Origin of the sequence: Nitrospira sp. (assembly GCA_024760525.1) — a bacterium.
GTDB lineage: Bacteria > Nitrospirota > Nitrospiria > Nitrospirales > Nitrospiraceae > Nitrospira_D.
The window spans coordinates 4,125,592-4,183,262 of sequence record CP060499.1 but is presented as its reverse complement, the minus strand read 5'-3'; the positions used below and the strand labels follow the sequence as shown (position 1 = coordinate 4,183,262).

Below are 57,671 nucleotides of genomic sequence, written 5' to 3'. Positions count from 1 at the left end.
AGGAGATCGCGCAGCGTTGTCTGCAAAGTCAGTTCAAGAAGTGTGATTAGGAGAATCCTCCCGAGCAACTCTCCCTCTTGCCTCTTCCGCCCACCGTGGTTCAGACTATAGCCAACGGGTGCTTCATGAAGCGCCGATCGGGCACGAAATCGATAAGACTGGGGATCGCTCTCCTCGTCTTCATCATGCCTCCGCCGGGACGGGACGTGAACCTCTCTGCAGAGGCGGATGACACTGCTCTTGAGCGACCGGGCTTCTCGATTATTACCCGGGATGGCTCGGGCGATGCCGGTCAGTACAGCTCCGTGACCATCGGGGCCGACGGGCTGGCTCTCATCAGCTACTATGATGCCATCAACGGCGACCTGAAGGTCGCCCACTGCTCCAACCAGACGTGTACCTCCGCGACGATCAGTTCTCTGGACCGCACCGGCGATGTCGGTCGCTACACCTCCATCGCCATCGGAAGCGATGACCTGGGCCTCATCACGTACCATGACGCCACGAACGGGGATTTGAAAGTTGCCCACTGCGTCGATGTTGCCTGCACTTCGGCCACGCTCACCGCCCTCGACCGCGACGGGGATGTCGGTCAGTACAGTTCCCTGACTATCGGTACCGACAAACTCCCCCTTATCACTTACTACGATGTCACGAATGGAGACCTGAAAGCGGCGCATTGCAGCGACGTCGCCTGTAGGGCGGCTACGATTACCACGCTCACGTTTCTCAAAGCCGAGGAAAATGTCGGTCTGTACACCTCGGTTGCTATTGCCGGAGGCCAGGGGCTCATCAGCTATTATGACGCGACCGACCACTACTTGAAATCCGCCCTCTGTCCTGACCTACCTTGTACGGAACCCACGCTCACGACCACTCCAGATAAAACCGGCGATGTGGGCCAGTACAGTTCCGTGGCGATCGGTATGGACAGTCGGCCGCTCATCGGCTACTACGATGCGACGAACGGCGATCTAAAAGTCGTGCACTGTGAGGAAGTGGTGTGCACGTCCGCAACGCGCACCGTTCTTGAGAGTGAAGGCGATGTCGGTCTCTACACCTCCACGACGATCGGGGCCGATGGCCTCGGCCTGATCAGCTACTACGACGCGACAAACGGGGATCTGAAAGTGGCTCACTGTGGCGACGTCGCGTGTACCTTCGCGACCATTGCCACACCGGACAGCATCGGCAACGTCGGAGAACACAGTTCCGTGGCCACCGGCATCGATGGACTTCCTCTCATCAGCTACTATGATGTGACAAACGGAGATCTGAAAGTGGCTCATTGTGGCGACGCAGAGTGTATCTCTGCGACCGTGACGTTGCTGGATGGGGGAGCGATCAATGTGGGCGCGCCGTCTTCGATGGTGATGGGACCTGATGGAAAGGGGCTTATCAGCTATCATGATGCGACGAAGGGCAACCTCAAGGTGATTCACTGTGCCGATCTCGCCTGTGCCTCGGCCACGCTTGCGACGATTGAAAGCCGGCACGATATCGGTCAGTTCATGTCGGTCTCGATCGGGACCGACGGACTCCCCCTTATCGCGTACTACGATGCGACGAACGGCGATCTGAACATCATGCACTGCGCTGATCTTGCCTGCATTACAGGGACTCAAACCTCGTTGGACGAAACGGGACAGGTCGGGCAATTTCCGTCGATGACCGTCGGGGTTGATGGTCGAGGTTTGATCAGCTACTACGACGCCACGAACGGGGACCTCAAGGTCGCCCACTGTGCCGACATTGCCTGTAGCTCAGCAAAGGCCACCATACTCGCCAGCAAAGGTGACGTCGGTCAATTTACTTCGGTCACCATCGGAGCCGACGGCCTGGCGCTGATCAGCTACTATGATGCGACCAACGAGGACATCAGGGTTGCGCATTGCGACGATCTCGCCTGTGCCTCAGCCACGCATAGTGTCTTGGACAGTTCAGGGCAGGTCGGTCAGTATAGCTCCGTGGTGGTTGGGTCCGATGGATTCGGCTTGATCAGCTACTACGACGCCACGAACGGGGACCTCAAGGTCGCCCATTGTGCCGACCTGGGCTGCGGTTCCGCCAAGGTCGGCACCCTTCACAGTCAGGGTGATGTTGGACGATTCACGTCGATGACCATCGGTCCTGACGGCCGAGGTCTGATCAGTTACTACGATGCGACGAACGGGGATCTCAGAGTCGCCCATTGCGTCGATGTTGACTGTCGTTCGGCAACCCACACTGCCGTCCAGAATGAAGGCGATGTCGGTCAATTCACGTCGATGATTATCGGGATCGATGGCCGAGGCCTGATCAGCTACTACGACGTCACGAACGGGGACCTCAAGGTCGCCCATTGTTCCAATAGCCTGTGCCTCCCGCATCACCGCCGCTGAGAAGCATCCGGCACTGCAATAATGGCGCACGTTGCAGGCCTGATCTCTATGACGAGCGAAGATGTCGTATCTCAGCCAAGGTGGTTTCCAACTCATCCGGTGAGTTGAGGAGACTCGGTGCGAGCCGAGCATACTGCGTCGCGTATGGCGTCACGCTACCGACGATCCGGCGCTGGCGCAGCTTTTCCACGAGCTGACGAGGAGTCATTCCCGCCACTTCGAAGCACACGATCCCGGCCGACAGATCTTGTGAGAGCGGTGTGTGGAGGGTGACGTGAGGCATGGCCGCCAAGCCCTGCTTCAGCTGTTGGTTCAGATCATAGATGCGTTGAGTCACTCTGGATTTCCCGATGGCCTGATGAAACGTAAAGGCTTCGTCCAAGGCCCAGCGGTGTTCGAACGAGTGGAACCCGCCCGGAGTCATGTGGACGGATTGAGGAAGGTCTTTCGAGGAAGCATTCTTCATCCACAGATCGTACGCCTGCGTACTGAAAGTTGGGATGGTCGCCTGAGCAATCGGCCAGGCCAGTGGGTGGCCCCAGACGAGACCGGTCCCCCGCGGGCCGAACATCCATTTATGAGTCCCGGCGATCAGAAAGTCGCACCCGAGCTCGGTGAGGCGGAAATCCTCAACCCCCAAGGCATGGACTCCGTCTACGCAGAAGATGATGCGATCCTGCTCGCCTCTTGAGCGATTGACGGATTGGATGACCTCAGCCATTTCGTGGATCGGCAGCTTGAGTCCCGTGCTGGAATGGACCCAGGTGACGGCCACGATGCGTGTGGCGGGGGCGATGCCTTTTCGCAAGGAATCGACGATCTCGCCGCGAGATACCGTCTTGAGTGAACGATAGAGGGAGATTTGACGTACGACGGCGCCCGTGCGTTCGGCACGCAGGCGTAGCGCTGTTTCCGTGGAATAGTGATCGTGGGTCGTCGTTAAGATTTCCTGTCCGTTGCGAAGCGCCAGCCCGCCGTAGAGCAGGCCCAACCCCATCGTCGTGCTGTCGGTCAACGCGATATCGATGGGTTCAACGCCCAGATAGTCGGCTGCCGCCCGGAGAACCTGGGCTTCCTGCTTCTCCTCATGCTCGTACCAATAGCCGATGGGATCGGCATCCAGGCCGGCCCGATGCCGTTCGATCGCCTCGCGCACCGGCGTGGGATGAGACGCCAGAAAGAACGCAGCCAGATGGATGAGCTGGGGGGACAGGGGAAACTGCGCCCGCAGATCATCCCAGCTGGAACCCTTGCTTTGGATGGGCTGTTGATCAGCCAAGGCGCGATCAAACGCACCTGCTAGAACCGCTGCGCTGAAGGCCAACCCCGTCCGCACCAGGAAACCTCGACGTCCGATGTCGCCCATATGAACCTCCAAGTCAGAGCTGACAGCTGTACTGTACTGCGAGTTCAGAAAATCCGGCAAGGAGCCCCCGACCATTTCAGAGCACTGAGAGGCCCGCAGCGTGAGGGAGGCGCCTGCTAGGACTGGTAGGTTTCCATTGGCGGACAACTACAAATCAGGTGGCGGTCGCCGTATGCCTCGTCGATACGACTCACGCTCGGCCAGAACTTGCTGTGCTTCAGCCAAGGCGCGGGAAACGCGGCCTGTTCGCGGCTATACGGACGATGCCATTCTGTCGCCGTCACAATCGCAGCGGTGTGAGGCGCGTTCTTCAGCAGATTGTTCGTGCGCGGTTGTCGTCCATCGACGATCTCTTGAATCTCGGCACGAATGAGGATGAGCGCCTCGCAGAGCCGATCGAGCTCGCCCTTGGCTTCGCTCTCCGTCGGTTCGACCATGAGCGTGCCGGCCACTGGGAACGACACGGTCGGCGCATGGAAACCATAGTCCATCAATCGCTTGGCCACATCCATCGCTTCGACACCGGCGCTTTCCTTAAATTCGCGCAGATCCAGAATGAACTCATGAGCGACCAGTCCGGAGTCTCCCTTGTACAGAATGGAGTAATGCTTTTCCAGCCGCTTGGCCATGTAGTTGGCGCTCAGGATGGCCACCTGTGTGGCTTTGGTGAGTCCGTCACGGCCCATCAAGGCAATATATACCCAGGAAATCGGGAGAATGCTCGGGCTGCCGAATGGGGCCGCCGATACGGGACCGATGGCTTGCGGTCCACCGATCTTGACCACGGTGTGTCCCGGCAGAAACGGCGCAAGATGCGGCGCCACTCCGATCGGTCCCACGCCGGGACCTCCGCCTCCATGGGGGATGCAAAACGTCTTATGGAGATTGAGATGGCAGACATCGGCCCCGATGTCGCCCAAACGACAAAGGCCGACCATGGCGTTCATGTTCGCCCCATCGATATACACTTGTCCGCCGTGCGTATGGACGATTTGGCAAATACGCCGCACGCTCGCCTCAAATACTCCATGGGTGGAAGGATACGTGAGCATCAGGGCCGACAACCGGTCCCGATATTGGGCGGCCTTGGCTTCCAGATCGGCGACATCCACGTTTCCGTGCCGATCGCAGGCGACGGCGACAACCGTCATGCCGACCATGGCCGCACTGGCGGGATTCGTACCGTGAGCCGAAACGGGGATCAAGCACACATCGCGGTGTGTTTCGCCCGTCGACTGGTGGTAAGCCCTAATCACCATCAGGCCGGAATATTCACCCTGGGATCCTGCATTCGGTTGGAGGGAAAACGCCGCAAATCCGGCGATCTCGGCCAGCCAGGCTTCGAGTTGCCGGAACAGGGTCCGGTAGCCAAGAGTTTGGTCAACCGGGGCGAATGGGTGCAGGCGAGCGAACTCCGGCCAGGTGACCGGGAGCATTTCGGCGGTGGCATTCAGCTTCATCGTGCAGGATCCCAACGGGATCATCGAGTGCACGAGCGACAGATCCTTGGCTTGCAAACGATGGAGATAGCGCAGCATCTCGTGCTCTGAATGATATCGATGGAAAACCTCGTGCGTCAGATACTTACTAGTTCTCTCCAACGGAGCGGGATAGCGCAGATCGATGGTGGCGGCGAGGTCGGAGAGGCGGAACGGCAACTGATCCTGACCGACGAAAATCTGCAGAAGGCGGCGCACTTCTTCCTCGGAGCTGACTTCGTCGAGCGAGATGCCGATCGAGCCGTCCTCATAACGCCGGAAATTGATCCCGTATTCATCCGCTCTCACCGTAATCTGTTTAGCCTGGGCCTCGGACACGGGAACCCGAATCGTATCGAAGAAGACCTTCGGCGAGACTTCGAACCCAAGCCGACGCAGTCCTTCAGCCAGCAACAGCGAGAGGCCGCGTACGCGCTCGGCAATCCGACGCAGCCCGTCCGGCCCGTGGTACACCGCGAACATCGCGGCCATGACGGCCAACAAGACTTGGGCCGTACAGATGTTGCTCGTGGCTTTCTCCCGTCGAATGTGTTGTTCCCGTGTTTGAAGCGAGAGCCTGATGGCCGGTTTGCCGGTCACGTCTTTTGAGACGCCGACGAGTCGACCCGGCACTTGCCGTTTGTACTCCTCCCTGGTGGCCAGAAATGCGGCGTGAGGGCCACCAAAGCCGATCGGCACACCGAACCGTTGTGTCGAACCGACGACGATATCCGCGCCGAATTCTCCTGGTGAGCGGAGCAACGTCAAGGCGAGAAGATCGGTGGCGACCACGACCAGCACGCCGGCCTCATGCGCCTGGGTGACCAAGGCGCTGAAATCACCCACATATCCGTCAGTAGCCGGGTACTGCAACAGAATGCCGCACAGCTGAGGACGCGAGCAATCAACGGACGAAGGGATGCCGGTTTGGATGACGATGCCGAGCGGTTCGGCTCTCGTCTGCAACACGGCCGACGTCTGTGGATGACAGTCTCGCGAGACGAAAAACTCTTTTCGCTCCTGACCAGCGTTGCGGCCGATCGCATAGCACATCGCCATGGCTTCGGCTGCAGCGGTCGCTTCATCCAGCAGTGAGGCATTCGCCAGCGGGAGGCCGGTCAGGTCTGTCACCATGGTCTGGAAGTTGACGAGCGCCTCCAATCGGCCCTGCGAGATCTCGGCTTGGTACGGAGTGTATTGCGTATACCAGGCCGGATTTTCTAGAATGTTTCGTTGAATCACGCCCGGGGTGACGCAGTCGTAGTACCCCATGCCGATAAGCGACCGATAGACCTTGTTCTGTGACGCGAGATCTTTCAGCCGGCCCAGCACGGCCTGTTCGCCTTCGCCGGCAGGAATATCGAGAGATTGATGGAGCCGAATGTCAGAGGGGATCACCGTATCGGACAAGGTATCGAGCGACTGTAGGCCTAACGTGGCCAGCATTTCTTGGATATCGGCTTGTGTGGGACCAATGTGCCGATGGAGAAAATCGTCGCTCGGTTGGAGCCAATTCTGAGTGGTCATCGAGTCATCTGTCCTCTATGTGAGTTCCGTGAGATCGATATCAATGGCTGCCGTGTCGACCGCGCAGCCTATCATGGCATCGGCTCTTTTCCAAGAGACGGAACTCCCGCGTTGGAAGGAGAATCGATGGTCATGACACAGGAGGTCAGCATGACGAAGAGGGTAGGCCGAAGCAGACCGATGATGCGCCCGGTGGTCTCCGAGGGCTCAACGTCTTGCACAGGCGCGTACTTTCGTTGCTTTTCTCGGAATTCACGCTATTGTTGCTTCATACCTCGAGTCCGGAGAGCTGACCTATGGCAGCCATGAATCGGGGCTCCGATCAAACGACAGTCAAGGAACCTCGGTCCCGTTTCTCGACGGGAAAGGTTGTCGTCATCGCCCTTGCTCTGGGGGCCACAGTGGTCATCGGATATCTGGTCTTCAAGAGCCAAGGTCTGGTGACCGGTTTCTTGGCTCCTCATTTTCCCGCTACTCAGCCCAGCGTGGTTCTCACAGGACCACAGTCGAGACCCGTCGCATCTGATGTGCGTTTGACTCGTGAAGGGATCGACGTTCTTCTCGATACCCTGGACGAAGCGATTCGCCGAAAAGACGTCGACGGCGTCGTGCGCCACATTACTTCCGATGCCATCATTACCATTCATATGAAACAAGGCCCGCAGCAGCAGCAGGCCATGCTGACGCGGGATGAGTATCGAAGGACCTTGGCCATGGCGTTTGCCTTTCCCAGCGCCAACGACTTCACCCGTACGAATACGTCGGTCTCGTTGGCTTCGGATGAACGAAGCGCGAAGGTCTCCTTCAAGTCGACGGAAACGCTTCGACAGGCGAATCGAGAATTCAAGACAGAGGGAGAGGAAACGCTTGTCTTCAACATTCGGGACGGCAAGCCCATGATCACCTCTCTGGAACAGACTTTCCCCGGCGATTCCACCTAGTCGGCGAATCAGCCTTCTCGTACGGGCTTCAGTTCAGCGCGCTCGTTCTCGCCGAGATTCAGGATCTCTGGTTTGATATAATCATCGCGCGGATCAACCTTTGCTGGAGTGACCATGCGGGTTCTTGTCATAGAAGATGAAACCAAAGTCGGGTGTTTTATTAAGCGAGCGCTTGAGGAAGAAAGTTATGCCGTCGACCTCTGCGAGGACGGGGCCAAAGGGTTGGAGATGGCCTTGTCGACCAACTATGATCTTCTTGTGGTCGACGTCATGTTGCCGTCCATGTCCGGTTTGGATGTGTTGAAGAACCTCCGGCGAGAACGGATTCAAACTCCGGTGTTGATCCTCTCGGCGCAATCTCAAATCGATCAGAGAGTCAAGGGACTGGACGCCGGCGCCGACGATTACCTGACGAAACCGTTCGCCATCGATGAGCTGCTGGCGCGCGTGCGCGCGTTGTTGCGCCGTGGCGCGACGGAGAGCCCTGGGATCCTTCAAGTCGACGACTTGATGCTCAACCCGGCGACGCGTGACGTGACGCGGGGTGGCCAACGCATCGATCTGACGCTGAAAGAGTATGCCCTGCTGGAATATCTGATGCGCCATACCGGCCGTGTCCTCACACGGCCCATGATCTCTGAGCACGTGTGGAATCAAGACTTCGACACCTTCACGAATGTCATCGACGTCTATGTGAACTATCTCCGGAATAAAATCGACCGGGGCCGAACCAAGAAACTGATCCATACCATCCGCGGGAGCGGGTATATGCTGAAGGCCGACTAGCACGATGCCGAGGCAACCAGCTGCCCCCTCACGCAGCGGCTTCAGCCATACCAAACCGACAGCAAGGGTTCGCCGCGATTTGGTGCCGTCGTCACCGACCGGGAGTTGACCTATGCCGCTACGTGTCCGGCTGACCCTCTGGTATGGGAGTGCCCTTGCCCTCATTTTGATTATTTTCTCAGTCATTCTTTACGCCGTGACGGCGCAACATCTTCGCGACGCCGTCGATGAATCTCTCGAAGAAACGGCCGCCGCGGCTGTGCGTTCACTGGAAGAGCGGGGGTTTCTGCCTCTCGTCAACGAAGAGGAATTGCTTTCCCAATTTCCCGAGCTGGCACGAATCGACAAGTTCTTCCAGATTTTCAGCCCTTCCGGCACGATCACGATCCGCTCGCCGAATATCAAGCAGCACGAAGTTCCGCTCAGCCGAACCGCCCTCGAAACCGCATTTTCCGGACAGAGCACCTTTGAGTCGGCCAAGTATCCCCACGAGCCTCCGCTGCGGTTGATCTCCGTGCCGATCATGTTCCGCGGCAATCTGCTGTATATCGTGCAGGTCGGCACGTCGATGGAGTCGGTGGGAGAAACCCTCCGGAGGTTCCTCGTACTCCTCGTTGTGGCCATCCCGATCGCGCTCGCTGTCTCTCTGGCAGGGGGGTGGTTCTTGGCAGGTCGTGCGCTGCGCCCGGTCGATAAAATCACCCTGGCCGCTCAACGCATTGCCGCGGGAGATCTCAGTCAGCGCCTGAGCATGCCGGCAGCGCATGATGAGATCGGTCGGCTGGCGGCCACGTTCAACAACATGATCGGGCGGCTGGACACCTCGTTTCGCCAAATCCGTCAATTCACCAGCGATGCGTCACATGAGTTGAGAACGCCCTTGACCGTGATGAAAGGGGAAACGGATCTGGTTCTGCGGCGACCTCGACCGCTGGAGGATTACCAGTCGGTGCTTGAAAGCAATCTGGAAGAGATCGATCGAATGACCCGAATCGTCGATGAACTCTTGTTCCTTTCCCGCGCCGATATGGGTGAAGTCAAAATGGAATCATTGCCCGTCGCGCTGGAGTTCTTGGTCGAAGACATTCATCGTCAGGCCACCTTGCTCGGACAGGAGCGGAATGTCGAAGTGGTGCTCGGAACAGTCATGCCGGTGGTCGTCCAAGGCGATGACTTGCGGCTTCGTGAACTGCTGCTGAATCTGGTCGAGAATGCGATGAAGTATTCGCATCCGGGCGGCAAAGTTGAGATCTCGCTGTTGAACGATGGACGGGAGGCTCGACTGTCGATCACCGACCATGGCATCGGCATCGATCCGGCCGACCACAAACGGATTTTCCAGCGTTTCTTCCGCACCGACGTGGCCCGGGCCCACACGAAGAAGGGAACGGGTCTGGGGCTCGCCATCTGCGCCTGGATCGCAGATTTACACAAAGGCCGAGTCGAGGTCAAAAGCAATCTTGGCCAAGGATCAACCTTCACCGTCGTGCTCCCCCTCACGCGCCCATCGACTTAACGAACTCTAATACTGGGCTAATCCCGCTCTCATCACCGGTTGTTAGATTTCTTCGTACACATTCACGATTCGCTCGGCGGTAAGCAGCACAGCGAGCTGGTTCTCATCAAGCAGCACAAAAAGGAGGACGTATGTCATCACGTCTACTTGGTAAGATCGGTTCCGCAATCGGAATCGGTCTCGTGGGTGGAGTCTTGGTTTGGGGAGGGCACTCGCTCAGTACATCCCACGCATCCAGTGTCCCCACTTCAACTCCAGTGGCTGCGGCCATCACAACTCCCACGAACGGGTTTACGGAAGTCGCAAAGCAAGCCACTCCGGCGGTCGTCAATATCACGACGGTCATGACGGAAAAGGTTTCGGACGGATCATCCCTCCCTGATGAACTACGCGACCGAATGGAAGAGTTCTTCGGAAAGCCGTTCGACCCCAGACATCGGGGGCCACAGAGCCCCTTGGAGCCTCGAGGACCTCGACGAAGTCAGGGATCCGGCGTAATCGTTTCCTCAGACGGATATGTGTTGACGAACAATCATGTGATCGCCAATGCTCAAGAAGTCAGCGTGACCCTTCCTGACAAACGAGAATTCAAGGGAAAGATCGTGGGCACTGACCCGAAGACTGACCTTGCCGTCGTCAAGATCAATGCCAGCGATCTTCCCAGCGTACGATGGGGAGATGCCTCCAAACTGCAAGTCGGTGAGTATGTCCTTGCGGTCGGCAATCCGTTCGGGTTGAATTCCACGGTGACGCTTGGGATTGTGAGCGCCGTCGGACGCGGACATATGGGGATTACTCAGTATGAAGATTTTATTCAAACGGACGCCGCCATCAACCCGGGCAACTCGGGTGGTGCGCTGGTGAATACCAATGGTGAACTTGTCGGCATTAACACGGCGATCTTTTCACAGACCGGCGGCTATCAAGGCGTAGGGTTCGCCGTGTCGACGACGATGGCCAAGCCGATCTATGAGAGTCTTGTCAGAACCGGCAAAGTTGTCCGAGGCTTTCTCGGGATCGGTCTTCAAGATTTGAATCACGACCTGGCAAAGTCCTTCGGCATCACTGATTCTAAGGGAGCCTTAATCAGCGACGTGAAGGAGAACAGCCCGGCTGACCAGGCCGGACTTAAACAGGGCGACGTTATCGTTGAATACCACGGCACTCCCGTGGAGGATGGCGTCGCATTGCAGCGATTGGTGACCAGAACTGCCGTCGGCACGAAAGTGCCGCTGAAAGTAATTCGCGACGGTCGCGAACGTGAGATGACGGTCAAAGTCGGTGAACAGCCGGACGAAACGAAGATCGCCAAGGTGGAAAGAGCCAATGCTGACTACGCCTTGTCCGGTCTCGCGGTCGAGGACGTCGATCAAGATATCGCCAGGGACCTTGGGCTCAATGGGAAGCGGGGTGTTGTAGTGACAAGGGTGGAACCGGGCAGTGGAGCCGAAAGGGCCGGCCTCCTACCGGGCGATCTCATTCGAGAGATTAACCGGCAACCAATCAAGTCGGTGAAGGATTTTGAGAAGGTGTCCTCGGATGTGAAGAAAGGGGGAACCGTGTTGATCCTGATCAATCGCCGTGGGAACTCGTTGTTTCTATCCGCCACAATCTAACGCATGTCCCTAAGGCCTGAACGCGCAAGGGAGCCGGATTCAACCGGCTGCCTTGTGCGCTCTTTCCAACCGATGAACGGCCTAATCAAACACGACGGTCTTCCGTCCATAGACTAATACACGCCGCTCGATATGGCGCCGGACGGCGCGAGCCAACACGATTTCCTCCAAGTCGCGTCCTTTCCGCACGAGATCGTCCACCGTATCCCGATGTCCCACGCGAATGACGTCTTGCTCGATGATCGGCCCTTCGTCCAGGTCCTGGGTCGCATAATGCGCGGTCGCTCCGATGATCTTCACGCCACGGTCATAGGCTTGCCGATAAGGATTTGCCCCGATGAAGGCCGGCAGAAAGGAATGGTGAATGTTGATCACCGGACAACCGACCTGGGTGAGAAAGTCCGCACTGAGGATTTGCATGTAACGAGCCATCACGACGAGCTCAACGGCATGTTCCTGTAGGAGCGCCAGGACCTGCCGTTCCTGCTGCGGCTTGGTCTCCTTGGTGACGGGATACACGGCAAACGGGATCTTGAAGAGATCGGCCCAGGTCGCACAGGTGTCATGATTCGAAATGATGACAGGAATATCGATATGCAGCTCGTCTCGACGGTGCCGCTGGAGGAGGTCCGCCAGACAGTGATCTTGCTTCGACACGAACATGCCGACCCGGGTTCGTCGGCTGGACGGATGCACCTCGTAGTACATCTCGTACACTGTTGCGATCGGCTCAAAGGCCGCTGGAATGTCGCCCACGGGAATTTGGAATCCTTCCGTCGCAAACTCCATCCGCATCAGAAAATCGTTCGTCTCTTCGTCTGTGTGATGGTCCGAGTCGAGAATGTTGCCGCCGAAATCGTGAATGAACCCCGACACTCGCGCGACGATGCCTTTACGATCCTTGCAACGGATCAGCAGGATGATGGAATCTTTTCTCGGCGCTGTCATCGGTTTTCACTCCAAGAAATGACACGTATGAGTGTAGCAGAGCGGGGGAAAATAAGAATCAGAGGACTGGATTCGTGACGATGTGTCCGACAAGGTCAAACCCCGCCGCATCCGTGATCTGGACCTTGCAGAATTCGCCGGGCGCTGGATCGTCGACCCTTTGACGTGTCGGGCGCTGCGTGTGACGATCGGCCGCACCTTCGTCGATATAGACGACGCCGTCTATTTCAGGGGCGAGACCTGCGTGGCGGCCCTCCAGCACCCCATCCGTTTCCTCAGATCGCCCATCGACAAGCACGTCGAGGATCGAGCCGACCTTGGCCCGTCCTTTGGCGGTCGCGATCGATTCGTGTATCGAAAGGAGGGTATTACGGCGCTCATCCATAATTTCCCGCTCGACCTTTTCGTCCAAGTCGGCTGCCGGGGTCCTCTCCTCGTCCGAGTAGAGAAACACCGCGACCCGGTCAAACTCGGCCTGCTCCACATAATTGCGCAGTTCGGTGAAGGCCGCCTCGCTTTCTCCCGGGAAGCCGACGATGAAGGCCGTCCGAAAGGTCACACCGGGAATGCGCTTCCGTATGCGATCGACTAGAGATTCAATCGCAGCGCGATCACCCAGCCGATGCATGCGTTTGAGCATGCGGTCATTGATGTGCTGAAGCGGCATGTCGATGTATTTCGTGATCTTTTCTTCCCCGGCATAGAGATCCAGCAGGTCATCTGTCACCTGCTGCGGGTAAAGGTAGAACGGCCGGATCCACCGGAGGCCTTCAACCTTCACCAATTCACGGAACAGTTGGACTAAGCCTTGGCGAAGTCCCAGATCGACACCATAGTTGACCGTGTCTTGCGAGATGAGGTTGATTTCTTTCACCCCTTCTTCCGCGAGTTTCCGAGCTTCCGCGACAATGGATTCCACCGGCCGGCTGCGTTGCTTGCCGCGCATCAGCGGGATGGCGCAGAAGGTACAATTCCGGTTACAACCTTCGGCGATTTTCACATAGGCGCTGTGCTGTTGACCCAGCCTGAGACGAGGGGCCAGTTCGTCATAGAGATATGGGGGTTGGCTGATCCAGAGTCGCCGATGCCGCTTTTTCGGAGCCAACAAGTCTCGGCAAATCTCCGCGATCTTGCCGAACTCGCCGGTGCCGACTACCGCATCCAGTTCCGGCAGTTCCTTCAGTAAGTCTCCCTGATACCGCTGCGCCAGGCAGCCGGCTGCGATCAAGACACGGCACGTTCCTGTTTTCTTCAGGTGACCGTGTTCCAGGATTGTGTTGATCGATTCCTGCTTGGCTTCTTCGATGAAACCGCAGGTATTCACGATGACCACCTCGGCTTTTTGGGGATCACCAGTCAACTGAAAGCCTTCGGATACAAGTGTGCCAAGCATAATTTCCGAGTCGACCTGATTTTTGGAACAACCAAGATTCACGAACCCAATCGTGGTCATTGGGCCGTTCACACCAACTGGTGGGGCCGATTTAGAACGTTGTGGAACAATCAGGGGCTGGGACATGCAGGCAGTCTACGGGAGGGTCGAAAAGCCTGTCAATCAGACCCTTGCGGGATCTGCATCAATTCCCCTAGAGTGTTCCACATGATTCGCACCTTTCAGGGCATCAAGCCGACAGTCCCGAAGTCTTGCTTTGTTGAAACCACCGCCGCCGTCATTGGCGATGTCGTCATGGGCGAGGACTGTAGTGTGTGGTTCAACGCGGTCATTCGGGGTGATGTGAATTACATCCGGATCGGAGATCGGACCAACGTGCAAGACCTGTGTATGTTGCATGTCACTCATGACACTCACCCCCTAGTGATCGGGAATGCGGTCACGATCGGCCATCACGTCGTACTGCACGGTTGCACGATTCACGATCGTGTGTTGGTGGGAATGGGCGCGATCATCATGGACGGCGCGGTGATCGGGGAGGATTCGGTGGTAGGAGCCGGCGCACTCGTTGTGGAGGGTACGATCGTTCCGCCGAAGAGTCTGATCCTTGGCGCCCCGGCGAAGGTCAAACGACCGGTCACGGAGAAGGAGCTGGCCTGGATCAGGGAATCGGCGGACAATTATGTGAAGTATGCGAGGCAGTATATGGACGATACGGGGAAGAAAACCGGGTTTGAACTGTGACACCGATCAGGCAGGTACCAATCACTCCTTTCCTACTTTGATGAAACAGATCGGATCGCCCACGAGCGCCGTGGGATAGTGCCTCCGCTCCACACGATAGGGCACGTGGTGTCGATGGCACCAGTCCGCAATCCACACCACTTCCTCCGTGGATGTAGTCACCAGGCCCGGCACATCTAATTTTGACATGCAGCGGTTCACGATCGCTTGGACGATCCGCCGCTCTTTCTGATAGGACACATGCTGGAAGGTGACCGGATCAGCGCGACCATATGACAGTGTGGAGAGATGCGGAAACCGCTCCGGATCGTTGAGCACGCTGACGATCCAGATGTGGTTGAATCGACCTTGTGCCCGGGACGCATCGAGAGCGTGGAAACGAACCGGTAAGCTGCGACACGCACGATTGAGCACCGTTACCTCCGATCGCCGGAGGTTATACGGCTCCACCTTGCGTTGGCGGCCGATCGCTTCGGCAAGCAGTGCCGGAAGCTCCGACACTCCGGCGCCGACATAAAGACTTCTCCCATCACACGGTAACCTCCGTACGAGAGCTTCGGCCACAGTAGTTCCCAGTCGCCGGCATGGCGCTCGCTTGGTGCGCCAGAACTCATCGCCGCCTTCATAACAGTAGACGGACTCCAGCCGTTTGTAATCGAGGCGATCAAATACATTGGCGATGGCTTGCCGAGTTGGACCAGAGAGGCGTTTTTGCATGGCTGCTTACTTATGTCATATGAGCCTGCTCAAAAGCGATGCTCGGGCTTCTTCTCTTGACCCGTGGTTCGTTGGAGGTTATAAGCTTGCTTAATGGTCACTAAGAGGTCTTCAGCCTTTTCCAAGTCTCATGATGTCCGCGAAGTCGCCACCTATGGCATAACCGAAGCTGCCCACTACTTGCGCATCCCGCGTACTACGATTCGAGACTGGGTGTCCGGCCGACATTACCGTAGCGACGCCGGTGTGCGTTTCTCAAGGCCCATCATCCACCCTCCCCATTCTCCGGTGAAGCTGCTTTCATTCATGAACCTGATCGAAATTCATGTATTGGATGCCATCCGTCGCAAATACGATATCCCGCTGGAGAAGGTCAGAACGGCGGTCAACTATCTCACCAAACAGTTTCCTTCGCGTCACCCGTTGGCCGATCAGGAGTTTGTCACAGACGGGTTGAATTTATTCATCAAGAAATTCAGCCAGCTCATCAACATCTCAGAGGAGGGGCAATTAGCGATCCAAGCAGTGCTTGAAGCGCACCTCCATCGAATTGAGCGAGACCTCCAAGGTATTCCTGTCCGGCTGTATCCGTTCACCCGGAAACGGGATCTGCAAGAGGAACCGAGAGCCGTCGTCATTGACCCGCTGGTGTCCTTTGGCCGGCCGGTCCTGGTTGGGACTGGTATTCCGACCGCGGTGATCGCGGAACGATATAAAGCAGGCGAATCAATGGATGCGCTCGCAGAGGATTATGGACGTCAGCGGGCCGAAATCGAAGAAGCCATCAGATGTGAACTCACCCTCGAAGCAGCCTGAACCTCCTGTCTTTTTCCTCGACCGCTCCCTTGGGAAGATACGCATTGCTACCGCACTCCGCCAGGCAGGCGCCATCGTTCACATTCACGACGATTACTTCCCACCTAATGCCAAGGATGAGGACTGGTTAACCCGAGTCGGACGGAACGGCTGGATTGTTCTGACCAAAGACCACCGCATCAGATACAGAAATCTCGAACGAGAGGCGCTGATGAACGCGGGCGTCGGCGCCTTCATTTTGACTGCGGGCGATCTTCAAGGAGAAGAGATGGCACAGATCTTCGTGAAGGCCTTGCCGGCCATCGCCAAGTTTCTCCGCAAACACAAGAAGCCGTTCATCGCCAGGGTGGCACGAAATGGTTCAGTCTCGATGCTGTTCCGATAACCCACGGATCGAATCGAGTTTTCATACCTCTCTCTGAAACGTGCGGTGGAGCAGGGATTGAAAGAGGTCGATGAGCCGGATGCGAAGTCGACCATCCTTGTGCTGATCGCCACGTAAGTTTGGTTTTCTATACACTCATTCTCCGCTCCGTCTTCTGATGGAACGGATGGCTTCAACAGAGGTCTGGCCGTAGTCCGGCGTTTCGGCCAATGTCTCCAACGCTTTTATGCCCGATAACGTACCAAGTTCACCGAGAAGTTCGATGAGGAACATAGTCCGTCTGTTTTTCTGAAATGAAGCCGAACGCTCAAAGATGGTGATGAGCCTTTCTCGATTGACCAAACCCAATTCCAGCAAAGATAGCACCATGTCCCGAAAGTCCGCGGCTAATTCTAGAAGGCCCTTTATGGGAAGCTTCATATCTAGTGACAGACCAGCATTCCACAAATGCATCAAGGGGTCGATGGCTTCGAAAGGAATCTCTCTCCTCAACTTCTCCCAAAGAGGTGTACACTTCGCCAGAATGTCCTCATGCGAGAGCGTCGATTTGTTTCCCCAGAACAAGATCTCTCCATAGAGTTGCCAAGCACGTTTCGCGTCTGAGTCTAGATTGGTTAGTTGTGCTGGGAAGGGTCGAAACATGGCACATCCGGCTTGTGCCAAGGCATACGCGCGAGCGGTTTCCCGCGTGTTCGAACTTTCCACGTCTATTTCTGCTGCCCATCGCTCGAAGGCAGGCAATGCTCTTATGTCTCGCAATTGAAGCAACTCTTCGAGGACATAATCACAGAAAAAGCCATAGCTGGTCGCGCCAAGTGACCCTCGTGTATAGAGAGTGACAAGATCCTCTTTTGAGAGTTCACGGATTGCTGTCCAATAGGCCCCTTGAAACACGTCCTCGAATTGCTTGTTTATTGCCGAATAGGCCCATTCTCGGGTTTCCGGGGTATCGTCAGCTCGAATAATCTCGTCAATCTCCATGGATGCACCAGTAGCATCGATCACTGGTTCTATCAGGTCGTAAGCCATGCTTGTTTCCACCAATTGTGTATTGAGGAAAAGGTTGTTCGTTTCAAAACCAGAAAGTACTTCAACAATCTCATCCCGTAACGGTCCTGTTACCGCATGTGCATACCCCTGAACCAGTTGAAGCGTTTCAAGCCTGAGATGATAGAGCCCGGTACCCCAGGATAGCCGTAAGAGCCTGGGGAGATTGCTCGGAGGTCCGTCTTGATGTCGACGGAGCAAGAGGGCGCAGAGGTACAGTTCTCCGGACGTAGGAGTCCTTGAGCCATCGAGCAACAGAGCGACTTTTGATAGCACCGGGGGCTTCGCTTGAGACCGAAAAGCGTTATGGCATGCTGTGGTAATGAATGAAGTGGGCCATAGCCCTTCTCCTAGTTTTTCAAATACGTATAGATCCGCAAACAATCCTCCTCTAGCGAGCTTCCTATGTTCGGGAGGCCATTCCTTTAGTATTTGTTCGATCCTGTTGTCAGTCTTTCGAATCAGGGACAATACCTCATCGAAAAATACGTCCTCGTACACGAGAGATCCTGCGACGTGTAACAGCGCCTTTTCATAGCTCTTCAAAGATAGGACGCCTTCTCCACTCACCAATGAATCGACGAACGGATGCCCAACAGCTTGATCGCCAATACGAAGGGCGAATTCCCCCGCGTTGACGTAGCAGATATGGAGCGCTTGTACCGCATCACTTCTGGATACGTGCTTTGCGAGCGGCCCTAAGCTACCCTGTGAGCACGCTGCTATGATTTCGACATCTTCCAGTGCGATCAGCACATCTCGTAACGCGGCCTCATCGGTAATCATGGGGATGACCATATCAGATAGATGCCGATTTCGCGGTCGAACAAGATTTGAAGCGAGGACCTGTCGCTCACAGTTCTGTCGAAGAAAAGCTTCGGCTTCAAAATACAACTGGAACTGTTCATGGCGAAAAGATCCACGATTGTAATGAACCTCTATAAGATTGGAGCGTAAAGCCCTCGTGAGCAGATCGATTGCGGAAGTATGATGATCGAAAATAGTTAATGCCAGCTGTTCTATTTCCCGAAGCGGAAGACTGGAGGTGAGCCGGATCCCCATTGCCTCCGCAATTTTCATGAAGAGTTCACGGACCTTTAACGGATCACCGGTTCTCCCAGTAAGACGACGCGTGTAAGTTTCCAACAGGTCCACTTTTGTCATCTGAGTCACATCGGCCACCGATTCTGATACACACTGGCCGGCCAAGCTTAACTCCAGAGGAGTCTTAAACGGCTGCACCAAGTTCGCCATATCTCCACCGAAATGACCAGCGCGCACCTGAAAGACGGCCTTTTTGTCCTCCAAAGACAAATCAGCAAAAGCCAGTGTTTCACCCTTGAGATGCTGCGGTAGATCGAGTAGACCCTGAGCGGTGATAATGACGGGAAGTGGCTCCTTGAGAATCAATGATTGGAGTTCCTGTAGGAATCTGTCCTTCTTATCACCTGGACATTCGTTGAACGCATCCACGACAAGGACTGTCCGCTTGTTGAGGGCCTTGCATCGCTTCAATAAGTCAGTAAAGCTACCGGGATGAAGGTAGGACACGCTCACATCAAGAAGATACGACAGTTCGTCGTCATAATTTTTCACTTGCACGAAGATGGTCACGATGCCATTCGCCAGAGAATGCAAGGCGGCGTGAAGGAGAAGCTCTGTTTTTCCGGTTCCAGATGGCCCAATGATTTGATAGTGCTTTCCATCTGAAATGATCCCGAGCATATCGCTAGTCTTATACGTGCGGTCTGCTCCTCGAAGCGTTAGGGGAACCAGCTTCCCCATCCGAGGACGCCAGAAGTCATAAAAACGTTCCACATAGCTTGTCACTGAAGCAAGGGCATCCTCATCCGTTGCGTCTCGGAGCTGACTATCCTCCTCCAATTTCGCCAATCCCAAATGCATTACGAGGGCTTGCCATTGCTTTCTGTTCCAATTTGGTGATCGTGAGCCTGTAACACTCAGAATGTTCAAGCAATCCTGGTAACCGACTACTTTTGCTCTAAAGTCTCCTTGCGTCACAGTCGAGCCAATTAGAATTTCAGGATAAATGCAAACCATTCCTTCTATGGCTTTGTAAAAGGGATTGTTGCCAGGGATTAACCACTGATCAGGGTCTTTTCCAGAATGCTTGCGGACTTCATCACTGAGCGCAAACTTGCATTGAACGACTTGCTCATGAGGATTTGGCAAGTTAAGCTTCTTTCTCGACCTGTCCGGCAGGACCAAACTCCACTCACCGTTAATACCTCCCTCCACTGGCTGGCTAAATGCCTTAAGCTCGATGAGTCCCGCACATCGTTCTGTCACAATAAGAAAGTCGATTTGACGGGGATAAGTCGGCGGGTAGAAATTGGCTAGAACGATTGCGTTACAATTGGCTTGACGAAGATCATCACAGAGTTGATGGAGGAATGATCTTTCGGATTGATGTTCCAGCGGAGAGCCGATGTGAACATCGATTGCAGCAGTCATAGTGCAATGTCCGTTTTATTCGGGAAAGGTGAGATAGGATGGCGTTGGGCAATTGAAAAGTGTCAAGCAATTTGTAAGAGAGGTGTACTGCGGCTTCGCATTCAGGACCAATCATCATAATTGAAGTCGAGCTCATGAGAGCTTTTGCGCATACCTACGCTTTTCCCTTCGACTGGAAGCCGATCCGTCGCGTGGGTGCGTCGGGTGGCGGTTGCAGCAGCGGTTGCAGTTTCTCGTACAGATCGACCAAGCCGGTATCGTGCTCGAGCAAGGTCTTGTCAATCTCTGCCAGGCGCTTGAGGATGGTCCGATTGGCTGCGATATGTTCACGCAGCCGCACAAAGGCTCGGACCACAAAGACGCTCATGTGGATCGCCCGTTCGCTATGGAGAATATTGGCGGCCATCATGGCGCCGTGCTCAGTGAACGCCCAGGGACGATACCGGCGCCCTCCGTGGGAACTGGTCACAGATTGTGACCGGTTGGAACCGGTCGGAAATTTCGACGAGTTCTTGGTTATCCCTGTCATCCCGGTAGCTTGCGAACTTGAGGTCGCAATTTGCGACCTCAAGTTGTTGAACTCAACAGCGGTGAGCTGAAAGGCAAAGTCATCGGGAAACCGCTGTTGGTTTCGTTTGAAGGCTTCGTTAAAGCGCTTCGTTGGCACTCCGTATAGTCTGGCCAAATCCGCATCCAGGATGACGCGTTGGTTTCTAACGACCAGGATGAGTGGTTCTAAGGAATCAGGGACAAGATCGGCTTTTCGTGAAGGCATCGATCAGCTCTCCCATGAAAGTTACGTCCTTCTTGCTCCGCACAGCGCAGCGGGCAGTCTAGCAATACACTGAATGAACGCTACGTAATAGGTCGGGCGGCCAAAGCCATAACGGCTGCTGTGATCCCATCGGCGACTGAGGCGATAAAGTCGAGATTCAACGTGTCGAGGGTATCGGTCGGTCGATGGTAATGGGGATTACGAAAGTTCGCGGTGTCGGTCAGCATGACGGCCGGGAAGCCCTGCTCCCAGAACGATGTGTGGTCGCTGCGTCTTGTGTCCGGCAGCTTTTCTCCGTTGCCCGGCACAACCAGCGGAACAACCGGAAGGTGCGATTTCATCGTCTGGGCGATGGAGCCCGTCAAGTCCCGTGACCGCTCATTGCCGACCACGGCAAGGAAATTTCCTGTCGTGGGAACGGCGATCGGCACACCGGGAGGGATTCTCTGCGAACCTTGTTGATGGCTCGCATAACCGACGCACTCCAGCACGATCGCTCCATGAATGGCATGATGGTTCTTTCGAAGGAATGAGGTATAGGCGAAGCTGCCAAGAAGATTGTGCTCCTCCAAGTTGAAGGCGATGAACTGGATCGGCCTGGCCAATCTCATGCTTCGGACCTGACGAGCTGCGTGTAGGAGCACCGCGAGCGCGCTGGCATTGTCATCAGCTCCCGGAGACCCTTCAATTGTATCGAAGTGCGCGGCAAGAATCAGAGGGAGCACGTGTTCATCGTGTAGAGAACTGGAACGCGCCGTTCCGATGACATTCCGATAGGGCTTGCCCAATCCCTCGAATTCATGCGCAGTGACGGCGAGCCCGGCCTCCATGAACCGGCGTCGCAGATACCCTTCCGCCTGCTGTAAGCGGACTGGAGAGGACAAGGGATGCCGCTCCCCTACCAGATGGCGAAGGTCTTCTTTGAGAAGGTTGCGATCAACGGGCACGTGGGTTTCCGTCCAGGGAAGGATTAGGTCACAATCTCGGTGCCGATACCTTTGTGCGTAAAGATTTCCAGCAGAACGGCATGGGGAATGCGCCCATCGATGATATGGGCCTTGCCGACTCCTTCAGCTATTGCCTCCAGGCAGGCATGAACTTTCGGGATCATGCCTTCCGTGATGATCCCTTTCTTCATCATACGTTGCACATCTTTTCGAGACACCGTGGAAAGGTGGCGTCCGTTGGCATCGCGAATGCCTTTGATATCCGTCATCATCAGAAGCTTCTCCGCGCGCAATGCCCCCGCCACCGCCCCGGCTACGAGATCCGCATTGATATTGTATGTATTGCCCTCGCGGTCTGTTCCTATCGGTGCGATGACCGGGATGTAGTGGTCGTCCTGAAGATTGCGTAACAGACCCGGATCGACCTTCTCAATGTCGCCCACCAATCCGAAGTCGCCTTCACCGTCTTCTCCATCCAAGTCGCGCTCCAGACTTTCTGCCCAGGCCTTGGCCGTCAACGGCTTGCTGAGAATCAGGCCACCGTCCTTTCCGCTTAAACCCACTGCGCTGCCACCGTGCCGGTTGATGAGGTCGGTGATCTCCATGTTGATTTTCCCGGCCAAGACCATTTCCACGATTTCCATCGTGGCTTCGTCGGTGATGCGGACGCCGTGACGGAATTTTGCTTCGATGCCGAGCCGATCCAGCATTTTGTCGATTTGTGGGCCGCCGCCGTGAATGATGACGGGATTGATCCCCACATACTTCAATAGCACGATATCCTGCGCAAAGCGTTCTTTGAGCGAAGCGTCCGTCATCGCATGGCCACCGTATTTGACGACCACTGTTTTCCCGCGGAACGTGCGAATATACGGAAGGGCTTCGATGAGAACGTTGGCCTTCTTGATCAGTCGGTTCATGCTTGGCTCCAAGCTATCAAGTGGGGCGACCGTATCGGCCGCCGCCGCCGATGGTCAGCTCTTAGAGGATATACCGGCTCAAATCCTGGTCCTTGACGATATCTTTCAAACGCTCCCTCACGTAAGAGGCGGTGATGTCGATTCGTTTGTCGGGCCATCCCGGGCCTTCGAAGGAGATCTCCTCAAGCAACCGCTCCATAATGGTGAAGAGCCGGCGCGCGCCGATGTTCTCGGTCCGTTCGTTCACCTGCACCGCGACCTCGGCGATTTCTTCCAGGCCGTCTTTGGCGAACTCAATGGTAAGGCCTTCTGTGGCCAGCAAGGCCTGATATTGACGGACCAACGCGCCTTTCGGCTCCGTCAGAATACGGACGAAATCCTCTTTCGATAAGGGACTGAGTTCCACCCGGATAGGAAACCGTCCTTGAAGCTCCGGGATCAGATCGGACGGCTTTGCCACATGAAAGGCGCCGGCGGCGATAAAGAGAATGTGATCCGTCACGACCGGGCCGTGTTTCGTGGTGACCGTACATCCTTCTACGATGGGGAGTAAGTCGCGTTGCACGCCTTCCCGCGAGACATCGGGTCCCATGGTCCGTTCCCTGCCGGCGATCTTATCGATCTCATCGAGGAACACGATTCCGGTCTGTTCCACCTTGGCAATCGCTTCACGCGTGGCGTCATCCATATCGATCAATTTCTGGGCTTCTTCCTGCGTCAGGTGTTTGAGCGCCTCAGGCACCTTCATCACCCGCTTCTTTTTCTTACCCTGGAACATACCGCCCAGCATGTCACGGAGATTGTTCTCGAGATCGTCAAGCCCTCCGACGTTGGAGATCACGCCGACCGGAAGCCCGCGTTCTTTTACTTCCATTTCAACCGTTCGCTCGTCCAGCTTCCCTTCCCGCAACTGCAGTCGAAGTTTCGACCGGGTGGCCTCGTGGGAATCCGGCGGCGTGTGGGTGGACGGCTCGCCCGTGCTTTCCCCAAAGCCTGGTCGAGGGGGAGGCGGCGGCAAGAGAAGATCCAGCAATCGCTCCTCTCCCTGTTGTTCGGCCTTTTGCTGAACGGAAGCCAGGCGTTGGGTCTTGACCATATTGATGGCCAGCTCGGTCAAATCGCGAATGATGGACTCTACATCGCGCCCGACGTAGCCGACTTCGGTGAACTTCGACGCTTCGACTTTGAGGAAAGGGGCTTCGGCCAACTTGGCGAGCCGTCTGGCGATCTCGGTCTTCCCGACTCCGGTCGGCCCGATCATGATAATGTTCTTCGGCATCACCTCATCGCGCAGGTCGGGAGCCACCTGCTGGCGCCGCCAGCGGTTGCGAAGGGCGATGGCGACCATCCGCTTCGCGTCCTTTTGCCCGATCACATAACGATTCAGTTCCTCGACGATTTGACGCGGGGTGAGGCTGTTGAGATTCAACGGTTCGGAGTCGCTCGTGAGATGCTTCATAAGAATGAATTATCCTCGAAGTTCTTCAACAATAATCTGTTGGTTAGTGTAGATGTCAATAGAGCCCGCGATGGTCATGGCTTCGGTGACGATCACCGGGGCCTCGAGTTGCGAATGGCGTAACAGGGCTCTGGCAGCCGCCAGAGCATAGGGTCCACCCGAGCCGATCGCCAGAATGCCGTCTTCCGGCTCCACCACATCGCCGGTTCCCGAAATGACGAACGACTGGTCACGACCTGCGACGGCGAGGAGCGCTTCCAGGCGTCGAAGCACGCGGTCGGTTCGCCAATCTTTCGCGAGTTCAACCGCTGCCCTGGTGAGATTGCCGCGATACTCCTCCAACTTGCTCTCAAATTTCTCGAACAGCGTAAAGGCATCCGCGGTGGCCCCGGCGAATCCGGCCAACACTTGATCATGATGCAGGCGTCGAAGCTTCTTGGCGTTGTGCTTCATCACTGTGGTGCCTACGGTCACTTGGCCGTCGCATCCCATGGCAACCCGTCCGTCGCGTCGGACACACAAGATGGTGGTCGATCGAATGATCATGAAGATTTCCGGTCCTTTCCCGAGATGATGCTCGCTGCCTTGGCTCGAGGATGGGCTCGATCATAGACGGCAAGGAGTTGATCCGTCGCCACATGTGTATATTTTTGTGTCGTGCTCAGCGAGGTGTGCCCGAGCATTTCCTGTATGGAGCGGAGATCCGCCCCTTCGTCGAGCAGGTGAGTCGCGTAGGAATGCCGCAGGGCGTGAGGGCTTACCGACCCGCCAACAAGACGGCTGGAGTACCGGGACACGATTCGGGCGACGCTCCGAGTCGTAATCCGGGCTCCACGATGGTTTAAGAACAGCGGAGCTGATATCCGTGAGCCGCTGGCCGGCACACGCAAGGATGTCCGATATTCCCGGATCGCGTGCAGCGCGACGTCCCCGATCGGAACCACCCGCTCCTTGCGACCTTTGCCCTTCAGACGGACAACCCCGTCCGCCTCGTTCAGATCGCCATGGTTGATTCCGACGACTTCACTCACTCGAGCACCAGTGGAGTACAATGTTTCGAGCAAGGCACGATCCCGCAAGGAGAGCGGTGAGAGCCCCGTAGGAAATTCCATGAGCGCCGCGGCATCGTCCTTTGTCAACACTCGAGGGAGCGGCTTTGGCAGCTTAGGGCTTCTCAGGCTTTCTGCAGGGTTCGTCCGGACCACACCTTCGCGCACCAGAAACCGAAAAAAACTCCGAAGGCAGGCCAGTTTCCTCGCCAAGGATGACGCCTTCTCGCCCTGTCGATCCAGGCTGTGGAGATAGGCACGAACATCGTCGCTGGTGACTGCATCGACTGGGATGCGAATGGGGTCTTCTTCCGTTCGACGGAGAAATCTTGCCAGTTGTTGAAGGTCGGATCGGTAATTGCGAATGGTCTCGTCCGACGCATTCCGCTCAACGTGCAGGTACTTTATGAAAGCCCTGATTGTATCTTCCATGAGTTGAAATCCTCGAGGGCACGCTGGCTCAACGAGCGGCGCTTCTTGTCTTTGTCTTTGGGAGGGTTCGATAAGGGAGGAAACAAGCCGAAATTGGTGTTCATCGGTTGGAAATGGCGAGGGTCCGATGACGTGATATGAGAAACCAGGCAGCCATGCGCTGTTGTGGGTGGCGGCGTGATCATCGGTTGCCCTGCCAGAGCCCGCGCCGCATTGATGCCGGCCAAACCTCCCATAGCCGCTGATTCAGTATAGCCTTCCACGCCGATGAGCTGCCCCGCAAAAAATAGTGTGCCGCGCGCCTTGAATTGCAGCGTGTTGAAGAGGAGTTGAGGGGAATTGATGAAGGTGTTGCGATGGAGGCTCCCATACCGCAGGAACTCGGCTTGTTCAAGCCCGGGAATCATGCGAAACACGCGCTTTTGCTCAGGGTAGGTGAGTTTCGTCTGGAATCCTACCATGTTGTAGCACGTGCGATGGATATTTTCTGTCCGCAGTTGCACGACTGCCGAGGGCTCAATTCCGGTCCGCGGATCCTTCAGGCCGACCGGCTTCAGAGGACCGAACTGCATGGTCTGGCGGCCACGTTCTGCCAGCACTTCAATGGGAACGCAGGCCTCGAAATAGGGCGTCTTCTCAAATTCCTTCGGCTGGACCTTCTCCGCTGCCATCAGTGTGTCGTAAAAGGCATCGTACTGGGCATCGGTCATGGGGCAATTCAGATAGTCATCTCCGCCCTTGTCGTAACGAGAGGCACGAAAGACGATGTCCATGTTAATGGAATCCGCGTCAATGATCGGTGAGATGGCGTCGTAAAAATAAAGGTGCTTCGATTGCGTCACAGCGCGGATGGCCTGGGAGAGTTTATCCGAGGTCAACGGCCCTGTGGCGATAATGCAAAGGCAATCCACGGGAATTTCCGCGATCTCTTCGTGAAGAATTCTGATGCAAGGATGTCCTTCCAAAGCCTGGGTTATGGTCTGCGAGAACCGCTCACGATCAACAGCCAGCGCCGATCCGGCCGGCACCCGGGCTTGCTCGGCGGCAGAAATGATCAGCGAGTTCAGGCCGCGCATTTCCTCCTTGAGAATACCGGGCGCATTCAGAGGATCGGTGGATCCCAGCGAATTCGAGCACACGAGCTCGGCCAATCCTCCGGTTTTGTGTACCTTCGTCATCTCTTTTGGGCGCATTTCATAGAGCGTGACTCTGGCCCCGCGATTTGCCGCTTGCCAGGCTGCTTCCGAACCGGCCAGACCACCACCCACGATGACGATGTCATCTCTCATGATCGACATTCCTTGCCGTGAAAGGCGCTCATTCTAGAAACCGTCTTTTGGTGAAGTCAAGGAGAGAGACAGCGTTGAACCACGCCGAAATCTCGTGCTAGACTCTCCTGCGGTCGGGCGATTAGCTCAGTGGTAGAGCGCTTCCTTCACACGGAAGAGGCCACAGGTTCGATACCTGTATCGCCCACCATGTTCTCCCGCTCCCGCTTCCTCTCTAACTCCTCAGAAATACTGACTGAATAGGTTGGAGCCAACGCCTCGGATTCTGGACAGAAATGAGGATGTCGGCTACACTTCTGATTGTGCGAAACGTGTCTGACTTGAGAATTTCCGTGGTGAGCTCCAAAACAAGCGAGGTAATGTTATGAGAGCAACGTCGACGGTTGTCGGTATCACGATGCTGGTTATGGTGGCAGCTGGTTGCAGCACAACCCACCAACAACGTGCCGGCGCCGATGATAGGGAATACACGCCCCCGACGAGCATTTACAACATTCTGGATAGCACTGCACTGGTCTATTCAGACCCGGCTGCTGGTTCAGCCGTGAACGATCACCCTCTGCGTTGGCTCGGGTTCGTTTCACATCCGATAGGCCAAGCGTTCGACTACGGGATTAATCGGCCTTTGTACACGCTCTCTAGCGGGTTCTCGTATCTCAGCGGGTACACGGCAGAAGACAATATGCTAGACGCACAACGCCGCTAACCTCAGCCGGTCAATTCGCGAAAGCCGAGGCCCACTCTTGCAAAGGAGTGGGCCTCTTCGTTTCCTCTTCGCCAAGACCCCCTCAAATCGTGTATTGTCCCTCTTAGTAGGGATTCGGTCATGAGTTTCTTAAGATACCTGCCTTCAGCCGGCTTGTTGGTCATGTTGGGTCTTACGATCGGGTGCAGCAGTCCCGCCGCCCCCGTTCGGCCCCCACTCCCTCCCTCAAAAACCGATCTCGTTCTGCTCGCTTCGACGGCACTCTGCGAGCACAAGGCCGAATTCCTAAAAAAGCATCCTCCCACGACGAACACATCGAGAGACTGGGGAGCAGGCCGCGAACTCACGATTTCGTTGGAGAAGAGCGCCTCGCATGGAGAGGAATCCTATTTCTTCGACGAAGACGGTGTCCTGGTCGGAGCGCTCTTCACGTTCCCCCGAGGATTGGACCTTCAGCCATATTCAGTGCTCCGGCAAACACTCTCGCAGCTGAAGCCGTCACTCGAGTTCTACTTGAACGTAGCCGAATTGGAAACGAGAACGAACATGGAGAGCAGTGCTCTCCTGGAAACCGGCGACGAGAAAAGCACGACCCAGTATCTCGTCACAAGTCTGCGAGAGCATCCGATGTTGCTCCAAGCTTCCTTCACCATTGACCCGTATGTACGGCTGTTTTCCCCATACCGGCGGGAGTTTCTTGATCGGCTTCGCACTCCGACAGGAGGCAAGGGAGGACAGAAGATGGAGAGTCAAGGAACCGAGGACAAGGAACCGTTCGCGTCTTTGCAGCAATTCGCACGTGGCCAAGCCGCGCAGCTCGCCTATTGCGGTGAAAAAAACTATGACATCGCGGCCGACGCCTACCAGAAAGCCATTACCAGCGGGTTCACCAACAAGGTGTGGCTTGCCGAAGCGCGACATAAACTGGGAGTCGCTTGGCAAGCGAAGGGTCAATTCGAAAAAGCGAAAACAGAGTTGCTGGAATCGCTTGCTCTCAGACCCAACATCCCCGAAGTGCTGAACAACCTCGGAACGGTTCAGGTCAAACTCGGTGATAAAGCCGCCGGCTTAAGCTCGTTTGAACGAGCGATCGTTCTTCGCCCCAACTATGCTCTCGCCCGGTACAACCTTGCCGAAGCGTCTGAAACGACGAATCCCAAGCGCGCCCTCTCCGAATACGAAACCTACCTTGCCATCGTAGAAGGGGTTCCCGAAGAAACGGACCGCGTCGCGCACGTCAAGGAGCGTATCAACGCCTTGAAAAGATAACTTCCGCCGCGCTCACTTCCATACCGATTTTGCGTGTCGCATAAAATCGGTAATATCTAGTAGTTCTTATTCATTACTATTAAGATGATGAGCGGTCAACTTCTTGCCCTGGAGGATCCTTTATGCGTCATGCAATCTGGTGTGGCCTTCTTGCCGCGTGTTTTTGGAATGAAACTATACCGGCAGCTGCGGAACGAAACTGGGAATTTTCAGTCGGGGGATATGGAGGATGGGCGTTTCATGGCGACACCACATTTCAGAACAACATACTAATAAATGTTTCTACAGGGATGGTAGAGCCAATCGATGGTAAAGGAACGAATCTCCGTTTTGAAGATTCCGGAACGTTTGGTGGCAAACTCACTGCCTGGCATGTGCCCAGAAAATACAGCTGGCAGCCGCAAATCGGATTAGAAATCGATTGGACCAGGTTTACCGCAGATGTTCCGGCGGGGCAGGTGCTCCCGGCAGTTGGAACATTCTTAATCAGTGGAATGCCGCTTGGATTCATAGGGCCCATCTCCCGGAAGGAATTCGCGATCGACAATATGACGTTCAATCTGCTGTTCCGATATCCGATCCGAGCCACGGCAGAAATGCCGCAGGGGCGATGGTATCCCTATGTGGGTATTGGAGGGGGTGTGCAACGAGCCCGCCTCTCAGCGGGAAGCTACGAAGAGACCAGCTACTCCCCTTGTTTTCAGGGATTAGGAGGCATCAAGTTCTTTGTGATCAAGTACCTAGCCCTCTTCGGCGAAGCCAAATGGACACAGGGCTGGCATACGTTCAAGTATGAAACGGACTTCTATTGGGAACGTTATAGCATTTCAACAATTCATCTGGTGGGCGGAGTCGCTCTGCATTTTTAATCTGCGAAGAGAAAACAAGCTCAGCCTCGAGCCCGTTCCTGCTGTTCCTGGAGGGTTTTACACTCGATGCAGAGTGTGGTCACGGGACGGGCTTTGAGCCGCTTGTAAGGGATGTCCCCGCCGCAGTGTTCGCAAATCCCATAGGTCGCGGCATTCATCCGTTCCAAGGCTTCGTCGATCTTCTTGAGCAACTTCCGCTCGCGCTCGCGAATTCGCATGGAAAAATTCTGATCCACTTCGGCGGACGCTTGGTCGCTGACGTCGGGAAATGCCTCGAGATCGCCGCGATGCGTCAGCACTTCCCCGACCTCATTCAGAATTGCCTCGCGCTGGCGTTCAAGGTCACGGCGGATGTCAGGGTATTTCGCGTTCTTGGCAGGTGCCTTCCGGCTCTTCACCGAGCCTTTGGCGCGCGCCGTGCTCGGCGATTTGGTCGAAGGAGCGCGTTTACTGGACGGGCGTGCTTTCATAGCCATGTTCCACGTGCGAGAAAAACAGCAAACTATACCAGCCTGAATGAGGGCGGTCAACGAGGACCGAACATTACAAATCCCGCCGACCTTCGATCGATTTCAGCAACGTCACTTCGTCCGCATACTCAATGTCCATGCCCACGGGAATTCCATAGGCGATTCGAGAAACACGCACACCGAACGGCTTGAGCAACCGGGTGAGGTAAATTGCGGTGGCTTCTCCTTCAATGGTGGGGTTCGTTGCAAGAATGATTTCTTCGACCCCTCCGAGTTTCACACGCTCAATGAGTTCGTCAGCTTTGATATCTCCAGGACCTACGCCGTCGAGCGGCGAAAGCGCGCCCAACAGAACGTGATACAGCCCACGATAGGCGCCGGCGCGTTCAACAGCATAGAGGGTGCTCGGTTCCTCAACGACAAATATCTTCGTACGATCGCGTTTAGGGTCAAGACAAAACTCGCACAAATCCCCTTCGGCGATATTCCGGCAGCTTCTGCAAAACGCCAGCCCATCCTTCACCGCCCGTATGGCATCCGCCAAGCGCAAGGCGTCTTCCCGTTCAGCTTTCATGAGGTGAAAAGCCAGACGCTGCGCGCTCTTGTGGCCGATTCCCGGGAGACGGACCAGTTCCTTGATCAATCTGGCCAACAGCCCTTGTTGATCGACGGCCATCAGAAAAGGCCCGGGATTTTCATCCCGCCGGTCAGCGCTTTCATTTCGCCCTCCATCAACTCCTTGGCTTTTCGGAGCGCCTCATTCGTCGCGGCCACCACGAGATCCTGGAGCATATCGACATCGCCGCTTTTGACGACTTCGGGATCGATGACCACGCTGACGATCTGCATCGCACCATTCGCCGTCACCGTGACAATCCCACCGCCCGCCGTCCCGCTGGCGGTTTTCGATGCCGCCTGCTCCTGTATCTTGGCCATTTGCTCCTGCATGGCCTGGGCTTGTTTGAGGATGTTGTTCATGTTGCCGAAAGGATTTTTCATTCGCTTGCCTCCTGTTGGGCTATGGTACGAACATCGGCTAACTCGACGCCGAATATCTCAAGTGCCTGCTTGACCGTCGGATTTGCCTTCGCACGTTCGAATAACACCAACCGCTGCTCTTGTTCCTTGGCTGCTCGTGCTTGCGCCATGGTCGGCCCCGGTGGATGCGTGTCGGTGAGTTCAACGATGCGAACCCGCACGGCGTGCCCCAATTGCTGCTCACACAGCTTTGCTAACACGTGGAGATTCTCTTCCTTCTCCAGTCTGCCCCTGGCCAGGGTTGCCTGCCTGGCAAACCCGATGGTGACGAAGCCGCCTTCCATCCCGATAAACCGACCGGCTTCCAGGAAGGGCGCGATGTTTGGAAATGACGCTGCGACCTCTTCTTGGACTGATTCCCATTGCAGTGTCGGTTGTGGGCCGACGGTTGTGGGAAGGTGAGGAATCGAGGTGGTTGTTGTCGTATCGGTGACGAGCTTGTGGGATGGAGCGGGTGCATTCGCACGCTCTTCGTCCTTTCCTACCTCGGATGAGGGAGGTTTAGAGACCGATGCTGAGGCGAGAGATACGTCCTGGCGCACAGTCGGGAGAGGCGGTGTCGATGGCGCAGTCTTCTGTGCTTCAGGCGCAACCGAAAGTTTATGGCTCGAAGACGGCCCTGTCGGGAGCGGCCGGGCCACGACACTCTCTCGTTGGCGCAGCAATCGCGTGGCCCGAACCGCTGCAGTCTCCATAACAAATCGAGGATGAGCGCTGAATCGTAACGAATCTTCCGCCTGGAGGAAGATTGCGAGCAGTTCCTGAAGCTGTTCCGGAGTCAGCGTCTTGGCATCCATCGAAAGCTGCTTCAGATCTTCATCCGATGTTTCGATCAAACTCTGCAACTCTCGTGCGCCAGGAACGACTGCCGCCACAAGCAAATTGCGGAGGTGTTCCACCACTTCGGCGCAAAATGCGCGCAAGTCATGTCCCTGGTCCAACAAATTCGCCAGACTGGCTAGAGCGGTGGGGCTGTCTTGGGTGATCATGGCTCCGATGAGCCCCTGCACCAGCTCTTGTGGCACTGCGCCCAATAGCACTTCGAGATCCGTGTGCCGGATGGTCTTCCCGCCATACGCAATTGCCTGATCGAGCAGACTCAGAGCATCTCGCATACTTCCTTCACTGGCACGAGCCAGGGCTACGAAGCTTCGTTCCTCGAGTGCCAACCCGTCCTGGACAGCCACGTGTCGAAGGCGTTCGATGATTTCGGTCCTGGCAATCCGCCGAAAATTATAATGCTGGCATCGAGAAAGAATCGTCGCAGGGATCTTGTGAATTTCCGTTGTCGCAAAAATGAAGACCACATGGGCCGGCGGTTCTTCGAGTGTCTTCAACAGGGCATTGAAGGCAGAATTTGAGAGCATGTGAACTTCGTCGATGATATAGACTCGAAACTGACCGCGAAACGGCGAGAATTTGACGTTCTCGCGGATCTCGCGAACATCGTCCACGCCGGTATTGGACGCGCCGTCAATCTCGATCACGTCGACGGAGCTCCCTTGCGCAATCTCGCGGCAGTTTTCGCACGTGTCGCACGGACGACTGGTCAGCCCTCGTTCGCAGTTGAGCGCCTTCGCGAGGATACGCGCGACGGTCGTTTTCCCCACGCCGCGCGTGCCGGAAAAGAGGTAGGCGTGAGCGATCCGCTTGGTTGAAACCGCGTTCATCAGCGTCTGGACGACATGAGGCTGCCCAATCACATCGTCAAACGTGCCGGGCCGGTATTTTCGCGCGGAGACTTGGTAGTCCAATGGATGCTTTACTCCCTATGGTGAGCGATATTCCAGGAGTGATGCAGATACGAGACTTGGGTCATCGGAGCAGTTTGGGGGTTTTTCAACGCGTCTGATAAAAAACAGTGGGGCCAGGTGATCCTGCGGCACACAGAACTGGCTGCTTACCGTTGCTTCCTTCCGGACCTGGCGGGGTTCACAGGGTTCTATTGCACAGGGCCCAGCCCCTATTCTCACGCTAGGCTCTCCAACAGTCCACACATGCAGCTGTCATCCGCCCGTAACAATACGATCCAACGATCAAAGAGCGGGCGATACACACGAAGTGCGGTATGGCGGAGAGGGTGGGATTCGAACCCACGGTCCCGTTGCCGGGACGCATGCTTTCCAAGCATGTCGATTCGTCCACTCTCGCACCTCTCCGCGTCGAGAAGTGTAAAGGGTGGCATCTTAGCATGCGTGTTCATGACCGGCAAGGCGGACGGTCTAGCCGTTGCGTCGGTTGCGAGCTGGCCAAAAGGTGATTCTTGGCTCGAGACAATCCTCTGTTGAGTTGCACCACAGAGAGCAGGAAAGAAGAGAGTGCTCTCCGTCCAAAGAAATCGATGAGGGGACCAACCTGTCTGACCGAACCATTCCTACTAGGGATGGAGTACCCCCGGTCGTATGGGTTGACACTTGCATATCTTCGACGGTACAACGCTATACGACATCGCGTGTTTTCGCTGTCTTACGGTGACAGCCTCGCAGACGTTCTCCACTGTGCGAGAGTGGCGGAACTGGCAGACGCGCGAGACTTAGGATCTCGTGGGCAACCGTGGGGGTTCAAGTCCCCCCTCTCGCACCACTACTTCAATCCTTCGAGGGAGCCAGATTCTGACAATGAAAATGGAAGTGACCGAGCTAGGGCCGATGAAACGCGCCTTGAAAATCGAGGTGCCGGCCGACGAGGTGACACAGCAATTTTCACGTGCGTATTTAGAGCTCAACCGTCAAGTTCACATTCCAGGGTTTCGACCAGGAAAGGCCCCCCTGGCTATTCTAGAGAAGCGGTATGCCAAAACAGTCGAAGAAGACGTGATTCGAAAGCTTGTGCCGGATTTCTATGGTCGAGCCATCAAACAAGCCGGTATCAACCCGGTCGTGGTGGATATTCCCCCCCTGGATCGGGTCAAAATCAAGAAAGATTCTCCATTTACCTTCACGGCGACAGTCGAAATCAAACCCACGATCGAGCTGCGTAGTTATAGAGCCCCTAGTCCTATTTCTCTCCCGGCCGACAAGCGTACCGTTGCAGAGGAACAGGTAGACCGTGCTCTCGAGGTGTTACGTGAGCAACAGGCTCGGTTGGATGCGGCGCCTGCCGGTACGGTCCTAGCCGAGGGGGACTATGCCATCGTCGACCTCGAGGGATTTCTGGATGATATCGCTCTGGAAGGCACGAAGAAAGAAGGTCAACTGCATAGGGTAGGTTCGAAGGCCGCCTTACTGGGGATTGAAATCGATGCACACCTTATTGGAAGACATGAAGGAGAGATTATAGACATCCCTCAGACTTACCCAGTGAGTCATCCGGATCAGCGTGTCGCAGGAAAATCAGTCAGATTCAGTCTCGATATCAAGGGGGTCAAACACAAAAAGCTTCCGGCTCTTGACGATGAATTCGCCAAGGACTGTGGACCATACGCATCGCTCCAGGAGTTAAAGGACAAGCTGCGCGGTGAAATGGAAAAGGCGCTCAAGAAAGATATCGAGGAGTCTTACAAAGATGTCATTCTCAAACGCCTGATTGATACCCATCATTTCGACCTTCCTGATACACTCGTGGAACGTGAACTCAGCACGATTGTGCGGCAGAAATTACAAGCACGGCAGCGGGGGAAAGCTCTCGACTCCCTCCCCGCACCTGATGCAGAAGAACTGACAAAGATTCGCGAGGAACACCGTGAAGAAGCGAATCGTCGTGTCAAGGCGGGATTGATCCTGGAAGCCATCGCTGAGAAAGAAGGCTTGGCTGTGAGCCAGGAAGATCTGAACAACGAGGTGACTCGATTGGCCACGGAACTGAGGGTGCCGATGGCCGATCTCGTAAAAATGATTCAAGCAGGTGGCCAGGACTCCATCGATGAATTGCGAGCACGGATCTTGGCCGATAAAGCTTTGGATGTCGTCTATCGGCAAGCGGTCATTCAAGGATAAGCGTAACCAGTCGGAGCCCCTGATCGAACGGACAGGGGCCGTCGAGGAAAGGAATCGAGGAACATGTTGGTCCCGATCGTCGTGGAGCAAACCAATCGAGGCGAACGAGCCTATGATATTTATTCACGCCTTCTCAAAGACCGTATCATTTTCCTCGGTGCCCCGATTGACGATGTCTTCGCCAATTTGGTGATCGCGCAGCTTCTCTTCCTTGAGGCGGAGGATCCCGAGAAGGACATCAATCTCTATGTCAATTCACCCGGAGGCAGCGTGACGGCCGGATTGGGCATCTACGATACCATGCAATATGTTAAACCCCCGATCAACACCATCTGTCTCGGCCAGGCTGCCAGTATGGGAGCGCTTCTATTGACCGCCGGAACAAAGGGCAAACGGTTTGCGCTGCCGAATGCCAGGGTGATGATCCACCAACCGTTGGGTGGATTCCAAGGACAGGCGACGGAAATCGACATCCACGCTCGAGAGATTCTAAAGATTCGCGAGCGTCTCAATGAGATCATGGCTAAGCACACGGGGCAGCCGATCGAGAAGATTGCTCATGACACGGAACGGGACTATTTCATGTCCGGTGAGGAAGCGAAGCGATACGGTATCATTGACGAGGTCATTACGCGGCCACCGAAATTCATGAAAGCCGTAGAATCCGGAGACGGGGCGAAAGGTAAGTAACACAGGAGGGTACATGGCCAAGCAGGAAAAGATGGACCGGCACTTGCGATGTTCTTTCTGTGGGAAAAGCCGTGATGAGGTTCGGAAACTGATTGCCGGACCGACCGTCTATATCTGTGATGAATGCGTCAACCTCTGTAATGACATCATCGCTGAGGATTGGGAAGAAGCCAAAGAAGAGATTTCGTCGAAGCTCAAGAAACCGGCGGAAATCAAACATCACCTCGATCAGTACGTGATCGGACAGGAACGTGCAAAACGTATTTTGTCTGTGGCCGTGCATAACCACTACAAGCGCATCTCGTCAAAGGAAAAAGAGGTTGATGATATCGAGCTTCAGAAGGGCAATATTCTCATGGTGGGTCCAACCGGGACAGGGAAGACGCTCTTGGCTCAGACCTTGGCCAAGTATTTGGATGTCCCGTTTACCCTTGCCGATGCCACAACGCTGACCGAAGCCGGTTATGTGGGCGAAGATGTCGAGAATATCATTCTGAAGCTCCTGCAAGCGGCCGACTACGATGTAGAGCGGGCTGAGCGCGGGATCGTCTACATCGATGAGATCGACAAGATCAGCCGGAAAAGCGACAGCCCGTCGATTACTCGCGACGTATCCGGTGAAGGCGTTCAGCAGGCCCTGCTGAAGCTGATAGAAGGCACGGTGGCGAATGTCCCGCCGCAAGGAGGAAGAAAGCATCCGCATCAAGAATTTATTCAAGTCAACACCAGCAACATTCTGTTCATTTGTGGTGGGGCGTTCGTCGGGTTGGAGCAGATCATCGAACAGCGTCTGAATCGAAAGTCGATGGGCTTCGGAGCTGAAATTCGTGGGAGGAGCGACGTTCGCTTAGGCGATCTGTTGGCCAAGGTGCAGCCTGAGGATTTCTTGAAGTACGGCCTGATTCCTGAGTTTGTCGGAAGGTTGCCGGTCGTAGCGACGCTGGAAGAGTTGGACGAGCGAGCTCTGATTCGTATCCTGACCGAACCACGCAATGCCCTGACGAAGCAGTATGAAAAGCTGCTGTCATTCGAGAAGGTTAAGCTTCGATTTACGGAGGGGGCGCTCGGGGCGGCCGCACGAAAGGCCTATTTACAAAAGACGGGGGCTCGGGGACTTCGGGCGATCCTGGAAGAAGTCATGCTCGACGTCATGTACGATGCGCCTTCGCAGAAGCAGATCATGGAGGTTGTGATTACAGAGGATGCTATTTTGGGTAAGAATCCACCAATGCGCATATTCGAACAGGAAAATGACGCTAAGTCTGCGTAAACACTGCTGAATTATTAAATTTCCACTCGGTCTTATACGATGACTCGAGTGGGTGCCTATCGGACCGCTTCTTCTACCAGCGAGTACCGTGTCTTTCCTTGAGCTCGTCCTCTCATCTTTTCTCGACAAGTAGAAACGCTGCGCTATACTTGCCACGTGCAAGCCGCTGAATTGGAGGATGTGTGAAATACCCCGTTTCTTCCAGTCTTCGCCACAAGGGTAAGATCCTGGAATTGGATGCGGCCCGAGAGATGGTCATCTTGTTGGGGATCAATGGGGAGGCGATCGGGAGTTTGTCATGGGACTTCGTCATCGATCAAATTCTCGCGTACCGCAAGGTGTCTGTCCAAAAGGAAATCCGGTCAGAACCGCGCATTTCCCTCGCATTTCGGGTTCGCTACAACACCCCGGAAGGACCTCGATTCGAGAGTCGTGCGGGAGGTATCGGTGGAGGAGGACTATTTATAGAAAGCCAAGCGCCTCTTCCGATAGGGACCAAACTGGCCATGGAGTTCTCGCTTCCCGAGAAGTCCGAGGAATGGTTACTGGCCAAAGGGACTGTGGCTTGGGTCTGTCCAAAAGCCGATCAATATACGTTCAGTCCTGGAATGGGAGTACGGTTTACCGAAATTGCTGAGGATGTCCGCGATCGAATCCATGAGATCGTGAAATCGATTCAGAACACGAGTCAAGCAGCCTAATTCCGTTCCTCATGCAGACCTCCCGGAACAATGACGGTTCTATGAAGTTTCTTGTCGTTTCTACCGCAGGTCATCAGGGTAAATCGCTCCTCATAGACCCCGGGCATGAAGCCATCAACGTACATGACACTGCAGGTCAGTTGTTGGGCAATATGCCGTGGGGGGCAATCATTGAGCGTGTCCTCGCCAGCAGCGAGGACGCTCGGTTTGCCCATTGCCGGACGCAGCCACGTGCGCCCCTCGCACTGAAGGTTCGTTACACAACGCCGGAAGGAAAACAGTTCGATAGTCTGACCGGAGGAATCGGCGGCGGCGGGCTCTTTATTGAGAGTGGCGCTCCTCTGAGTCCGGGCACAGAGTTGGCGGTCGAATTCGCGCTTCCGGATCGGCCGTGGGATAAATTCCAGGCTAAGGCGAAAGTCGCTTGGGTCCGCAACAGACCCGAGCGATACCTCCTTTTCCCAGGCATGGGTGTCCAGTTCATGGAATTGGACAAGAAGATTGAGGAGCAACTGGTAGGACTCGTCGAAGCTTTGAATCGCAGCCGAAATCCGCTCTGACCCACCCTCGTTTTTGACATCAAGACTCTCGTCCTGCAGCATGACCCATGTCATTTTAGTCTCGACAATCAACCGCCTACGATTCGAGGCGATGCGGGCAGAGGATCACGTGGATCTTGGTGCGTCGTCTTGTACAGGCGGGAGTTCCTTAGCAGCGTCGATGGATTGTTGGATTTCCTTTTGCGCTGCATCCATTTCAGCTTGGATGGTACGCATCTGAGGGTCGACACTGCTTCGGACATCAGTCACGGCTTGCCGAAACGATCGTACGACCTCCCCAAGACCTTCACCCAGATGCTGGAGGTCATCCGGCGATACTCCAACGGACGGCGTCGCTTTCGCTTTGAGAGCAGCTTGTTGCGCCTGCACACGGGCGACCGCATCCTTATTGACGATGGCTGAAGGACGTTTTGCGGCTGGTTTCGCATGAGCACCGGCCGGCAACGATGGGTACGAGGCACGAGCCGTCGGAGGGGGAGCTGCAGCCCGTTCCTCCATCGACACCACTTGGCTTGCGATTGACGCGGAGCGTTGATTTGGCGGGGACATCGACGCTTGGGGAGTTTGTGGGTTTGAATTGTAGAGCAACGAGGCCGTGGTGCCAGGTGTGAGCTCGGGCCCCGGGACGTAGGGAACATTCAGTTTGGCCGGTGTCGGAGACGGTGATGTGACGGCGGGCGGGGTTGTTGTGACAGCCGCAGGAGCCTGAACTGGTTGTGGTGGTTGTCCGGTTTCCTGCTGGACCTGACCCGAAGAAGGCTGGGGAGGTTCGTTGACTTCTTTCCTAAACCCCTTCAGCGCCTTGCCGACACCCTCACCGATCTGTGGTAGACGCCCCGCCCCAAAAATGATCAGCACAATCACTAGAATAATAATGAGTTCGGAAAAACCCATTGTGCCGAACATGCATGGCCTCGCACTAGTCCCGGAATAGGTGCCTTTACTGGATGAGTGAATCTAGCCGCCCCATAGACATCGTGTCAAGAAAGGGTGGAGGCAGAACGAACGGATGGCCAACAATCAAAGCAGCGGCACAACCTCTGTCTGAAGCGGTAGACCGTGCACAACGGCTTCACGATCCGAGACATAGACATCGAGCTCACTCCTGATTCCGAACTCTCCGGGAAGGTAGATCCCCGGCTCGATGGAAAAACAGGTTTTCGGCATGAGTTGACGACCGTCCTGAGTTTCCAGGTTGTCGATATTAGCCCCGTTGCCATGAACTTCCTCACCGATTGAGTGACCGGTTCGGTGAATGAAGAAGTCGCCATAGCCTGCCTCGCGAATCACGTGGCGGCAGACATCGTCGACCTCCCAGCCGCATGGAAATCGTCCCGCAGCGACCTGTTCCTGGACAAATGACAGTGCCGCATCGCGCCCTCGCCGCACCTGTTCAAAGATCATGCGTTGCTTTGCCGGCACGTGCGTACCGGTGTAGCCAGTCCAGGTAATGTCGCCGTAGACTGCCCCGGGTGCGGTTTGTTTAGCCCACAGATCAATCAGCACCAAATTGTCTCGAGCAATAGGCGAGGAGCCGGATTCGGCCGGACCATAATGGGGATCGGCACTATGGGCATTTACCGCGGCAATCGGAGCACTGGATGTCGTCATGCCCGCGTCGCGTATACGAGAGAGAATGAATTGTTGCAGGCCGTATTCGGATAACGGACGTTCGTGGGTCACACAAGACGCGACATGAGAGAAAGCGTCATCGACGATGCTTCTGAGCGTCGTCACGGCGTATCGATGAGATTCCAGTTGCGCATCTGTCCAGACAGCCTCAAAACGTTGAACCAGATCGGCTGATGTGACCACCTCGAGCCCGAAACTCCGCATGAGCTCGATCGTACCCGCATCGACCCTCGAGAGGTACGGCACAGCGTTGAACGGTGAATACTGCATGGCAATTCGGCGTCGACCTCGCAAGAGGGAAGCCAATGCCATTCGCTGCTGTTCCCACGATACGTAGTGCTGCGTTTGACCGGGTAATTCATCCAGCACGTGGGGTTCGATCTTATGAAGGAGTTTGACCGGTTCCCCGCTCGCAGGGATCCAATAGTACCAGCGCCGGGTGACATGCCGAGTCGGATCAAGGAGCAACACCCGATAGGCCAACGGGTCACTTCCGCGAAAGTCGTAGAAGAGCCATCCATCAACTGTCTGGGCGTCCCGAAGCGCTTCTTGGATCGCGGCGATCCGCGCATGGTGCGCAGTGAGGTTCATATGATGGCATCTTATCCTTGGGATGGAAAGGCGTCAATCAAGCCGGGCTCGCTGTGTGAATCATGTTACAATGGCGGTCGATGATGTCAGAATCACCTCGAGATATCCCAGCCTATCGAGTGACATTCTTCTTTGGCCCCGAACCCGTTGAGGGAAAATCGGATGCGCTGGTCTGCGTGTTCAATGTCAAAAAGCGGAGTTGGAAGGCGGGCATCCAGGTTGCCGTCGAACTCAACACCGTCCAGCTTTCGACTCTTCAACAGCGGATACAAGTCACCGATCGACTTGCGAAGAGTTTGGCGGCAGTCGACCCCCACGAGCGTTCGCACTATCAAGAACGCACGGCCGATCTGTTTGCGCAAGCCCTCTGCCGGTGCAAGCTTGATCTCCGACTACAGGCGGGTCTGACTCAAGAAAATCAGCGAATCCACGCCGACGAGTTGGCGATCGAATTGGACCATGAAGTCGGCGCACGCTCCGAATATGTTATCGCCTATATTTTGGAAGAATTGGATCTAGCAGCTCATCATTCGTCACCATCGTCCTCTGGCTCCTAAATCGGCAGGGGGTTTGCATTTACCGGCGGATTTGTTATAACGCATGGCAGTGCCACAGCATGATGACTCGCGGCTCGATTTGGCTGTCGGTTTTGAGCGGAAGGAGGCGACGCACGTGAGACTCCCGATTGTTATATTCATGGTTATCATCACCTACTGTTCGATGGTCGCGGCTCCGGCCTGGAGTCAGTCGTCCTCCGCCGATACGCAGCAAGGGACGGCTTCTGGTGCGGGTATGGGAGCTGCGTCTGCCGCTGCGACTATTTTATATTTTCCGTTCAAAGCGGCATTTGCCATCGGTGGGGGTATTGTCGGTGGCTTGGCCTATGTTTTCTCGGGTTTCAGTGAACCAACGGCAAAGAGTATCTGGATCCCCAGCATGTACGGTACCTACGTGATTACTCCCGAGCATCTCAGCGGTGATCGTCCGGTCCGGTTCCTCGGTGTGGCTGCTGAAAACGAGGGCGCGCCGGCTGCCTCTGCACCGATGAGCCACCCCGCTCAGTGATATGAACCCTGTCATCGGCGTGACGCCAGACTTCAATGCCGGTGACAGGAAAGACATGGGTGGGCGAGAGCCGACCTACTTCCTGCGAGCCCGCTATATTCGAGCCATCGAAGAACTCGGTGGAATCCCTCTTATCCTTCCCTTAGTGGCTGAGCCTTCCGCTCGACGTCGGCTTCTGGACAGGGTCGACGGACTCCTCATGACCGGCAGCGGGCCGGACCTTCCGCCCAGTCTTTACGGAGAGCGACAGCGCTACAAGTTTCCGCTGGTCAGTGAGCGCCGCGCCGATTTTGAGCTGGAGTTAGTCCGTCAGGCGAGAATGCGAGACCTCCCGTTGCTAGGAATCTGCGGAGGTATGCAAGCGATCAATGTCGCGTGCGGAGGCAGTCTCTTTCAGGACATTCCCGCACAAGTTCCGAACGCGATGGACCATCGTCAAAAGAGGAAGGCCATCCATGTCTCGCATGCGGTCACCGTGGCTCTCAAGAGTCTCCTGAACAAGGTCGTCGCAAGCGAGAAGCTCATGGTCAATAGTTCCCATCACCAATCGGTCAAGACGGTGGCTCCGTCGCTTATCGCAAGTGCCGTTGCACCCGACGGCATCATAGAAGCGATCGAATCTCCCGGGCATCGATTTCTGCTTGCTATTCAGTGGCATCCCGAATTTTTATTTGAGCGTCATGCGGTCCATCGGCGGCTGTTCGAAGCCTTATTGCGCGCGGCTCGACGAACCCGCTCATGAATGTGACGTGCCCTTCGAGCGATCACAATCGGTCAGCATCAGCATTCCCCTGCTATACTTGACCTTTATGGGACCTCCAGTCATAGATCCCACCACTGCCAATCCTAGCAGCTTGGGCTGGGAGAGACCGTGAGAAGCCGACTTCTCCGGACGAAATCCATCGACCAAATCCTCGCCGACGCCGACCGTCCGGAACATCGACTCAAGAAGACATTGACAGCCTGGGATCTGACGGCACTTGGGATCGGCGCGATCATTGGGACCGGCATCTTCGTCCTGGTGGGGACCGCGATTGTGGGCGATGCTCAGCGGCCGGGAGCTGGACCTGGGATTATTCTCTCGTTCGTCCTCTCCGGGCTCACCTGTGCATTAGCCGCGCTCTGCTACGCCGAGTTCGCGGCCATGATCCCCGTCGCTGGGTCGGCCTACACCTTTTCGTATGCCACACTGGGAGAGTTTCTCGCCTGGCTCACGGGGTGGAATCTGATCCTCGAATACGGTGTCGCCTGCGTAGCGGTGGCCATCGGCTGGTCCGGCTACTTCAATAAATTGCTGAAGCTCGCGGGACTGGAATTGCCCTATTGGGCAACCAATCCACCTCATTGGGCCGGCGGGCCAGAGGGAAGTATCGCTAATTTCCCGGCCGCAATCATTGTGCTGCTGGTCACAGCGATCCTCGTGATAGGAATCAAAGAAAGTGCCCGGGCGGCCGGCGTGATCGTGCTGCTCAAACTTGCGGTCATCCTCTTCTTCATCGCCGTCGGGGCTCCCGCCGTGAACGCGGACAATTGGACACCGTTCATGCCCAACGGGTTCGAGGGGGTCCGGGCCGCTGCCGCCATCATCTTTTTTGCGTACATAGGATTTGATGCCGTCTCAACTGCTGCAGAGGAGGCTCGAAACCCTCAACGAGATGTTCCGTTGGGGATACTTGGCTCGTTGGCGGTCTGTACCGTACTCTATATTTCTGTGGCTGCTGTGCTCACCGGCTTGGTCCCCGCGACCCAGATCGATATTCACGCTCCAGTAGCCGAAGCGCTCAGTCTCGTAGGGTTTAAATGGGGCGCTACCATCGTCGCCATCGGAGCTGTGTCGGGTATTACCAGTGTGCTGGTCGTCATGATGCTTGGACAAATTCGCGTGTTTTTTGCGATGTCACGCGATCAACTTCTGAGTCCAGGCTTATCCAAGGTTCATCCGACGTTCGGAACCCCGCATCGCGCCACGATTATAACAGGGCTGGCTGTCGCAATCCTGGCGGCGCTGTTCCACATCGGGGACGCGGCCGATATGACCAACATCGGGACTTTCTTCGCCTTTGTGCTCGTCTGCTTTGGTGTCATGCTGCTCCGGTACACGAAGCCGGATCAGCCCCGTCCCTTTCGTCTGCCCTTCATGCCTCTTGTACCGATCCTGAGCATTGGGGCGTGTCTGTACCTCATGGCGGGTTTGCCTTGGGTCACGTGGATCCGCTTTGGGGTGTGGACGATCATCGGCATTTTCGTCTATGCCTTCTATGGAATGAACCACAGTAAACTGGCCGTGCCACCCGTCAGCCGTGACGGAATATCTCAATGAGTCAGGGGTAAAGACAGCTAGTCCGACTTTCCGGTCGGCTGTGTCGCAGAAGCAGGCGCAGGAGTAGAAGTTTCTCCACCCGGGGCAGCAGCCGTTTGAACCGCAGCCGTAGCAGACGTGGGTGGGGGAGAGCTTGGAGAGGTACTACCTGCCGGAGCTACAGCAGGCTTGGGGGCAGCAGCAGGTTTGGGCGGAGGTGTAGCCGGCTTTGGTGGCGCGGGTTTCTCCGGCTTAATACCTCGTTCCCAGGCCGGACCCGAATACATATCCGCAGTTAAGCCCTTCGTCTTCCATTTTTCCTCGAAATCAGCCGCGGCTTTGTTGGGGGTCTCACCGATACCCGTCACATCGTTCCAGGGATACACCTTCGGCCCAATCTGGCAACCAGACTCTGTCCGCTTCAAGTACAAAGCGATGGGATTGCCCCGGTAGGGTCCAAGAAAAATATGGACAGATCCAACGTACTCGAGCAATGAGGCCATAAGGCTCCCCAGAAATGCCCATGATGCCATAAGACGTGAGAAGGGAGCAAGGCCGACTGAGGCCAGTGTGGGTGTGCGTGGGGCTGGCGAACAATGAAGAGGCGAATCGTCCCGTTCAGGTGTCGATTTTCGCGAATCGTTCGCGCGCCTGATTGATGGAACGCAAGAGGGCCTTGTGGCTTCGGCAGCCGACCGCAAGCTTTGCGTCAGAAATCGTGACCGGTCGATAGGGAAGCAGGTAACGTTCTTTCAATCGGCGAATCCGGGCGAGGGATTGTGCCAGCCGTGCAGCAGAAATGTCCCCATTCCCGACGGCCTTGTCAACCGCGTTGAATGCGGCCACGACTCTGTTGCGATCTTTGCAGATCAGAGGCATATCGCAGCCGGCCTGAATGGCCTGAACCGTCGCGTCTCCGATGCCGTAATGATCGATGATCGCGTGCATTTCGAGATCGTCCGTCAATACGACCCCGTCATAGTGCAACTCCTCACGAAGAAATCTCCCAATGATCGTTGGAGACAGCGTCGCAGGGCGGGTGTCGTCCAACGCTTGATACAAAACATGGGCCGTCATCAGCGTCGCCACGCCGTTTGCCACCGCATGCCTGAACGGTGGAAACTCAATTCGCTCGAGTCGTTCGCGTGCCGCCGTCACGACGGGCAATTCCTTGTGCGAGTCCGAATTGGTGTCGCCATGCCCGGGAAAGTGTTTCCCACAAGCCACCACACGATTGTCCTGAAGACCACCCACCGTAGCCAACCCTAATTGAGAGACCAGCTCGGGGACTGACCCGAAAGCCCGATCACCGATCACCGGATTCGTCGGGTTGCTGTTCACATCCAACACCGGGGACATATTCATGTTGATGCCGACGGCCTTGAGCTCCTTTGCGGTCGTTGCTGCTGCCGCGTAGGCCAGTTCAGAGGAGCGACATCGTCCCAGAACCTCGCATGGCGGGAAAATCGTGAATTCTTTCGGCAACCGTGAGACACGTCCCCCTTCTTGATCGATGGAAATTAATAGTGGGGAATGGGGGCTGCAGCGCTGGAGGTGGTTCGTCAAGTCAATGATCTGTGGGACGGATTCGAGGTTTCTCGCAAACAGGATCACTCCACCCGGCTTATACTCTGTGATAAGCGCGGCCAGGTCGGATGAAACGGTGGTACCGTCGAACCCTATCATGAAGAGCTGGCCGATCTGGTCGCGAGAAATGGTCTGCATTCGTTCTCTCGTTTACAGGGAGCGAGTGATGAGGAACTGGATCAACAGCCTCGTCCCAATGCCGGTTGGGCCTTTGGGAATATACGCCCGTTCTCGTTCGCTCCAATCGGTGCTGGCGATGTCGAGATGGATCCAGGGACAGTCGCCGACGAACTTGCTCAAGAACAGAGCCGCCGTGATCATGCCGCCCCCACGTCCGCCGATATTCCGCATGTCGGCCACATCGCTGCGTAATTGCTCAAAATACTCTTCCCACAGCGGCATTTCCCACACGCGCTCACCCGCGCGGAGACCGGCCTTACGGATGGCGTCTTTCAAGTTCGCATCCGTGCCGAACATGCCGATCGCGAACTGACCGAGCGCGACGACACACGCCCCTGTCAGCGTGGCAATGTCGATGAGCGCGGCCGGTTTGAATCGGGTTGCGTAGGCAAGGCCGTCGGAAAGGATCAGGCGACCCTCGGCATCGGTGTTCTGCACTTCCACCGTCTTGCCGGAAAGCGTCTTGACGACGTCGCCGGGCCTCATCGCCCGTCCCCCGGGCATGTTCTCCGCCACCGGAAGAATGCTGATGAGATTGAGGGGTAGCTTCAGCCGAGCTGCCGCTCGCACCGCAGCCAGCACTTCTGCTCCGCCGGTCATGTCGGCCTTCATCTGCTCCATATTCTCTGCGGGCTTGAGAGAGATCCCGCCGGTGTCGAACGTGATGGTCTTCCCGACGAAAACCACCGGCCGGTCGTCTTTCTTCTTGGCTCCGTGGTACTGGAGAATGATGAATTTCGGCGGTTCATGGCTGCCTTTCGCCACACCGAGTAACGCGCCCATGCCAAGTTCTTCCATGTCCTTCTGCTCGAGGATTTTCAGGCTGATACCGGCTTCTTTCGCCACGGCCTTCGCCTCGATGGCGATCTTCGTCGGTGTCATCACATTGGAAGGATGGTTGCATAGGTCCCGGACAAACACGGTGGCTTCAGCCGTCGCGACACCGCGACGAATCCCTTCAGACAACTGACGCAGCTGAGTTTTCTGAGGAGCCAGAATGGTCATTGCCGTCACGTCCTTGCCTGTCGGAGTGTCACTCCGATAGGCGGTAAATTGATAGCTCCCCAAGATGGCTCCTTCGGCCATGGCCTGTGCCACATCCATCGGTGAGGTGCCACGAGGCACTAAGCTCGGCAGCGCCACCGTAAAAACGCCGGATTTCGCTTGGCGCACTCGTTTAACCGCATATCCCAGAGCTTGGCGAATCTGATCCAAACTGAGCTCATGTTTCTTGCCGAGACCGACGAGAATCAGCCGCTTTGCTGGAATTTTGCCATGCGTATGGAACAGCACCACCTCATTAGCCCTTCCTTCGAACTCCTTCGATTGCAGAAGTTCGTTGAGCGATCCACCGAGAGACCGGTCCAACACCGCCCCGTCTTCTTTGGACCATCCCGCTCCTTCACAATGCAGGATGACCAGCGCATCCGTCATCTCGGTGTTAACCCGTCCTTGTTTTGGCTCAACCCGCATGATCTGCATTCGATTCTCCTTTGTCTATCAATCGGCCGATGTCATCCGTCGATCACCGATCATCCCCGGCCTTCACACATCCCCCGTGACGAGTGATGGCCCTATACTCCTCGCATATCGGGTGCCCAAATATGCTTGTGCAGTTGCAGCTGAAGGCGAATCGGCAGACGATCTGCCAGCAGCCATTCAGCCAAGTGGCGGGGATCCAGCGTGCCGAATACCGGGCTGAAGAGGACAGGACAGCGCTCGGGCAATCGGAAGCGATCCAGCACGTGTTTCGCCCATTCATAATCACGGCGGTCTTGGATGACAAATTTCACTTCATCCAGTGGTCGTAACCGTTCCACATTGGGCCAGTGCATCCGGTCCATCATGCCGCTCCCTGGACATTTCACATCCAGAATGATGCGCACGGAGGGGTCGACGACGGACGTATCGACGGCCCCGCTGGTTTCGAGGAGAACCGTGAATCCTTCTTCACACAACCGACGCAGCAACACGGCCGTGTCCGGCTGTGCCAACGGTTCCCCACCGGTCACCTCAACCAGCGGACAACCGTAGGACCGCACCTGTTCGAGAATGTCCGCGATGGACTGGTCCGTTCCTCCGAAGAACGCGTATTCCGTGTCACACCAGACGCAACGAAGAGGGCAACCGGTCAGGCGTACGAATACGCAGGGCCTCCCGGCGAAAGTGGATTCACCCTGAACACTATGGAAGATTTCTGTCACGCGCATGGGAAAGGTGTGGGCTCGCCGATGTGTCGGTCGGGGGATTCGGCGAGGAAGATAGTCGAACCGATCACAAGCCGCCGCTCATTGCCATTTGACAACAGGCCAGTTCTTACGCCGGGCGATGGAGGCCATTCCACGGATGGGATTCACCACCGTCGGGTGTCCTACGGCACGGAGCAAGTCCAAATCACCGGGGCTGTCTCCATAGGCGTAGCACTGGGACAGATCAAGCGTCAGTTCATGGGTCAATCGATCGATCAGTTGGCGTTTCCCCTCTCCATAGGGAAGGGGAGGCACAAGGAAGCCGGTGTAGAGGCCGTTCTGTTGCTCCAACTGACTGGCAAAGCACCGATCGGCCCGAAGTGCGTCAGCGACGGGGGCAATCAGGAAATCGATGGAACCCGTCACGAAGATGATGGCATGGCCCGCCCGGCGATGCTCGTCGAGCATGCGCATGGCTGTGGGAGAGACACGAGGACATAATTCCTCTCGACAGAATTCCTCACCCAAGGGTTGGATCACTTGCGAAGGCTTCCCGGCCAGGTAGAGCTTACGTTCGCGGAGCGGATGCAACGATAGAGGCGGGAAATGCCGCAGGAGCCACGACACACTGTCGCGAGCTTCGGGCCAGCCGACGATACCGCGGCGCCACAGCCAGCGGAAAAATCTCACTTCGCTCGCTTCGCCTGGCAAGATGGTATTGTCGACATCAAAGAATGCCGCAACGGTGGCTGAGAGGCTTCGTTGATCAGTCCGTATCATAAAGGCGCCGTCCGAGTTACAAAATGAGAGGCCAATTCTACCGGAGGCATGGTTCATTGACAAGAATTTTACCCTACTTCTATAATGCACCTCCTTTCCCCTCTATGTTGACTAAAAGCGTTGATGCAGGCTTCGTGTCAACATCCTGCTGAGTGCCGAAGTGGTGGAATGGCAGACACGCACGTTTGAGGGGCGTGTGGCGAAAGCCGTGCGGGTTCAAGTCCCGCCTTCGGCACCATCTTTCTTCATAGTCCAACGGATTCAGTAACTTGGTGGAGAGCCGCCTTTCTTACCACACCCACCATGTCCCCTCTCTTCTCTGGCAACTCACCCGCACCATCTTGTTGTATGGCTCGGGTTGCTTCTTGGCTGTCTCATAGCTCATCTTGAGGGGCGTTCAACAGGAGAACGAGGCGCCGTGAGGGTCTCGGCTTCCGGCCATCGAAACGATGGCCAATATCTCGGCGCCAAGCGCTCATAGACTTCTGTAATCGACCATGGGGGAAACTCATACATAGGTCCACCGCTCGCGTTATGCCCCAGATTCCACTGGCGCACGTGGTACCTGCGCGCCAAGAGAGAAATCGGATGCATGGCAGACATGTCGAGCGTGACCATGTGGTTGTCGTCTTCTCTGGGATCGGTCATCGCGAAGTGGCCTGCAACTTTATTCCGCCAAATTAGGACGTCTTTGATCTCAGGGATCCCAGTTACGTAAGCCTTGCAGGCAGCGGCTATACGCTTTCGTCCGGCCTTGTTCTTCAGGTCCTTGCGGCTGGCTGCGCCGTTGTTTAGGGAAGCCAGAAGGCCCACGAGATTCACATAGGTACTCAACGACACTCCAAACCAGTGGAAGTAACTTTCCAGCAAGCGAGCCTCCCGTGGGTCGGTACCGGGGTGAGCGGCACGCTTCGCTGCAGCGTCCCTGCGCCGCAACGGCTCTTCCTTCTGCCACACTGTCATCGCGATGTGATTCAAGCCCGTCTCAAGGGACATGAGAGTCGAGAGCTCAAAGATGCCGGTATCCGCAGAAATCTGCGTAGGCACCAAGTGGTCGATGATGACGTTTATGCTTGGCTCATCTGTTGGCACGACACTCCCTCCCGAGGTCAATGGTTTGTGAATAGGCTTCGTGCACTGCGGAGACTCGAGTTGTCCGGTAACTACTCTATCCCGCACGGGCGTCTTTTGACTAGATGTTGCAACTCTAATTATGAGACCCATAACCCGTGAGTCGGGCGGGCAGCTCGAGTGTGGCAGAGATGTGGCGAAAGCGTGGTTCCAGGAGCGGCGAGTCAGTACGAACTGAATCATATGGCCGTAATCTCCGGTGCTTCTAATAGGGATGACCAGGGATTGCCAAAATCATCAAGGACTTACGGAAGCCCTCTTCATACAATCTCGCTTTCGGCAGTATTGATTCCGAACATCACTCCCCGGTTCTCTTCTTAGGGTCTCTGGCTCATTCGGATCTGGACTTTCATCCCCATCTCGTAGGACACTAGCCCATTTTTGATCTCTTCTCGTACGCCTGAGTGACCTGCGATGAGATCGTCTCACCCCAAGCCGACCCCTACCATCTCATCGTCGTTTGATTCGTTCGCGTCTGTGATCCTCAACTCGTCTTCAATCGGTCGGCCCCATCACACGGCAAGGAGTCTCACATGATCTCTACGGGTAATCTTTCTGTTTTGGATTTGCTGCGCAAACGGGTCGCCGATCTGTCCCATGAACTGGCGGAGCGAGACAGTGTGTTGCACGAACGAACTCGGCACCTCCGTGTTGCCCAATCTCTGGCTCATCTGGGTAGCTGGGACTGGGAGATCGAGAGCGGCGAAGTCCGATGCTCCAACGAGCTGTATCGCATCTTCGGCCTTGAACCTGGATCTCACCACATGACCTTCGAGATCTTTGTATCGGCACTGCTTCCAGAAGAGCACGACCGGGTTGTCGCTTCAATCAATGATGCCTTGGGGGGAAAGGCGCCGTACGATGTGGAGTATCGAATCGTTCGTCCTAACGGCGACGTGCGGATGATTCATTGCTGCGGCGAGGTCCTGCGTGACGACAATGGAAAGCCGTGTCGCATGTCCGGCTCCGTCCTGGATATTACGGAGCGCACGCGCACAGAGGCGATGTTGCGGTCCTCACAGGAAAAGCTCCGTCAGGCCCTCCAAGCATCGGGAATTGGACTATGGGACTGGAATACTGAAACGAAGGATATGAGTCTCTCAGATGAGTGGAAACGCCAGCTTGGATACGGGGAGACGGAACTCCACGACTCATTCGAGACCTGGGAGGCGCTGTTACACCCGGATGATCATGATCACGCCATTGCGTATGTGCGGGAGTACGTGCGTGCACGTCAGGGAGAGTATCGGCAGGAGTTTCGCCTGCGGCACAAGGATGGAACATACCGATGGGTCGAAGCCCGTGCCTCGTTTGTGGCGGAAGCCGACGGTCGCCGGATTCGCCTTCTCGGCTCGCATACCGACATCACAGATCGTAAACGGATGGAGGAAGCGGTGCGGGAGAGTGAGGACCGGTACCGGGCGTTGGTTGAACTTTCACCATCCGGAGTCTTCGTCTTCCGTGAAGGACAGACCGTGTATGCCAACCACACGACCGCCATTCTTATGGGAGCGAATGATCCACGGGAAATTCTCGAACGGCCGATGTTTGATTTCATCCATCCGGATTATCACCACGACGTCCGTGAAAATATGAAACGGTTACTCACCGGGAGGGATTCCGTTCATAGCGCGGAACGAATCTATTTGAAGAGGGATGGAACACCGATCCACGTTCAAGTCGAAGCCGCACGGATCATGTGGGACGGCAAACCCGCCATTCTTAACCTTGTTTCCGATGTCGCTGAGCGTAAGCAGGCGGAAGACGCGCTGCGGGCCAGCGAGGAACTGTTCTCCAAAGCGTTCCGGTCGAGCCCGGACCCGATGATTCTGGTGGAGCTTGACTCGGGCCGGTGGCTTGACGTCAACGAGGCCTGTCTCACCTGCCTTGAGTATCCTCGAGAGGATGTGGTCGGCCGCAAGGGAGATGAGCTTGAACATTGGTTGCCGCTGGACACTCAAGTTCGCTTCATTGAAAGAGTGAACCGCGAGGGCTCGATCCGTAATTTCGAGGTTGCTTTTGATACGGCCAGCGGTGAGCACCGCGATTGCCTGATGTCCGCCGAGCGAATTGAATACAACGGCAAATCCTGCATGATCGTACTCAGTAAAGACATCACCGAACGAAGGCAGGCGGAACAGGCCCTCTGGAAGAGCCGGCAAGCCATCCGCGCGCTCCACGATATCTCGTCGGCGCAGGGGCAGTCGTTTCAAGAGCGGGTCGAAGCCCTGCTACAGCTCGGGTGCCGATTTTTCGACCTTCCGATCGGCGTCGAGACCTTTGTTCAGGGCGAAGCCTTGGAGATGGGCCCGGTCAACGCACCCGACTCGGCTTTCCATCCAGGCATGCGCGTGCCTCTGTGCAACACGTACTGCAGCGAGACCCTTCGCCAGAGCGGGACGTTGAGTTTCGAGCATGCCGGTGCGTCTCCGATATGGCGCCAGCATCCAGCCTACGCGACGCTGAAGTTGGAATCGTATATCGGGGCCGTGGTCAACGGACTGGAACGCACCTATGGAACACTGTACTTCGCAAGTGTCGAACCCCGCGACAAACGTTATACCGAGTCCGAACGGGATTTCATCCAACTCATGGCGAGATGGCTCGGCAGCGAGCTGGACCACCAATCGGCACTGGACGCATTGCGTCAAAGCGAGGAACGATACCGGACCCTCTATGATGAAACGCCCTCGATGTATTTCACCGTGGACGGTACGGGAATGATCCGGTCCGTCAACCAGTACGGCGCGCAGTACTTGGGCTATGGCGTCGAGGATCTGGTGGGGAAGTCGGTGACGACGGTGTTTTTTAAAGAAGACCGAGAGCGTGTTTGTGCTGAAATGGAAGCGTTCTTTCGTCATCCGGAAGGCGTGGCGCAATGGGAATTCCGCAAGGTGCGGAACGATGGCACGGTGCTCTGGGTCCGCGAGTTTGCGCGTGTGCTGCAAAGCCTGGATGGAGAACCGTTGGCGCTGATCGTGTGCGACGATATCACCGAGCGCAAGCATGCGGAAGAAGCACTGCGTGCCAGCGAGGAACGGTTTGCCAAGGCGTTCCAGGCGAGCCCGCATCCTGTGGTCATCAGCGAGGTAGACACCGGTCGGCTGGTGGAGGTCAATGATGCCGCGTGTCAGCTGTTGGGCTATCGCAATGACGAAGTCGAGGGACACACCACTTTGGAGCTAGGCGTCTGGTATTCGGCCGAGGAACGAATACGTTTTGTCGATCTATTGAAGCGTGTGGGGTCGATCCGCAACATGGAAGTCAAACTGCGAAGCAAACATGGCGAAGTTCGCCAGTTCCTGTTGTCGTCGGAGCTGATCGAGCTCAAGGGCAAACAATGTAGTGTGACGGTGGGGGATGACATCACGGATCGGAAACGTGCCGAGGACGAGTTACGCCGGTCCCATGCCTTCTTGCGGCAGGTGATCGACGGCGATCCGAATTTTATTTTTGCCAAGGATCGCGAAGGACGCTTTACGATGGTCAACAAGGCGGTCGCTGATTGTTACGGAACCACTGTGGAAAACCTCATCGGTCAGTCGGATGCTGATTTTAACCCCAACGGAGAAGAGGTGGAGTTCTTTCGTCAGAAGGATCTCCAGGTCATGAACTCGTTGCAGGAATGCTTTATCGCGGAGGAAAAAATCACGGATTGGTCCGGCAAGATGCGATGGTTACAGTCCATCAAGCGGCCCATTATTGATGACCATGGGCACGCCCACATGGTGCTTGGCGCGTCGACCGACATCACCGAGCGGAAGCGAATGGAAGAAATGCTTCTGCAACGCGAACGGGATTTGAGCGCGGCCCTTCAAGAACGGGAACGGATCAGCCAGGATCTCCACGACGGGATCCTCCAATCGCTGTATGCGGTCGGGCTCGGGTTGGAAACGTGTAAGCCGCTGATCAGGGAACAACCGGAACACGTCGCTGAAAAATTTCTGACGACACTTGATCAGGCCATTGGGCAACTCAACCAAGTCATGGGGGAGATCCGCAATTTCATCGCCGGTCTCGAGTCTCACCTTATGCAAGGCGGAGACCTCCCGACGGCCTTACGCACCATGGTCCAAACCATGTGCGCTTCTTCGTCGGCCACATGTCGGGTGCGGATCGACGATGCAGCTGGCCGGCATATCTCAACCGAGCACGCCCTTCATATCATCAACATTGTGCGGGAGGGGTTGAGTAACTCCCTTCGTCACAGCCATGCCACACGCATTACCGTATCATTGCGACAGCTGATCGGTTCGGTCCGTCTGGCCATTACTGACAATGGCATCGGATTCAATCCACGGTCGGCCCATGGGGTCGGTCACGGGTTGGAAAACATGGCGGCGCGGGCTCAAAAAGTCGGCGGCCTGTTCGCCGTCCGGGCGGAGCCTCATCGAGGGGCAAGAATTCTGCTTGATCTTCCCAAAGACGCCGATGAGACCTCCAGCTAACACGCATCGTTGAGAGGTGCGCGGCAAGAGCCGTGGGGGTTCGAGACCCGCCGTGGACGCCATCGGCCTGAACGTCTGCCCCGAGTCTACTTCCGGCTCTGGGTCCATTTGGATCTAGACTTTCCTCTATTCCCATAGGACACTGGTGCCCTCTTGAGACCTTTTCTTAGGAACCAGTAGCTTCAGTCCAAGGCGAAGAAATATTCTTGGCGAAAGCCACATTCACTCATCGATTCGCGAGGGGGAAGCGGTTACTCCCATGAGCTGAGCTGACCATCGATAGAGGATCGGTGTCACGCAGCAAGGAGCCTCATCATGAGTCCAACGAGCCACCTTCCTGAATGGGATCTGCTGCGCAAGCAGGTCGCCGACTTGGCGCGTGACCTTGCCGAACGGGACCGTGTGCTGCACGAACGAACTCGCCACCTCCATGTGGCGCAAGCCCTTGCTCACTTGGGGAGTTGGGACTGGGATATCGGGAACGGCGCGGTGCACTGGTCAGATGAGCTCTACCGTATATTCGGGTACGAGCCGCAATCACGCGAGGTGACGTTCGACACCTTTGTCTCGGCAATTCTTCCGGACGATCATGACCGGGTCCTGGCGTCGTTCGATGGCGCGTTGGCCGGAGCGTCAACCTATGACATCGAATGCCGGATCGTCCGGCCCGATGGCGAGATACGCACCATTCACTGCTGCGGCGAAGTGGACCGCGACGGCGGCGGGCAGCCCCTTCGTCTGTCCGGAACAGCCTTGGATGTGACCGATCGCAAGCGGGCGGAGTCCGCGCTGCAACAGCGCGAAGCTCACTTCCGCGCGCTGATCGAGCATTCCTCGGACATCATCACGGTGCTTGATTTGGACGGCACGATTCGGTTTGAAAGCCCCTCCTTCGAACGATTGCTCGGTTACGCGCAACACGAGCTCGACGGGCAGATCGCCTTTGAGTTCATTCATCAGGAGGATCTTCCCGTTGTGATGGAAAAGTTCCAGTTGCTCATCCAGCGGCTTGGAGTCCCTCAAATTGCGGAATTTCGCTTTCGTCACAAGGACCGCTCATGGCGCCATTTCGAAGGAATCGGTCGGGCGGTGTGTGATCCTGAAGGACGCTGCAGCGTCATCGTCAACTCACGGGACATTACCGAGCGGAAGCGCACGGACGCCATGCTACGGACCTCGCAAGAAAAACTCCGACAAGCCCTCCAGGCGTCGGGGACCGGGTTATGGGACTGGAACACGGACACGAAAGAGGTCGTGCTTTCTAGGGAATGGAAACGACAGCTTGGATACGAAGACACGGAGCTGGCGGACTCATTCGACACGTGGGAAACGCGGCTGCACCCGGACGATCATGATCGAGCCATCGCGTATGTGCAGGACTACCTGACAAGCGCTGAGAGCGACTATCGGCAGGAATTCCGCATGCGGCACAAGGATGGGACCTATCGATGGATCGAATCACGAGCCTCCTTTGTGACGGAAGCCGACGGCCGACGAATCCGCCTCCTCGGATCGCATACCGACATTACGGATCGCAAACGGATGGAGGAGACCCTCTCAGTCGCCCTCCACGATCTTCAGAACATCACCGAGACCGTTCCCGACATCATGTATACCCTGGATCTCGAGGGGAAGGTCGTCAATTGGAATAAGCACGTCTGGAACATCAGCGGCTATTCCCCCGAAGAATTGATGCATCGTCCGGCGCTGACATTCGTTCCGGAAGAGGAGCGGCCGAAACTTGCGGCGGCCATGCAACAGGTGGTTGAAGCGGGGACTGCGGAAGTTGAATGTCACTTGGTGACGAAAGACGGACGGACCATTCCCTACCACTGGACCGGCGCCGTGCTGAAGGATCGTGGCGGCCGGCTCATCGGCATGACCGGTATCGGTCGAGATATTACGGCATTGAAGCACGTTGAAGCGGCAGTACGGGAGAGCGAAGAACGGTACCGGACGTTGGTGGAGCTTTCCCCGTCAGGCGTCTTCGTCATCTGTGAAGGTCGGACGGTCTACATCAACCGAACCGGTATCTTCATCATGGGCGGGAGAGATGCCAAGGAAATTCTGGATCGATCGATTTTTGAGTTTATCCATCCGGACCATCATCAAGAAGTCCGTGAGAACATCACACGGTTGCTCGCAGGCGGGGTTTCTGTCCATAGCGCGGAGCGAACATATCTCAAGATAGATGGAACATCCGTTCCAGTTCAGGTGGAAGCCGCACGGATCATGTGGAACGGCAAGCCCGCCATACTCGGCCTGTTTTCCGACATCACGGAACGTAAGCGGGCGGAGGAACGGTTGCGCCAGACCCAATTCGCCATGGATCAGGCAGTGGACGCGATTTACTGGATCGATCCGTACGCCAAGATCCTCTATGCGAATGAGGCCGCCAGCCTCATGGTGGGCTATTCGAGAGACGAGCTCCTCGGCATGACGGTGCATGACCTCAATCCGGATTTTCCGGCGTCCATGTGGCCGGGCTTCTGGGAGGAGACGCGGCGAAACAGGACCATGTCCTTCGAGACCAACCATCGGGCCAAGGATGGGCGGCTCGTCCCGATCGACATTCGCGTCAGTTTCCTCGCTTATGAAGGGCAGGAATTCCACTGTGCCTTCGTCCGTGACATCACGCAACGCAAGAGAGCAGAAGAAGCTCTGCGGGTAAGCGGAGAACTGGGCCGCGGCATTTTGAATTCATTGTCTGCTCACATCGCTGTGCTGAATCACGAAGGCGCGATTGTGGCCGTCAACGAAGCCTGGAGGCGATTCGCCAGTGCCAACGGGACGGTGCCTTCCTTGAATACAGGAATCGGCATGAACTATCTGGGCATCTGTCGCCAAGTCCTGAAGGAAGACGTACCGACGCAGATGATTCTCGACGGCATCGAAGAGGTCCGCACGGGACGGCAAGGGGCCTTTACCATCGAGTATCCCTGCCATACACCCACGGAGCAGCGCTGGTTCGTTCTGCGCGCCACCGCCTTGGCGGGCGACGGGGAAGGAGTCGTGGTTGCCCACGAGGACATCACCGACCGCAAGCGGGCCGAAGAGGCGTTACGGGCGAGCGAAGAGCGCTTCCGGTTGCTGGTGGAGGAAGCTCCGCTTGGCATCACGGTACTGGACGGAGAAAAGCGGTACGTGAAGGTGAATCAGGCTTTCTGTAAGCTTGTGGGATTCTCTTCGGAGGAGCTCCTCGGACAAACCTATGCGCGCTTCACCCATCCCGACGATCTCTCCAAGAACCTGGC

47 protein-coding genes, 4 tRNA genes and 1 other RNA gene (2 of these 52 only partly in view) are annotated in these 57,671 nt (G+C 56.1%); 26 read left to right on the top strand and 26 right to left on the bottom strand.

The window, feature by feature from the left end:
• A protein-coding gene (locus tag H8K04_19605; GenBank protein UVT15967.1) for a sel1 repeat family protein crosses the window boundary here: on the top strand, positions 1-50 show its end. Its footprint begins 445 nt before the window's first position; only the last 50 of its 495 coding nucleotides appear in the window; its start codon lies off the left edge, out of view; its stop codon occupies positions 48-50.
• Positions 51-125: 75 nt separating this feature from the next.
• Positions 126-2,381, top strand: coding sequence for a hypothetical protein (locus H8K04_19600; GenBank protein UVT15966.1), 2,256 nt, complete (start codon positions 126-128; stop codon positions 2,379-2,381).
• A 46-nt stretch (positions 2,382-2,427) separates the two neighbouring features.
• On the opposite strand, the gene H8K04_19595 is transcribed toward H8K04_19600, so the two are convergent.
• Positions 2,428-3,738 carry an aminotransferase class V-fold PLP-dependent enzyme gene (locus H8K04_19595; protein ID UVT18050.1) on the bottom strand — a complete coding sequence of 437 codons (1,311 nt, stop codon included), beginning with the start codon at positions 3,736-3,738 and terminating at the stop codon, positions 2,428-2,430.
• Between the two features lie 125 nt (positions 3,739-3,863).
• Positions 3,864-6,752 (bottom strand): aminomethyl-transferring glycine dehydrogenase, encoded by a 2,889-nt coding sequence (gene gcvP, locus H8K04_19590; GenBank protein UVT15965.1) that lies wholly within the window; start codon positions 6,750-6,752, stop codon positions 3,864-3,866.
• A gap of 296 nt (positions 6,753-7,048) precedes the next feature.
• Here gcvP and H8K04_19585 point away from each other — a divergent pair, with 296 nt between their 5' ends.
• The 4 genes from H8K04_19585 (at position 7,049) to H8K04_19570 (ending at position 11,611) form a co-directional block, all read left to right on the top strand.
• Complete coding sequence (locus tag H8K04_19585) at positions 7,049-7,693, top strand: hypothetical protein (protein ID UVT15964.1); 645 nt, start codon at positions 7,049-7,051, stop codon at positions 7,691-7,693.
• A 114-nt stretch (positions 7,694-7,807) separates the two neighbouring features.
• Positions 7,808-8,479: a response regulator transcription factor gene (locus H8K04_19580; protein ID UVT15963.1), complete on the top strand. Its 672-nt coding sequence runs from the start codon at positions 7,808-7,810 to the stop codon at positions 8,477-8,479.
• 112 nt (positions 8,480-8,591) lie between these two features.
• On the top strand, positions 8,592-9,995 hold the full coding sequence (locus H8K04_19575; protein UVT15962.1) for a HAMP domain-containing protein: 1,404 nt from the start codon (positions 8,592-8,594) through the stop codon (positions 9,993-9,995).
• 131 nt (positions 9,996-10,126) lie between these two features.
• Positions 10,127-11,611 carry a DegQ family serine endoprotease gene (locus H8K04_19570; GenBank protein ID UVT15961.1) on the top strand — a complete coding sequence of 495 codons (1,485 nt, stop codon included), beginning with the start codon at positions 10,127-10,129 and terminating at the stop codon, positions 11,609-11,611.
• 81 nt (positions 11,612-11,692) lie between these two features.
• On the opposite strand, the gene purU is transcribed toward H8K04_19570, so the two are convergent.
• Both purU and rimO read right to left on the bottom strand, forming a co-directional pair.
• Positions 11,693-12,559: a formyltetrahydrofolate deformylase gene (purU, locus tag H8K04_19565; protein UVT15960.1), complete on the bottom strand. Its 867-nt coding sequence runs from the start codon at positions 12,557-12,559 to the stop codon at positions 11,693-11,695.
• Between the two features lie 58 nt (positions 12,560-12,617).
• Complete coding sequence (gene rimO, locus H8K04_19560) at positions 12,618-14,012, bottom strand: 30S ribosomal protein S12 methylthiotransferase RimO (protein ID UVT15959.1); 1,395 nt, start codon at positions 14,010-14,012, stop codon at positions 12,618-12,620.
• A gap of 147 nt (positions 14,013-14,159) precedes the next feature.
• Here rimO and H8K04_19555 point away from each other — a divergent pair, with 147 nt between their 5' ends.
• A complete protein-coding gene (locus tag H8K04_19555; GenBank protein UVT15958.1) occupies positions 14,160-14,696 on the top strand; it encodes a gamma carbonic anhydrase family protein in 537 nt (178 codons plus the stop codon).
• A gap of 21 nt (positions 14,697-14,717) precedes the next feature.
• Here the strand turns inward: H8K04_19555 and H8K04_19550 are convergent, their stop codons facing one another.
• Positions 14,718-15,413 carry a hypothetical protein gene (locus H8K04_19550; protein ID UVT15957.1) on the bottom strand — a complete coding sequence of 232 codons (696 nt, stop codon included), beginning with the start codon at positions 15,411-15,413 and terminating at the stop codon, positions 14,718-14,720.
• Positions 15,414-15,506: 93 nt separating this feature from the next.
• On the opposite strand from H8K04_19550, the gene H8K04_19545 reads away from it, so the two are divergent.
• Both H8K04_19545 and H8K04_19540 read left to right on the top strand, forming a co-directional pair.
• Entirely contained in the window at positions 15,507-16,229 is a 723-nt protein-coding gene (locus H8K04_19545) for a DUF433 domain-containing protein (protein UVT15956.1), read from the top strand.
• Positions 16,204-16,614: a hypothetical protein gene (locus H8K04_19540; GenBank protein UVT15955.1), complete on the top strand. Its 411-nt coding sequence runs from the start codon at positions 16,204-16,206 to the stop codon at positions 16,612-16,614. Before H8K04_19545 ends, H8K04_19540 begins: the two co-directional genes overlap by 26 nt.
• A 135-nt stretch (positions 16,615-16,749) precedes the next feature.
• On the opposite strand, the gene H8K04_19535 is transcribed toward H8K04_19540, so the two are convergent.
• The 8 genes from H8K04_19535 to trmFO form a co-directional block, all read right to left on the bottom strand.
• Positions 16,750-20,136 carry an NERD domain-containing protein gene (locus H8K04_19535; GenBank protein UVT15954.1) on the bottom strand — a complete coding sequence of 1,129 codons (3,387 nt, stop codon included), beginning with the start codon at positions 20,134-20,136 and terminating at the stop codon, positions 16,750-16,752.
• A 154-nt stretch (positions 20,137-20,290) separates the two neighbouring features.
• The gene (locus H8K04_19530; GenBank protein UVT15953.1) at positions 20,291-20,911 is read right to left on the bottom strand and encodes an ORF6N domain-containing protein; all 621 of its coding nucleotides are present in this window, start codon (positions 20,909-20,911) and stop codon (positions 20,291-20,293) included.
• A gap of 80 nt (positions 20,912-20,991) precedes the next feature.
• A complete protein-coding gene (locus H8K04_19525) occupies positions 20,992-21,858 on the bottom strand; it encodes a M28 family peptidase (GenBank protein UVT15952.1) in 867 nt (288 codons plus the stop codon).
• A 23-nt stretch (positions 21,859-21,881) separates the two neighbouring features.
• Positions 21,882-22,778, bottom strand: coding sequence for an acetylglutamate kinase (gene argB / locus H8K04_19520; protein UVT15951.1), 897 nt, complete (start codon positions 22,776-22,778; stop codon positions 21,882-21,884).
• Between the two features lie 61 nt (positions 22,779-22,839).
• The gene (gene hslU / locus H8K04_19515) at positions 22,840-24,207 is read right to left on the bottom strand and encodes an ATP-dependent protease ATPase subunit HslU (protein UVT18049.1); all 1,368 of its coding nucleotides are present in this window, start codon (positions 24,205-24,207) and stop codon (positions 22,840-22,842) included.
• Between the two features lie 39 nt (positions 24,208-24,246).
• Positions 24,247-24,783: an ATP-dependent protease subunit HslV gene (hslV, locus tag H8K04_19510; protein ID UVT15950.1), complete on the bottom strand. Its 537-nt coding sequence runs from the start codon at positions 24,781-24,783 to the stop codon at positions 24,247-24,249.
• Complete coding sequence (gene xerC / locus H8K04_19505; GenBank protein UVT15949.1) at positions 24,780-25,718, bottom strand: tyrosine recombinase XerC; 939 nt, start codon at positions 25,716-25,718, stop codon at positions 24,780-24,782. Before xerC ends, hslV begins: the two co-directional genes overlap by 4 nt.
• Entirely contained in the window at positions 25,691-27,007 is a 1,317-nt protein-coding gene (gene trmFO, locus H8K04_19500) for a methylenetetrahydrofolate--tRNA-(uracil(54)-C(5))-methyltransferase (FADH(2)-oxidizing) TrmFO (GenBank protein ID UVT15948.1), read from the bottom strand. The genes xerC and trmFO overlap by 28 nt, the downstream gene beginning before the upstream one ends.
• Positions 27,008-27,122: 115 nt before the next feature.
• Between trmFO and H8K04_19495 the strand changes: the two genes are divergently transcribed.
• The 4 genes from H8K04_19495 to H8K04_19480 all read left to right on the top strand — a co-directional run bounded on the left by H8K04_19495 (position 27,123) and on the right by H8K04_19480 (position 29,851).
• Positions 27,123-27,197, top strand: a tRNA-Val gene (locus tag H8K04_19495).
• A gap of 174 nt (positions 27,198-27,371) precedes the next feature.
• Positions 27,372-27,713, top strand: coding sequence for a hypothetical protein (locus H8K04_19490; GenBank protein ID UVT15947.1), 342 nt, complete (start codon positions 27,372-27,374; stop codon positions 27,711-27,713).
• Positions 27,714-27,833: 120 nt separating this feature from the next.
• Positions 27,834-28,982, top strand: a complete 1,149-nt coding sequence (locus H8K04_19485; GenBank protein ID UVT15946.1) for a hypothetical protein — start codon at positions 27,834-27,836, stop codon at positions 28,980-28,982.
• Positions 28,983-29,104: 122 nt separating this feature from the next.
• On the top strand, positions 29,105-29,851 hold the full coding sequence (locus tag H8K04_19480; GenBank protein ID UVT15945.1) for a hypothetical protein: 747 nt from the start codon (positions 29,105-29,107) through the stop codon (positions 29,849-29,851).
• A 20-nt stretch (positions 29,852-29,871) separates the two neighbouring features.
• Here the strand turns inward: H8K04_19480 and dksA are convergent, their stop codons facing one another.
• From dksA to H8K04_19450, 6 genes are all read right to left on the bottom strand, one after another.
• Positions 29,872-30,321 carry an RNA polymerase-binding protein DksA gene (dksA, locus tag H8K04_19475; GenBank protein UVT15944.1) on the bottom strand — a complete coding sequence of 150 codons (450 nt, stop codon included), beginning with the start codon at positions 30,319-30,321 and terminating at the stop codon, positions 29,872-29,874.
• A 73-nt stretch (positions 30,322-30,394) separates the two neighbouring features.
• Complete coding sequence (gene recR, locus H8K04_19470; GenBank protein UVT15943.1) at positions 30,395-30,997, bottom strand: recombination protein RecR; 603 nt, start codon at positions 30,995-30,997, stop codon at positions 30,395-30,397.
• A complete protein-coding gene (locus tag H8K04_19465; protein UVT15942.1) occupies positions 30,997-31,320 on the bottom strand; it encodes a YbaB/EbfC family nucleoid-associated protein in 324 nt (107 codons plus the stop codon). The genes recR and H8K04_19465 overlap by 1 nt, the downstream gene beginning before the upstream one ends.
• On the bottom strand, positions 31,317-33,113 hold the full coding sequence (gene dnaX, locus H8K04_19460) for a DNA polymerase III subunit gamma/tau (GenBank protein ID UVT15941.1): 1,797 nt from the start codon (positions 33,111-33,113) through the stop codon (positions 31,317-31,319). Before dnaX ends, H8K04_19465 begins: the two co-directional genes overlap by 4 nt.
• Before the next feature lie 108 nt (positions 33,114-33,221).
• An RNA gene (gene ffs / locus H8K04_19455) (signal recognition particle sRNA small type) lies at positions 33,222-33,321 on the bottom strand.
• Between the two features lie 107 nt (positions 33,322-33,428).
• Positions 33,429-33,518 (bottom strand) — tRNA-Ser (locus H8K04_19450).
• 341 nt (positions 33,519-33,859) lie between these two features.
• Between H8K04_19450 and H8K04_19445 the strand changes: the two genes are divergently transcribed.
• The 6 genes from H8K04_19445 to H8K04_19420 all read left to right on the top strand — a co-directional run bounded on the left by H8K04_19445 (position 33,860) and on the right by H8K04_19420 (position 38,515).
• A tRNA-Leu gene (locus H8K04_19445) sits at positions 33,860-33,942 on the top strand.
• Between the two features lie 35 nt (positions 33,943-33,977).
• Positions 33,978-35,294, top strand: a complete 1,317-nt coding sequence (gene tig, locus H8K04_19440; GenBank protein ID UVT15940.1) for a trigger factor — start codon at positions 33,978-33,980, stop codon at positions 35,292-35,294.
• Between the two features lie 63 nt (positions 35,295-35,357).
• A complete protein-coding gene (clpP, locus tag H8K04_19435) occupies positions 35,358-35,984 on the top strand; it encodes an ATP-dependent Clp endopeptidase proteolytic subunit ClpP (protein UVT15939.1) in 627 nt (208 codons plus the stop codon).
• A gap of 13 nt (positions 35,985-35,997) precedes the next feature.
• Positions 35,998-37,254 carry an ATP-dependent Clp protease ATP-binding subunit ClpX gene (gene clpX, locus H8K04_19430; protein ID UVT15938.1) on the top strand — a complete coding sequence of 419 codons (1,257 nt, stop codon included), beginning with the start codon at positions 35,998-36,000 and terminating at the stop codon, positions 37,252-37,254.
• A 182-nt stretch (positions 37,255-37,436) separates the two neighbouring features.
• Entirely contained in the window at positions 37,437-37,955 is a 519-nt protein-coding gene (locus H8K04_19425) for a TIGR02266 family protein (GenBank protein UVT15937.1), read from the top strand.
• A 41-nt stretch (positions 37,956-37,996) separates the two neighbouring features.
• Positions 37,997-38,515: a PilZ domain-containing protein gene (locus tag H8K04_19420; GenBank protein UVT15936.1), complete on the top strand. Its 519-nt coding sequence runs from the start codon at positions 37,997-37,999 to the stop codon at positions 38,513-38,515.
• Between the two features lie 105 nt (positions 38,516-38,620).
• Here H8K04_19420 and tatA read toward each other — a convergent pair whose 3' ends face one another.
• Both tatA and H8K04_19410 read right to left on the bottom strand, forming a co-directional pair.
• Complete coding sequence (tatA, locus tag H8K04_19415) at positions 38,621-39,421, bottom strand: twin-arginine translocase TatA/TatE family subunit (GenBank protein ID UVT15935.1); 801 nt, start codon at positions 39,419-39,421, stop codon at positions 38,621-38,623.
• A gap of 114 nt (positions 39,422-39,535) precedes the next feature.
• The gene (locus H8K04_19410) at positions 39,536-40,738 is read right to left on the bottom strand and encodes a M24 family metallopeptidase (GenBank protein ID UVT15934.1); all 1,203 of its coding nucleotides are present in this window, start codon (positions 40,736-40,738) and stop codon (positions 39,536-39,538) included.
• 80 nt (positions 40,739-40,818) lie between these two features.
• Between H8K04_19410 and H8K04_19405 the strand changes: the two genes are divergently transcribed.
• The 4 genes from H8K04_19405 (at position 40,819) to H8K04_19390 (ending at position 44,123) form a co-directional block, all read left to right on the top strand.
• Positions 40,819-41,295 carry a hypothetical protein gene (locus tag H8K04_19405; protein UVT15933.1) on the top strand — a complete coding sequence of 159 codons (477 nt, stop codon included), beginning with the start codon at positions 40,819-40,821 and terminating at the stop codon, positions 41,293-41,295.
• 43 nt (positions 41,296-41,338) lie between these two features.
• Positions 41,339-41,803 (top strand): hypothetical protein, encoded by a 465-nt coding sequence (locus tag H8K04_19400; protein UVT15932.1) that lies wholly within the window; start codon positions 41,339-41,341, stop codon positions 41,801-41,803.
• 1 nt (position 41,804) lies between these two features.
• The gene (locus H8K04_19395) at positions 41,805-42,545 is read left to right on the top strand and encodes a gamma-glutamyl-gamma-aminobutyrate hydrolase family protein (protein UVT15931.1); all 741 of its coding nucleotides are present in this window, start codon (positions 41,805-41,807) and stop codon (positions 42,543-42,545) included.
• A 129-nt stretch (positions 42,546-42,674) separates the two neighbouring features.
• Positions 42,675-44,123, top strand: coding sequence for an amino acid permease (locus tag H8K04_19390; GenBank protein UVT15930.1), 1,449 nt, complete (start codon positions 42,675-42,677; stop codon positions 44,121-44,123).
• Positions 44,124-44,720: 597 nt separating this feature from the next.
• Here the strand turns inward: H8K04_19390 and nagZ are convergent.
• The 4 genes from nagZ to H8K04_19370 all read right to left on the bottom strand — a co-directional run bounded on the left by nagZ (position 44,721) and on the right by H8K04_19370 (position 48,838).
• Positions 44,721-45,827, bottom strand: a complete 1,107-nt coding sequence (gene nagZ, locus H8K04_19385) for a beta-N-acetylhexosaminidase (protein ID UVT15929.1) — start codon at positions 45,825-45,827, stop codon at positions 44,721-44,723.
• 12 nt (positions 45,828-45,839) lie between these two features.
• A complete protein-coding gene (locus tag H8K04_19380; protein UVT15928.1) occupies positions 45,840-47,351 on the bottom strand; it encodes a leucyl aminopeptidase in 1,512 nt (503 codons plus the stop codon).
• 92 nt (positions 47,352-47,443) lie between these two features.
• Complete coding sequence (gene queE / locus H8K04_19375) at positions 47,444-48,079, bottom strand: 7-carboxy-7-deazaguanine synthase QueE (protein UVT15927.1); 636 nt, start codon at positions 48,077-48,079, stop codon at positions 47,444-47,446.
• A gap of 78 nt (positions 48,080-48,157) precedes the next feature.
• Positions 48,158-48,838: an HAD family hydrolase gene (locus H8K04_19370; protein ID UVT15926.1), complete on the bottom strand. Its 681-nt coding sequence runs from the start codon at positions 48,836-48,838 to the stop codon at positions 48,158-48,160.
• 154 nt (positions 48,839-48,992) lie between these two features.
• Here H8K04_19370 and H8K04_19365 point away from each other — a divergent pair.
• Positions 48,993-49,076, top strand: a tRNA-Leu gene (locus tag H8K04_19365).
• A 143-nt stretch (positions 49,077-49,219) separates the two neighbouring features.
• On the opposite strand, the gene H8K04_19360 is transcribed toward H8K04_19365, so the two are convergent.
• A complete protein-coding gene (locus H8K04_19360; GenBank protein UVT15925.1) occupies positions 49,220-49,930 on the bottom strand; it encodes a hypothetical protein in 711 nt (236 codons plus the stop codon).
• 572 nt (positions 49,931-50,502) lie between these two features.
• Here H8K04_19360 and H8K04_19355 point away from each other — a divergent pair.
• Together H8K04_19355 and H8K04_19350 are read left to right on the top strand one after the other, a co-directional pair.
• Positions 50,503-54,417 carry a PAS domain S-box protein gene (locus H8K04_19355; GenBank protein UVT15924.1) on the top strand — a complete coding sequence of 1,305 codons (3,915 nt, stop codon included), beginning with the start codon at positions 50,503-50,505 and terminating at the stop codon, positions 54,415-54,417.
• Between the two features lie 315 nt (positions 54,418-54,732).
• On the top strand, positions 54,733-57,671 hold the 5' portion of the coding sequence (locus tag H8K04_19350; protein ID UVT15923.1) for a PAS domain S-box protein. It continues 1,597 nt past the right edge of the window; the window shows 2,939 of its 4,536 coding nt (coding positions 1-2,939); the start codon lies at positions 54,733-54,735; the stop codon falls past the right edge of the window.

Excerpts from the sequence above, each read along its gene's own strand:
- xerC (UVT15949.1), bottom strand. The coding sequence starts at position 25,718 with ATGGAAGATACAATCAGGGCTTTCATAAAGTACCTGCACGTTGAGCGG.
- H8K04_19405 (UVT15933.1), top strand. The coding sequence starts at position 40,819 with ATGATGTCAGAATCACCTCGAGATATCCCAGCCTATCGAGTGACATTC.
- H8K04_19355 (UVT15924.1), top strand. The coding sequence starts at position 50,503 with ATGATCTCTACGGGTAATCTTTCTGTTTTGGATTTGCTGCGCAAACGG.
- H8K04_19395 (UVT15931.1), top strand. The coding sequence starts at position 41,805 with ATGAACCCTGTCATCGGCGTGACGCCAGACTTCAATGCCGGTGACAGG.
- H8K04_19550 (UVT15957.1), bottom strand. The coding sequence starts at position 15,413 with ATGCAAAAACGCCTCTCTGGTCCAACTCGGCAAGCCATCGCCAATGTA.
- H8K04_19585 (UVT15964.1), top strand. The coding sequence starts at position 7,049 with ATGGCAGCCATGAATCGGGGCTCCGATCAAACGACAGTCAAGGAACCT.
- trmFO (UVT15948.1), bottom strand. The coding sequence starts at position 27,007 with ATGAGAGATGACATCGTCATCGTGGGTGGTGGTCTGGCCGGTTCGGAA.
- H8K04_19410 (UVT15934.1), bottom strand. The coding sequence starts at position 40,738 with ATGAACCTCACTGCGCACCATGCGCGGATCGCCGCGATCCAAGAAGCG.
- tig (UVT15940.1), top strand. The coding sequence starts at position 33,978 with ATGAAAATGGAAGTGACCGAGCTAGGGCCGATGAAACGCGCCTTGAAA.
- H8K04_19600 (UVT15966.1), top strand. The coding sequence starts at position 126 with ATGAAGCGCCGATCGGGCACGAAATCGATAAGACTGGGGATCGCTCTC.
- H8K04_19465 (UVT15942.1), bottom strand. The coding sequence starts at position 31,320 with ATGAAAAATCCTTTCGGCAACATGAACAACATCCTCAAACAAGCCCAG.
- gcvP (UVT15965.1), bottom strand. The coding sequence starts at position 6,752 with ATGACCACTCAGAATTGGCTCCAACCGAGCGACGATTTTCTCCATCGG.
- dksA (UVT15944.1), bottom strand. The coding sequence starts at position 30,321 with ATGAAAGCACGCCCGTCCAGTAAACGCGCTCCTTCGACCAAATCGCCG.
- hslV (UVT15950.1), bottom strand. The coding sequence starts at position 24,783 with ATGATCATTCGATCGACCACCATCTTGTGTGTCCGACGCGACGGACGG.
- H8K04_19380 (UVT15928.1), bottom strand. The coding sequence starts at position 47,351 with ATGCAGATCATGCGGGTTGAGCCAAAACAAGGACGGGTTAACACCGAG.
- rimO (UVT15959.1), bottom strand. The coding sequence starts at position 14,012 with ATGACCACGATTGGGTTCGTGAATCTTGGTTGTTCCAAAAATCAGGTC.
- H8K04_19530 (UVT15953.1), bottom strand. The coding sequence starts at position 20,911 with ATGCCTTCACGAAAAGCCGATCTTGTCCCTGATTCCTTAGAACCACTC.
- recR (UVT15943.1), bottom strand. The coding sequence starts at position 30,997 with ATGGCCGTCGATCAACAAGGGCTGTTGGCCAGATTGATCAAGGAACTG.
- purU (UVT15960.1), bottom strand. The coding sequence starts at position 12,559 with ATGACAGCGCCGAGAAAAGATTCCATCATCCTGCTGATCCGTTGCAAG.
- H8K04_19370 (UVT15926.1), bottom strand. The coding sequence starts at position 48,838 with ATGATACGGACTGATCAACGAAGCCTCTCAGCCACCGTTGCGGCATTC.
- H8K04_19575 (UVT15962.1), top strand. The coding sequence starts at position 8,592 with ATGCCGCTACGTGTCCGGCTGACCCTCTGGTATGGGAGTGCCCTTGCC.
- tatA (UVT15935.1), bottom strand. The coding sequence starts at position 39,421 with ATGTTCGGCACAATGGGTTTTTCCGAACTCATTATTATTCTAGTGATT.
- H8K04_19580 (UVT15963.1), top strand. The coding sequence starts at position 7,808 with ATGCGGGTTCTTGTCATAGAAGATGAAACCAAAGTCGGGTGTTTTATT.
- nagZ (UVT15929.1), bottom strand. The coding sequence starts at position 45,827 with ATGCAGACCATTTCTCGCGACCAGATCGGCCAGCTCTTCATGATAGGG.
- H8K04_19545 (UVT15956.1), top strand. The coding sequence starts at position 15,507 with ATGGTCACTAAGAGGTCTTCAGCCTTTTCCAAGTCTCATGATGTCCGC.
- H8K04_19555 (UVT15958.1), top strand. The coding sequence starts at position 14,160 with ATGATTCGCACCTTTCAGGGCATCAAGCCGACAGTCCCGAAGTCTTGC.
- H8K04_19570 (UVT15961.1), top strand. The coding sequence starts at position 10,127 with ATGTCATCACGTCTACTTGGTAAGATCGGTTCCGCAATCGGAATCGGT.
- H8K04_19400 (UVT15932.1), top strand. The coding sequence starts at position 41,339 with ATGGCAGTGCCACAGCATGATGACTCGCGGCTCGATTTGGCTGTCGGT.
- clpX (UVT15938.1), top strand. The coding sequence starts at position 35,998 with ATGGCCAAGCAGGAAAAGATGGACCGGCACTTGCGATGTTCTTTCTGT.
- queE (UVT15927.1), bottom strand. The coding sequence starts at position 48,079 with ATGCGCGTGACAGAAATCTTCCATAGTGTTCAGGGTGAATCCACTTTC.
- H8K04_19490 (UVT15947.1), top strand. The coding sequence starts at position 27,372 with ATGAGAGCAACGTCGACGGTTGTCGGTATCACGATGCTGGTTATGGTG.
- H8K04_19535 (UVT15954.1), bottom strand. The coding sequence starts at position 20,136 with ATGACTGCTGCAATCGATGTTCACATCGGCTCTCCGCTGGAACATCAA.
- H8K04_19420 (UVT15936.1), top strand. The coding sequence starts at position 37,997 with ATGAAGTTTCTTGTCGTTTCTACCGCAGGTCATCAGGGTAAATCGCTC.
- H8K04_19480 (UVT15945.1), top strand. The coding sequence starts at position 29,105 with ATGCGTCATGCAATCTGGTGTGGCCTTCTTGCCGCGTGTTTTTGGAAT.
- H8K04_19485 (UVT15946.1), top strand. The coding sequence starts at position 27,834 with ATGAGTTTCTTAAGATACCTGCCTTCAGCCGGCTTGTTGGTCATGTTG.
- argB (UVT15951.1), bottom strand. The coding sequence starts at position 22,778 with ATGAACCGACTGATCAAGAAGGCCAACGTTCTCATCGAAGCCCTTCCG.
- clpP (UVT15939.1), top strand. The coding sequence starts at position 35,358 with ATGTTGGTCCCGATCGTCGTGGAGCAAACCAATCGAGGCGAACGAGCC.